This window comes from Nonomuraea wenchangensis (genome assembly GCF_900111685.1).
GTDB classification, from domain to species: Bacteria; Actinomycetota; Actinomycetes; order Streptosporangiales; family Streptosporangiaceae; genus Nonomuraea; species Nonomuraea wenchangensis.
Genome location: NZ_FOHX01000005.1, coordinates 565,223 through 621,928 on the forward strand (window position 1 = coordinate 565,223; position 56,706 = coordinate 621,928).

A 56,706-nucleotide genomic window follows, 5' to 3' on the forward strand; every position below is an offset into this window, starting at 1 on the left:
CCGACATCGCCCCCGTCGCCGCGCTCATCGCCGACCCGACCCGGGCGGCCATCCTCACGGCGCTCCTCGACGGCCGCGCGCTCGCGGCGGGGGAGCTGGCCAGGGTCGCAGGGGTGAGCGCCGCCACCGCGAGCGCCCACCTGGCCAGGCTGCTCGACGGCCGGCTCGTGGACGTCGTCCGGCAGGGCCGCCACCGCTACTACCGCCTGTCCGGCCACGAGGTCGCCGAGGTCCTGGAGGTCCTCGCCAGGATCAGCGCCCGCCCGCCGGTCCGCTCGCTGCGCCAGTCCCGCCAGGCGCGGCTCCTGGAGGAGGCCCGCACCTGCTACGACCACCTCGCCGGACGGGCCGGCGTCGGGCTGCTCGACGGCCTGCGCGCCGGCGGCTTCTACGCCGGAGCCGACCTCACCGGCGAGGGCGAGCGGCTGCTGACCGGGCTCGGCGTGGACGTGGCGGGCGCGCGCGGCTCGCGGCGCAGGTTCGCCCCGGAGTGCCTGGACTGGACCGAGCGCCGCGCGCACCTCGGCGGGGCGCTCGGCGCGGCGGTCACGTACGCGCTGTTCGAGCGCGGCTGGTACCGCCGGGGCACGGTCCCACGTGCGGTGATCCTCACCGACGAGGGCAGGGAAGGGCTGTCCGCGTTGTTCCCAAGTAAGGAGCTAACATCGCACACACCAGTTACCTGACGAGGGAGTGCCCACCATGCGCGACAACGGAGTCGTGGCCGTAGGCCCGGAGCCGCTGAGCTTCCAGGACGTGATCGACGTGGCCCGCCACGGTGCCGCGGTCAGGCTCACCGACGACGCCGTGGCCGCCATGGGCGCCGCCCGCCAGCGGGTGGACGAGCTGGCCGAGAGTCCTGTTCCCGCGTACGGAGTCTCGACCGGGTTCGGCGCCCTCGCCACCCGGCACATCGACCCGGCGCTGCGCGCGCAGCTCCAGCGCTCCCTCGTCCGCTCGCACGCGGCCGGCAACGGCCCCGAGGTCGAGACCGAGGTCGTGCGCGCCCTCATGCTGCTGCGCCTGCACACCCTCGCCACCGGCCACACCGGCATCCGCCCGGTCACGGCCAAGACCCTGGCCGCCCTGATCAGCGCCGGCCTCACCCCGGTCGTGCACGAGTTCGGCAGCCTCGGCTGCTCCGGTGACCTCGCCCCGCTCGCGCACGTCGCGCTCACGCTCATGGGCGAGGGCGTGGTCCGCGACCGCGAAGGCGACCTCCGTCCCGCCGCCGAGGCGCTGAAGCAGGCCCGCATCGAGCCCGTCGAGCTGGCCGCCAAGGAGGGCCTGGCGCTCATCAACGGCACCGACGGCATGCTGGGCATGCTCGTGCTCGCCGTACACGACCTCACCCGCCTGGTCCGCACCGCCGACGTGAGCGCCGCCATGAGCGTCGAGGCGCTGCTCGGCACCGACCGCGTCTTCGCCCCGGAGCTGCAGGCGCTGCGCCCCCATCCCGGCCAGGCGAGCTCGGCCGCCAACATGGTGAAGGTGCTGCGCGAGTCGGGCATCATGGCCAGCCACCGCGACCCGGAGGCGTGCACCCGCGTCCAGGACGCCTACTCGCTGCGCTGCGCCCCGCAGGTCGCCGGCGCGGTCCGCGACACGCTCGCGCACGCCGCCACCGTGGCCGAGCGGGAGCTGGCCAGCGCCGTGGACAACCCGGCCGTGCTGGCCGACGGCCGGGTGGAGTCCAACGGCAACTTCCACGGCGCGCCCCTCGCGTACGTGCTGGACTTCCTCGCCGTGGTCGCCGCCGACCTGGCCTCGATGTCGGAGCGGCGTACCGACCGGTTCCTCGACGTGGCGCGCAACCACGGGCTGCCCGCCTTCCTCGCCGACGACCCCGGTGTGGACTCCGGGCACATGATCGCCCAGTACACCCAGGCCGCGATCGTCTCCGAGCTGAAGCGCCTGGCGGTGCCCGCCAGCGTCGACTCCATCCCCAGCTCGGCCATGCAGGAGGACCACGTGTCCATGGGCTGGTCGGCGGCGCGCAAGCTGCGCAGGTCGATCGACGGGCTCACCCGCGTGCTGGCGATCGAGGTGCTGACCGCCGCCCGCGCGCTCGACCTGCGCGCCCCGCTGGAGCCCGCGCCCGCCACGGCGGCCGTGGTGCGGGCGCTGCGCGAGACCGTCCCTGCCCCCGGGCCCGACCGGTTCCTGGCGCCGGAGATCGACGCCGCCGTCCGCCTGGTCGCCGACGGCGGCGTGGTCGCCGCGGTGGAGCGGGTCACCGGCCCCCTGGCGTGACCCGGGGCGGCAGCGCCACGATCAGGTCCACCTCCAGCAGCAGCCCCGGCATGAACAGCCGCGACACCTCCACCGTCGTGCTGGCCGGGGGCGTGCCCGTGATGAACTTGCGGCGCACCGCGCCGTGCTCGGCGCGGGCGTCCATGTCCGTCAGATACGTACGGATGAACGCGACGTCGCCGAACCCCGCCCCCTGGTCGGCGAGGATGCGCTCGATGACCCGGTAGACGTGCTCGGTCTGGGCCGCCATCGACCCCTCGCCGACGATCTCGCCGCGCTCGTCGAAGGCCGCCACCCCCGAGATGTAGAGCGTGTCGCCGGCCCGGACCGCGTGGGAGTACATCCCGTTCGTGGCCGGGACCGTCGCCAGGTTGAGCGGCACCGCCCGCCCGCCGGCCTGCTGGCCCTCTCCCACGTGGGTGGCGATGGCGGTCAGGTCGCGCTCGCCCAGCCCGGCCGCCCGCGCCTCCTGCAGCCGGGAGCGGGCGGCCCCCGCCACGCTCGCGCCCTCCCACGCCCCCAGCTCCAGGTCCTTGGCGGCGTGGGCGAGGGAGTAGCGGGTCTCGGCGGCGGGCACGCGCAGCCGCTCGGCCAGCGCGCCCAGCGGGGTGAGCGCCAGCACGTCGAACAGCGCCTCGCGGTCCACGCCGTGCGCCTCCCCGTACGCCAGCGTCTCGGCGAGCAGCACCTGGGCGGGCACCAGCGCGTTCATCACGGCCAGTTTCATGGCCGCGCCCGCGCCCAGCGGCCCGAGCTCGCGCACCGTGCCGAACACCGACAGCACCTCGCGACAGCGCGCCACGTCCACGCCGTCACCACCGGTCAGCCCGCCGGCCAGCCCGCCGGCCAGCACCGTCAGGGTGCCCTCGGCCGCCGGGCCGACGCTGCCCAGCACCGGCGCGTCCACCAGGCCCACCCCGGCCGGCAGCAGCGCGCGCAGCTCCCGCACCGCCTCCGGGCCGATGGTGGACATCTCGACCACCGTCGAGCCCGGCCGCAGCCCCGGCAGCGCCGCCGTCAGCACCTCGCGCACCGCCGCCGGATCGCTCAGCATCGTGATGACCAGATCCGCGCCGTCCACCGCCGCGGCGGCGGTGACGCCCGTGCCGCGCCGCCAGGTGGTGACGTCGTGCCCGGCCGCCGCCAGCCGCCGGGCCATGGGGACGCCCATGCGTCCCTGTCCGAGAAAAGCAATCATGCGGGCCAGTGAAGCGGTAAGTCCGGTATTCCACCACCGACTAGATTGCATGCCAGCCATGCTTGACACGAATGCCTTCGACGCCGCCGCGCTCCGCCTCCTCGACGAGGTCGCGCGGAGCGGATCCTTCACCGCCGCCGCCGAGCTGCTCGGCCACACCCAGTCCGCAGTCTCGCGCCGCGTCGCCGCACTCGAACGGGCCGCCGGCGGGCCGCTGTTCGAACGGCTGCCCCGCGGCGTCCGGCTCACCCCGGCGGGGGCCGCCCTGCACCGGCACGCCGTCGCCGTGCTCGACCGGCTGGAACGGGCGGGGGAGGAGCTGGCCGCCCTGCACGCGGGCCGGGGCGGCACGCTGCGGCTGGGCGCGTTCGCCACCGCGAACGTGGACCTGGTGCCCGGCACGCTCAGACGCTTCGCCGCCCGCCGCCCCGGCGTCGAGCTGCGCCTGGTCGAAGGGCTGACCACGAAGCTGCTGGCGCGCCTGCGCGCCGGGGCGCTGGACGCCGCCGTCGTCAGCGACTACCCGGCGGGGCTGCCCGCCGCGGACGCGGGCCGCCTGGTGCCGCTGCGCGAGGACCGCCTGCTGGTCGCCCTGCCCACCGGGCACCGGCTGGCCGCCGAGGCCGAGGTGGACCTGCGCGACCTGGCCGGGGAGACGTGGATCGAGGCCGCCCCGCGCGGCCAGCCGACGCTGCTGCTCGCCGCGTGCGCCGCCGCCGGGTTCGCGCCGCGCGGCGGGCTGCGGGTGGCCGAATGGACCGGCAAGTTCGGCTTCGTCGCCGCCGGGCTCGGCGTGACGCTCGTGCCCGAGCTGGCCGCCCGCGCCGTACCGGCCGGACTGGTGCTGCGGCCCCTGCGCGGGCAGGCCCCCGCGCGCAGGGTGTACGCGGCCCTGCCGGAAGACCCCCTCCCCGCCGCGCTGGAATTCGTCCGGCTCCTGGAAGAATGGGAACTGTGTACGACGCATTCGCCCACTTAGGTCATAGGTTGGCCACCGGGCTTCGGGACGTGACCACCGATCTCGCCGCGCTCGACGGCGAGGGCTGGTGGGCCGTCGTCGTCGACTACGAGGGCAAGGTGACGTGCGCGCGCTTCGACCAGGTGCGCCCCGCGCCGCTGCCCCGTCCCGCCGTGCCCTGGCACGGTCCAAAGCCGGACGAGTGGCGCAGCTCTCTCGACCGGGACGCCTACGAGCGCGGCGTACGCGCCATCCGCGCCCTCATCGAGCGCGGCGAGGTCTACCAGGCCAACCTGTGCCGGATCCTGACCGCCCCGCTGCCGCCCGCCGCCGACCCGCTCGCCCTGGCCGCCCGGCTCGCCGAGGGCAACCCCGCCCCGTACGGCGGGGTGGTCCGCGTCCCCGGCCTCAGCGTGGTGACCGCCTCGCCCGAGCTCTACCTCGCGCGCGACGGCGACGTCGTCGAGTCCCGGCCGATCAAGGGCACCGGCGTCACCGCCGCCGACCTGCTGCCGAAGGACCACGCCGAGAACGTCATGATCGTCGACCTGGTCCGCAACGACCTCGGCCAGGTGGCCGCCGTCGGCTCGGTCGAGGTGCCGGAGCTGTGCGTGGTCGAGGAGCACCCCGGGCTGGTCCACCTCGTCTCGACCGTACGCGCCAGGCTCGCGCGCGGGGTCGGCTGGCCGGAGCTGTTCGCCGCGACGTTCCCGCCGGGATCGGTCACGGGAGCCCCCAAATCGTCCGCGCTGCGCATCATCAACGAGCTCGAAGCCGCGCCTCGGGGCCCGTACTGTGGCACGGTGGGCTGGGTCGACGCCGACAGACGCACGGCGGCGCTGGCCGTCGGCATCAGAACCTTCCAGATCTCGGCAGGCGAGATCCGGTTCGGCACGGGAGCGGGCATCACCTGGGGCAGCGATCCCCAGCGCGAATGGCTCGAGACCGAGCTCAAAGCAGCCAGGCTCATAGCCCTGGCATCCACAGGAGGAAACGAATGAACATCCCTGTCTGGGTCAACGGGGAGCTGATCGACCCCGCGCAGGCCACCGTCTCGGTCTTCGACCACGGGCTCATGGTCGGCGACGGCGTCTTCGAGACCATCAAGCTCGTGCACGGCCGGTCGTTCGCGCTCACCCGGCACCTCGACCGCCTCAAGCTCTCGGCCCAGCGGATGGACCTGCCGGAGCCGGACGTCGCCGCCATCGCCGACGGCATCGGCCGCCTCCTGGAGCAGGCCCCCGACTGGGCGCTCGGCCGCATCCGGGTCACCTACACCAGCGGCCCCGGCCCCCTCGGCTCCGACCGCGGCAACGAGGGCACCACGACGGTCGTCATCGTGGACGAGCAGAAGCCGTTCCCCGCCACCGCGAACGTCACCGTCGTCCCCTGGCCGCGCAACGAGCGCGGCGCGCTCTCCGGCGTCAAGAGCACCTCCTACGGCGACAACGCCAAGGCCCTCCTGTACGCCAAGAAGCGCGGCGGCGGCGAGGCCGTCTTCGGCAACCTCGCCGGCAACCTGTGCGAGGGCACCGGCTCCAACGTCTTCCTCGTCCTCGACGGGCGCCTGGTCACCCCCACCCTGGAGGCCGGCTGCCTGGCGGGCGTGACCCGCGGGCTGGTGCTGGAGTGGTTCGGCGGGGAGGAGACCGACATCCCGCTGTCGGCCCTGTACGAGGCCGAGGAGGCGTTCCTCACCTCCACCACGCGCGACGTGCAGCCGATCAAGCTCGTGGACGACACCGAGCTGCCGATCGCCCCCGGCCCGATCACCAGCAAGGCCATGAGGGTCTTCGCCGAGCGCGCCGCCTCCGACCTGGACCCGTGACCGGCGTGAGCCCTGGCCCCGGCCGCGCGTCCGGCGCGGCCGGGGCCTCGCCTCAGTAGCTCTTCTGGGTCTGGACGTTGAAGTCGTCCATCTTGACCTTCTTGGCGGGGTTCGTGAGCGGGTCGTCGATCTCCAGGACGTCCAGGCCCTCCATGATGTCGCTGGAGTAGATGTAGCCGTTGTAGTAGTAGGCCGACCAGGAGCCCGCGATGGCCGGAGGCTTGTGCGGGCCGCGCTCGAAGAAGCCGATCTCCTTCGGGGCGGAGGAGTCGGTGAAGTCCCAGACCGACACGCCGCCCTGGTACCACGCCTGGACCATGATGTCCTTGCCCGGCACCGGGATCAGCGAGCCGTTGTGGGCCACGCAGTTCTCGTCCTGCTGCTGCTCACGGTCGATCTTGAAGTAGCCGCGCAGCTCCAGCCTGTCGTTCACCAGGTCGTACACCGCGTTCGCGCCCTTGGTGCGCGGCGTGTTGCGGTCGCAGGTGGCCTGGCCGCCGCCGCCGAGCTCGTCGCTGAAGACGACCTTGGTCGCGTCGTTGTTGAACGTCGCCGAGTGCCAGATCGAGAAGTTCTCGGTGTCGGTGAGCTGCTGGAGCACCTTCGGCCGTACCGGGTCGGCGATGTCGAGCAGCACCCCGTCGCCGAAGCAGGCGGCCGCGGCCAGCTTCTTCTCCGGGTAGGCGGTGATGTCGTGGCAGCCCGAGAGCATCTCGTCGTGCTGGCGCTCGGGGAAGATGTCGGGCTTGGCCACCACCCGCGCCGACTGCGGCGCCTGCATCGGGATCTCCACGATCTGGATCAGCTCGTGGGGCGGCGGGCAGGTCCGCGACTCGGGCTCGGGGCCGGGGGAGGAGACGTAGACGTACAGCGTCTCGCCGGCGGGCACCATCGTGTGCGTGTGCGAGCCGCAGTCGGTCGCGACGGCGCCGACGTAGCGCGGGCTGGCCTTGTCGCTCACGTCGAAGATGCGCAGCCCTTCCCAGGCGGGCTCGTCGTCGTCCGCGTCGCACTCCGGGCCGGAGACCGGCTCGTCGACGGAGAGGATCAGCAGGTTCCGGTAGATCGACACGTCGTTCTGCTGGCCGGGGCAGGCCACCTGGGTGACGGTCTTGGGGTTCTTCGGGTCGCTGATGTCATAGATGGCGAAACCGCCGAAGTTGCCCTGAAAGGCATAGTCGCCCTGGAAGGCGAGGTCGGTGTTGATGTCGTCCCGGCCGTCGAACGGGGCGGTCCTCGGCACCTGCGCGACCTGCTTGACGTTGTCGCTGGTGGTGACGCCGTCCCCGGCCGGGGCTCGGTCCCCTGGAGCGCTGGTCTCCTGCTGGGAGGTGGCTGAGCTCGCCGGCTCCCCTGAGGCCGACGGGCCGCCCGCGCACGCGGCGGTCAGCAGCAGCATCGCCGCGACAGACGCCGCTCCGCGCAGCTTGGCAGAGATCAACGCGCATTCCCCTTTGTCTCGTAGCTCACTATGGAAGGTATGTCAGCAGGTTCGCGGCCGCGTACGGCATTCATCACAGTTAAGGCGCTTTCGGTGCTCGCCGCCTGCGTTGCCTGCGTCCTCTCCACCGCCGCCTGCGCCGCCGAGGACGTACGCCAGCCGTCCGCGATCGGCACCGACGCGCCCGTGATCGTGCCGGGCAGCCCGGGGTCGCCCGCGCGGACCGCGACGCCGGGGGAGCGGGTGGGCCGGACGCCGCGGCCGACCGTGGCCGCCGACGTACGCTTCGCGGAGGCGATGATCCCGCACCACCGGCAGGCGCTGGAGATGACCTCACTGGTCGAGGAGCGCACGACGACGGACGTCGTACGCAGGGTCGCCCGCGCGATCACCGCCGCCCAGACCCCCGAGATCAGGGCGATGACGAGCTGGCTCGCCGACCTGGGCCGCCCCGCCCCCGCCGGGCACGACCACACCTCCATGGGCCCCGGCTACGGGATGGCTTCCGAGGAGGAGCTGAACGCGCTGCGGGCCGCCCGCGGCGACGTCTTCGACCGCCTGTTCCTCCAGCTCATGACCCGCCACCACGAGGGCGCCGTGAAGATGGCCAAGGAGGAGTTGACCGGAGGCCGCGACCACCGCATGCGGCTGCTGGCCAAGGACGTCTACTCGGGACAGAGCATCGAGATCGCCCGCATGCGCGCGGCCATGACGTCCCTGCCGGCCTCCTGAGACGGCATGCGAAGGGGCGGGCCCGCGGACGGGCCCGCCCCTTCGGCGGTCTGTCTAGTGGTGTCTCAGGACGGCCACAACATGTTGGTCAACTCGGCGTCGAGGTCCATGAAGTCGGTCTCGCGCCCCGCCGGCACCTTCTCGTAGGTGCGGTGCAGGAACTCCGTCAGCGGCGCCAGCGGCACCTCGAACAGGGCCTGGCCGAACGGGGACGTGAGGCTGATGTGCAGCGTGCGCTCACCGTCGGCCCGCGCGGGCCAGACCTGCACGTCGCCGTCGCCGACACGCCTGACGATGCCCACGGTCAGCAACTCGCGGGCGAAGATCCACTCGACCGGCTCGTCATTCCCTACGTGGAAGGCCATGCGGATGGCGTAAGGGTCGTCGGCTGTGTAACTCAGTCCGGCGAGCAGGGGGACGGTTGTACGGTCGGGGACCACAAGCCGAAGGCCAAGCTCGGCGGAGACGGTGGTGCTGTTCATCGTCAGCCAAACCTTTTCGTCGTAGGTCCCCTCTTCGGGGCTTTCACTGCTCTGACGGACTTCGTCCTGAGCTATGACGCGGAACGAAGAAACCCGTAGGAAAGATTCCGCCTCAGGGGCCTTCTGTAACGCACATCACAGCTGGACATTCAGGCATCTACCAGGCTAAACGGCAACAATCGGGGTCGCATTTGCAAGGGTTTTGCGTGCTGTCGAGCCTGCCCCGGAACGGCCGATCATGAACGTTTCTCAAGAAAGATCGCGACCGTCCACTTCCGGGACACGACGATGGTATGTCACCGACCCCACTCGTCGGTGGGCAACCGCCGCCTTTCACCCTGAATCCCTCCGCCGCCACCGCCAGACACCCCTCCGACCCCCGCCCTGCCCCCGCCCTGCCCCCGCCCTGCCCCCGCCCGGCACCCGCCCGACACCCGGCTCCCGGCCGCTTCGCTTCGCCAGCAGGTGCCGGAGTGCGGTATGGTTTTCCCCGTCGGCACCGCGAGGGGCCGGCAGGAGGGCGATTAGCTCAGCGGGAGAGCGCTTCGTTCACACCGAAGAGGTCACTGGTTCGATCCCAGTATCGCCCACCACGCAGAACACTCCCAGGAGAGGTCATCTCCTGGGAGTTTTTGCCGTCTAGCGGACATCGTGCGCCGCGCCCGCGACCGAGCGGCATCTGTACTTCGTAAAGGGCTCCGCCTGCCCGCGCCGACCACGACGGCGGCGGGCGGAGGACGTGACGCCGGACAGCCGCCGCCGTCGTGGTCACCGGAGCGGCGCACCGCCCAGCCACCGGCCTCCCTCGTCAACACCCACTCGGCCACGGCCCTTGGTTCGCTCGGTATGGGAGGTCGTACGACCCGGGCCGCGGCTCGCCACCGCGCGAACATCACGATACGGCCGGCGACGGGCGTCCTTCTGCGCGGGATCATATTCCCGAACCTTCCCGTCCGGTCCCCGGCGCGAGCCTGATCCGGTGCCGCGAGCACGCCAAAGGCCGGGCAGGCACAACGCGGCCACAGTCAGGGAGGCGTGGTGGTTGCGAGGTGGTCGTGGGGCGGTGAGGATCCGAGGTCATGGACGTGGATGAGTGGCCGTGGCGGGGCGAGTTGTGGCGGTTTTGTGGGGCGAACGGGTTTTACGGGCCGGAGCACATCCTGGTGCGGGTGTTTCCCGGTAAGGGGCGGCGGACGTTCGAGAAGCGGCTGCTCGCTCTGGTGGGTGACGACATCGTTCTGGGGGAGCCGGGTCATGGATACCTGATCGTCCGGGGGCGTTGTGCGGAGCGGGTGCGGGCGGGGTTCGGGGTGTGGGGGCATCGGCTCGACGTACGGCCGTTGCCGCCTCGGCTGCCTGGTGACGAGGGGCCGGGTGAGGGGGCGGAGCAGGCGGTTGAGTGGCTGCTTGAGCGGTGTCGGCGGTACGGGTACGGGCCTTTGGACGAGGTACGGGACCAGCTTGTCGCCGCGGCGGAGTGGTTCGGCGGGGACATCGTGGGACGGATCACCGTGGGGACGATGCCGGGGATGCGGGAGTGCGAGGACGTGCTGGGGCCTCGGCGGTGGATGAAGCAGGAGTACCGGCGGCGGAGGCGGCGGGCCAAGGGGGCCGGGGGCGTTACGGACGTTGGCGGGGGAGTTGGCGGCGCTGGATGAGCTGATCGTGCCGCCCGACCCGGCGGCGGCCGTGGTCACCTGTCACCGTGACATCACCCCCGAGAACGTCCGCCGCGCCGCCGACGGCGGGATCGTGGTGCTGGACCGGGAGAACTGCGGGCCGGCGAGCCCGGCCTGGGAGCTGGCGAAGGTGCTCGCCGACCTGCCCGAGGGGGCCGCGGGACCGGCGTACCGGGCGTACCGGGACGCGGGTGGTGCCGGCAGGGTGCAAGGAGTGCGCGCGGGTCAGCGTCCGAGCGGGCTGACGTGCAGGCGGCCCAGAGCCGACCGGTCAGGGGTGAGCAGCGGCAGGCGCAGGATCATGCGGGCTCCGGCGCCCCCGTCGGTGCGGTCGGCGGCGTTCAGTGTGCCGCCGTAGGCCTCGGCGATGTGGCGCGAGATCGGCAGCCCCAGCCCGGTGCCGCCCGGGTCGCGGAGGCGGGCGTCCGGACGGCGGAAGAAGCGGACGAAGACCCTCTCCTTGTCGGCGTCGGGGATGCCGGGCCCGTCGTCGGTCACCTCCAGCACCGCCTCGCCGTCATGGGCCGTGAGGCTGACCTCGATCCGGGAACGGGTGTGGCGTTCGGCGTTGGCCAGCAGGTTGTCCAGGATGCGGGCCAGCCGGACCGGGGAGGCGTTCACCACGACCCCGGGGTCCAGGCACGTGACGGTGGTGGCCTTGGAGACGCGGTGGGCCAGCTCGCCGCGGATCAGGAGGGCCAGGTCGACCGGTTCGGCCGGGGCGGGCGCGCCCGTCTCCATGCGGGCCAGCTCCAGCATGTCGCCGATGATGGCGCCGAGCCGGTCGGCGTCGCGTACGACGGCCTGCAGGATCTCCCGGGTGTCGCTCTCGGGGTCCGCGAGCGCGTCCTCCAGCCTGGCCCGCAGTCCGGTGACCGGGCCGCGCAGGTCGTGGGAGGCGTCGGCGACCACCTGGCGCTGGCGGCGTACCATCTCCCGCAGCCCGTCGGAGATCTGCCGCTCCCGCGCCTCGGACTCGCGCAGCCGCAGGTTGGCCTCCTGCAGCTCGGCGGTCCTGGCGAACAGTTGCGCCTCGACCGCCGCCGCGTGCGTCCACCCGGCTTCTGAAGGCTCCGACCTGCTCTCCTCGCGCATCCGCTCGACGAAGGAGGTCACCTCCTCCATGCGTACGATCACCGCGCAGGTGGTGCCGTCAGGGCCCTGCAGCGGGGAGCAGGCGACGCTCCAGTAGCGTTCCGGCGCGGTGTCCGGGTTGCCCGGCGTCTCGACGTCGAAGCGCTGCAGCAGCAGCACCTCGGCCTCGTTCTCGACGCCGTCCAGCACCCGCCGCAGCAAGGACCGCAGCGCCTCCACGCCCTGTGGCCAGGAGCCGCCGGGGAACACCTCGAAGATGTTGCGGCCGACGCACTCCCGGCGGGAGCGGCCGAGGATGCGCTCGTGGACCCGGTTCACCGCGACGATGTCCAGCTCCGGCGACAGCACCGCCAGCGCGACCGGAGCGGCGTCGAACACCTCCCAGCAGTCCAGCTCGATCATCACGGCCCCCCTTCGCCGTCACGTTTCCAGGATAGGAACCGGCTGACCAGGCACGACGGTCGGATCGGGCGCATCGGCACATCACCGCCCCCGTACGGGGTAACCGGTACCGAATGCGGATCGAGGACTGGTTCCTGACCGAGGAGGAACGCGGCAACGGCGCGACCAAGCTCGGCCCGTGGACGACAGGCAACGACGTACGCCCGCTCGTCCACGGCGCGACCTACTTCGCCGAGCTGCGGTCCTGCCTGGACGGGCTCGGCGAGGACGACCTGCTGCTGTTCGCCGACTGGCGCGGCGACCCCGACGAACGCCTGACCCCCGACGGGCCGACCGTGAGCGAGGCCATGGCCGCGGCGGCGCGGCGCGGCGCCCTCGTACGCGGCCTCATCTGGCGCTCCCACATGGACCTGCTGCGCTTCAGCTCGGCCGAGAACCGCCGGCTCGGCAGGGAGATCGAGAACTCCGGCGGCCAGGCCCTGCTGGACACGCGGACCAAGCCGGGCGGCGCGCACCACCAGAAGTTCGTCATCCTGCGCCACGACGGCGACCCCACCAGGGACGTCGCCTTCGTCGGCGGCATCGACCTGTGCCACAGCCGCCGTGACGACGCCGACCACCTGGGTGACCCGCAGAGCTGTCCCATGCCCTCCGTGTACGGCCCCCGCCCGCCCTGGCACGACGTCCAGGTCGCCATCCACGGGCCGGCCGTCGCCGAGGTGGAGGCGGTCTTCTGCGAACGCTGGGAGGACCCGGCCCCCGAGACCCGCGATCCGCTGCGCCGCCTGCGCGACCACGTGGGCCGGCTCGACGACGCCCCGCCGCTGCCGAAGCCGGGCCCGCCACCGCCGCCGGCCGGGCGGCACGCCGTGCAGTTATTGCGTACGTATCCGGCGCGGCGCGACCGCTACCCGTTCGCGCCGGACGGCGAGCGCAGCATCGCCCGCGCCTACCGCAAGGTGCTCGCCCGCGCCCGTTCCCTCGTCTACCTGGAGGACCAGTACCTGTGGTCCACCGACGTCATCGAGCCGTTCGCGGAGGCGCTGGAGCGCGAGCCCGGCCTGCGCATGATCGTCGTCGTGCCGCGCCATCCCGACCAGGACGGCCTGCTGGCCGGCCCCGCCAGCCTGATCGGCCGCGCGGACGCCCTGGCCCGGCTGCGGGCCGCCGGCGGCGACCGGGTCGCCGTCTACGACCTGGAGAACCATCGGGGCACCCCCATCTACGTGCACGCGAAGGTCTGCGTGGTGGACGACGTGTGGGCCACGGTCGGCTCCGACAACGTCAACCTGCGCTCGTGGACGTACGACTCGGAGCTGAGCTGCGCGGTGCTGGACGAGCGGGAGGACCCGCGCCCGCCGTACGGCGCGCTGCGCTTCGCCCGCGACCTGCGGCTGACCCTCATGGCCGAGCACCTGGACCTGCCGGACGACGAGCGGGACGAGCTGTGCGACCCGGCCGCGGCCTTCGGGGCGTTCGAGCGGGCCGCGTCCCGGCTGGAGGAGTGGCACCGGGGCGGCGAGGAGGGGCCGCGTCCGGCGGGGCGGCTGCGCCCGCATCCGGCGCCCACCCTGTCGAGGCTGCAGAAGGCGCTGGCCATGCCCCTCTACCGGTTCGCGGTGGACCCGGACGGCCGGCCGGCCGGTCTGCGGCGGTCCGGCCGGTTCTGAGCGCTGGCAATGCGCGCCGGTCGGGCCGGTTCTGAGCGCTGCTAGTGTGCGGCGGGTGAGCAGCGGACGTGGAGTGCTCGTGACCGGCGCGTCGCGAGGGATCGGGCGGGCCGTCGCGGCGGCCTTCGCCGCGCAGGGCGACCGGGTGGCCGTCCACCATCGCGACTCGGCGGCGGAGGCGCACGGGCTGCTCGGCGAGCTGCCCGGGGAGGGACACGCCGTCGTCCGGGCGGACCTCGCCGATCCCGGTGAGGTCCGCGACATGGTGGACGCCGCCGCTGGCGCGCTCGGGCGCATCGACGTGCTGGTCAACAACGCCGGGGTCTTCTTCTCCCATCCGGTGACCGAGGTGTCGTACGAGGAGTGGCAGGACGCCTGGCGGCGCACCCTGGCCGTCAACCTGCTGGGGGCGGCCAACGTCACCTACTGCGCGCTCCGCCACATGCCCGCCGGTGGGCGCGTCGTCAACGTCTCCTCGCGCGGGGCCTACCGCGGCGAGCCCGACAGCCCGGCGTACGGGGCCTCGAAGGCGGGCCTCAACGCGCTCGGGCAGTCGCTGGCCGTCGCGCTCGCGCCGCACGGGATCGCGGTCGCCTCGGTGGCGCCGGGGTTCGTGGAGACCGACATGACCAACGAGCACCTCAAGGCGCCGCGGGGCGACGCCATCCGGGCGCAGAGCCCGTTCGGGCGGGTGGCGCGGGCGGAGGAGATCGCGGCGGCCGTCGTCTTCCTGGCCTCGCCGCAGGCCGAGTGGGCGAGCGGCGCGGTGCTCGACCTGAACGGCGCCTCCTACCTTCGCTGAGGTGTCTCCCCGGCGCCCCTAGATGGCGCGGTATCGCCGCGGATTGTCGGAAGTGGCGGCTATTGTGGCATCCAGGGCACTGCAGGTACTCGCTCCGGAGGGGACGGCGTGGCCAGAGGATGGGGTTGGGCGCTGGCGTCGCTCGTCGCGTCCGTCGGGGTCCTGCTGACCGGTTTCACCCTCTTTGTCGAGTTAGGCCCGATCGCCGCGGTCATCGTGGTGCTGCTCGCCCCCATCATCCTGTGCGGCTTCGTCGTGGCCCACGACGTGCTCCGCCACCGCGCCCTGAGCCAGGAGGAGGCGCTGCGGCTCGACCGCGAGCGCGAGCACGTCAGGCGCACCGTCGACCTGGTGCTCGACCCCGAGCTGAACGCCGAGCAGCGGCTGGCCGTGCTCGACTGCCACATCCCCCGGCTGGGCCGCGACCCCCGCGCCTCGCCGCTGCGCGAACGGTTCGTGACCGTCGCCGAGCTCTCCCCGCCCGGCCGCGCCCTGCTGGAACGTGCCCGCCGCGCCGTCCGCGTCGTCCAGCGGTCGGAGGCCATGCGCCGCCACCTGCTCGACGTCGTGGCCAACGAGGTGCTGCTGCCCCGGCAGGTCTGGGAGATCGCCCGCCTGCTGCGCGTCCAGCACGAGCTCCAGCACGAGCAGGACGCCGCCCGCCACGGCCTGGTCACCGACGAGCTGCGGGCCGTGCTCGACCCCCAGCAGGAGGCGCTCGACCGCTCCCTTGCCGCCGTCACCGCCCGGGTCGAGGGCCTGGAGCGGTACGCCCGCCGCGTCCAGGAGGCCGACGCCGCCCTGCGCGCCCGCGAGGCGCTGGACAACAACCACAAGTACCGCGCGCTGCTGGCCGCCACCGACGACGCCGAGGGCATGGCCGCGCTGACCGCGCACGGCGACGCGCTGGAGGAGACCCTGGCGCGCAGCGTCCGCGAGGCCATCGAGGCCGGCCAGACCCTGGCCGTCTGAGCCGCCCGGGGTTCACCAACCCGCGCTGATCAACCTGCAAGCCCTTCGCAAGCGGCCCCTTTTAGGCTCGACGCCCCGGCCGGCCACGGGGAGTCAAGCTGGCCGCCGGGCTGTATCTGACGCCCTCGGGGACGCTCTGAACTCTTCGAGGCGAGGGACCAGCGAACGGGAGACACCCCCCATGCCCGAGACCCGGATGACCGCGGACGACGTGCTCCGCATCGCCGCCTACCAGGACCGGAGCCCGGCACTCGAGGCGATGGTCATCGCCTACGCCTACCACCGGGTCGCGGGGGACCTTTCCGAATATCTCGGCCAGGCGTGCAACAACTGGTACTGCTACGCCACTTGGACCTCCAAGGCGGTGGGCGAGAGCCTCGACCTGACGCCCGACTCCCCGTTCATCGAGGACTTCGGGCGCCGCCTCCGGGTGCCACGCCGCCTGCGCCGCCTCTTCCGCGCCACGCTGCTCACCCTGCTCGGCCCCAGCTACCAGCTCGGCCTCGCGCTGGCCAACCGGGCGATCTTCCTGGAGACCGCCAGCCTCGCCGTCAACCTCTGGCGGAACGACACCCCCGACGGGTTCCTCCGGGTCAGCCCCGAGTCCGACCTGACGCCGACGCCGCCGGAGTTCCTGGCCGGGCTGCTGGAGCCGGCCGACCCGCGCTACCTCCGCGACGCCGCCCAGCTCCTGCTGGAGGCCAGGGAGGCGAGCGACCCCGAGGTACGCGCGGAGCTGATGTTCGGCGCCAACGTCGCACTGTCGGCGTACGAGCAGAAACGCGCGCAGAGGGCCCTGGAGCTGGTGCTCTACCGGCCGGTCCGGTGGCTGACCCGGGGGTCGTGGCGCTCGCTGCGCGCGCTCGTGACCCGCCGCCCGTACGCCCCCTTCCCCCTCTACTCCGCCCGCCACGAGGACCAGCCCTGGCTGACCCGCAAGCTGGAGGAGCTGTGGGCGGGGCTCTACACCCGCCACCTGTTCGCCGTGCGTACCCCGCTCAGCGACATCAGGGTGGGCCGCCCGCTCACCGCCCCCGACGGCGTCGACCTGGACCAGGCGTGGGCGCCGATCCAGGACGAGCGGGTGCGCAAGCTCGCCGAGGAGTTCATCACCGAGGACCGCGACGCGGCCACGGCCGGGGTGGCCAACTGGGTGTCCTACCCCGACCGCATGCGCTTCATCGTCAGCTATTTCCGCGTCTACCAGACGGTGGCCGCTCTCTACGAGGTGCCCTTCGACCAGAAGCTCGCCGCCGGCCTCGCCGAGGAGATGCGGCTCGGCCTGGTGCCCGACGCGATCGGCGAGATGTTCGACCGCGACCCGAGCCTGCCGGGCATCCGGCGCAGGCTCTACCGCTATCCGTCCGAGAGCGACGCCGACGCCTTCGAGATGGCCCACTTCGACTTCGAGCCGTTCCTGGAGGCGATCCCGTTCGACCGGAGCGCCACGTAGATGAGCGGCCGGATGGATCAATCGAGGAAGTCCCTGGTGATCTCGCGGGCCTGGAGCATCCCGCGCAGCTTCGCGAAACAGCGGGCACGGGTGGGCCCGATGCTCCCGACCGGCCTGCCCAGCCTGCGCGCCACGTCCACGTAATGCGGCTCGGAGGTCTCCGTGAGCGCCCTGAACAGCACCCGCTGCGCGTCCGGCAGCCCCTCGACCAGCTCTTCGAGGGTCCCGGCGAGCCAGATCCTGGCCAGTTCCCTGTCGACGTCGTCGGTGCTGCCGAGCGTGTCGAGGTCGGGGGTGCAGATCTCGCGCGTCCTCTTCGTCAGCTTGAGGCACTCGCGGAAGGCGATCGTGGCCAGCCAGCCGGCCATGCGCTGGCCGTCGGCGACGCTCTTCAGGTTCTGCCAGGCCAGCAGCCAGGTGGTCTGCAGCACGTCCTGGGCGTCCTCGTGGCCGAGCCTGAACCGGCGGATGCGCGCCTTGAGCATCGGGGTGAACTCCTCGACCAGCCGCTCCCAGGCGTCGGCGTCGCCCTGCTGCGCGGCGGTCACCAGAGCGCCCGTGTCGAGGCGGTCGACGGTCTCCAACTGCATGTTCCACTCCTCGCCGGTACGGCTACTCGGGGGGCCACTTCCGACCGGCCCTCCAACGGTCCGCCGGACGATCCGCGACGTCTGTCGCGTCCGTGACAGTACGGATGTGTTCCTCGTCACATTCGAGACGTGGAAGAGATCGCTTACCGGTTACTGCCGGGCCGCCGATTGCGGCCTAGAGTTCTGGCATGAACGGGTTCAGCGGGCCCCCGCAGGACGGTCAGCAGCTCGCCGCCGCGCTGGCGGAGATCCCGTTGTTCCGCGTACTCGGAGAGGACGGCGTCAGGAGCGCGCTGCGGGCCGGACTGGCCCGCCGCTACCGGTCGGGCCAGATCATCTTCCACCAGGGGGACCCGGGGGAGTCCCTCTACGCGATGCTGGACGGCCTGGTCAAGGTGGTGTTCACCACCGAGCACGGCGACGAGATCGTGCTCAACATGCTGAGCAGGGGCGACACCTTCGGCGAGATGGCGCTGCTCGACGGCTCGCCGCGCTCGGCGTCGATCGTCACCGTGCGCCCCTCGTGGGTGTTCGCGCTGCCCAGGGCGCGGCTGCTGGAGCTGATGCGCGAGCATCCCGCGCTGGCGGACGAGTTCCTGCACCTGCTGGGGCACCTCGTGCGCCGGCTCACCGGGCAGGCGGCCGACCTGGCCTTCCTCGACCTCGGCGGCCGGCTGGCCAAGCTCCTGCTGGAGCTCGCCGGCAAGCACGGCAGGGCGGACGCCGTGGTGGACCTGCCCGGCCTGACGCAGTCGGACCTGGCCGCGCTCATCGGCGCGACCCGGCCGGCGGTCAACCGGGCGCTGCAGTCGCTCGTGTCACGGGGGCTCATCGCCATCGAGGGCCGCACGATCACGCTGCTGGACGTCGCCGCACTGCGCAGGCGGGGCGGCCTCTGACCGAATCTGGAGTACGGGGACAATGAACCGACACGAGGATGCCCACGAGCGCTGGCCGGAGGAGAGGTTCCGGCACCTGAGGCAGATGGCCGACCCCGAGATGGACGAGGTCGTCGCCCGCCACCTCAAGGAGCGCGACGACGGCCTCGGCCCGCTGGACCTGGTGAAGGCCGTGGTCAAGGAGCTGGGGGAGGCCAAGAAGGAGGCCAGGGAGCCCTCGGGACGGCCGCCCGCCTCCGAGATCTTCGACGCCCTCGACTTCGCCGCCGACCTGCCCGAATGGGGCCGCGACGCCGAGCTGCTGGCCAAGGGCCAGGCGGTGTTCGCCGACTACGGGCTCTACCAGTCGGCCGCGCTGTTCTGCAAGTGCCTGCCGATGGCGTACGTCGAGGTCTCCAGCGCCCGCGTGCTGGCCGGGGTCTCGCAGCTCGCCACGCACGGCCTCACCCGCCGCGTCGCCGAGACCGGGCAGATGCTGGTGGACGTCATGGGGCTCAAGGCCACGAACAGCCTGCTGCCCGGCGGCCCCGGCCACACGACGGCGTTCGGGCTGCGCATCCTGCACTCGTTCGTACGCGCCCTGGTCGACGAGCGCTACGGTGACCACTGGGACACCGAGCGGTTCGGCCCGCCGGTCAACCAGGAGCTGCTGCTGGCCACCCTGTTCGACTTCACCGTCGTCACCTGGGAGGCGCTGGAGGCGATGGGCGTCACGCTGACCGACGAGCAGCGCGAGGCCCACCTCTACACGTGGAGCGTCTTCGGCCACCTCATGGGCGTGGAGGCGTGCCGCGACCGGCCGCTCACCCTCGACGACGTCACCCCGGTGAGCGAGCGCATGGGCCGCCTGTACGAGTCCAGCCCCGAGGGCCGGCTGCTCATGTCCATGCTGCTGGCCGAGATGGAGGAGTTCATGCACCTCGGCTGGCGCAAGCTGCCGCGCAGCCTGGTGCACTGGGTCTTCCGCGACGCCCGTCACGGCGCCGACCGGGTGCCCGAGCTGCTGGAGGTGCCGCCGCCCGCGTGGTGGTTCACCGCGCTGTTCGCCCTGGCCAAGGCGGCGCACCGGCGGCCGTGGCTGGGCCGCGCGGTCGACGGCGTGGTGCGCGGGCTGGTGCGCAGGGTGGGCCGGCATCTCGTGGTCGCCCTGGTCGACCGCCACTCCGACGGCCAGGCCGCCTTCCGTATCCCGCCCGAGCTGGCCGGCGCCTGGCGGATCAGGCAGTCGAAGGCCGCGGTCAAATCACGTGAGATCCGGCGCATCGTCCGCAAGAATGTCCGCAAGAGTGTGCGCAAGACCGAACGAGCGCCCGCGCAGGGGCGAAAGGGGCTGCGCGCGTGAGCGTCCCGCACGAACCAGGCACCCTCACCACGGCGACGATCCTGTTCACCGACGTGGTGAGCTCGACCGCGCTGCGGATCAGGCTGGGCGAGGAACGCGCCAACGACGTCTTCCGCCGCCTGCGCCAGCTCCTCCGCTCGGTGGCGCAGGCCAACGGCGCCACCTTCACCAAGAGCCTCGGCGACGGGCTCATGGCCGTCTTCGGGTCGGCGACCGCCGGCCTCGACGCGATCATCGCCGTCGAGCAGGCGGTCGCCGACGAGAACGAGCGCGCCCTGGAGAAGATCTCCATCAAGGCGGCGCTCGCCGCGGGCGACGTCTGCTGGGGCCACGACGACGTGTCCGGGCTGCCCACGGTGGAGGCGGCCCGGCTGGTCGCGATCGCCGAAGGCGGGCAGGTGCTCTGCACCGACCTGGTGCGGCGCCTGGCCCAGGGCCGCAGCCGGCACGAGTTCAAGGACCTCGGCCGGATGTCCGGCAAGGGCCTGCGCGAGCCGATGCACACCTACGAGCTGCACTGGCAGAACGCCGACCACCACCAGAGCGGCGCGCTGCCGACCTGGCTGGCCGGCGAGCGGGAGCTGACCTTCGTCGGCCGCGGCGAGGAGCTGCGGGCGCTGGAGTCCGAGCTCGCGGCGGCCGAGTTCGGCAGCGGGCTGGTGATCCTGCAGGGCGAGCCGGGGGTGGGCAAGACCCGGCTCGCGTCGATGGCGGCCAGGCAGGCGCTCAAACGGCAGTTCACCGTGCTGGCCGGGCGGTGCACCGATCCGGCGCGGCAGGCGTACGAGCCGATCGCCGGAGCCGTCGAGCGGCTGGCCCGCACCTCGCCCGCGCTGCTGCTGCGGGCCGGGATCGACCAGCAGTGCGGCCAGCTCGTCCGGCTGGCGCCGTCGCTCGCCGCGCCGCCGCTGTCGCTGGAGGTGCCGCCCGCCACCGAGCCGGTCTCCGAGCGCTACCACCTGATGGCCGCCGCGCGCACCCTCATCGAGCGGCTCACCACCGTGCGCCCGGTGCTGCTCGTCATCGACGACCTGCAGTGGGCGACGCTGGAGTCGCTGCAGATGCTCAACGCCCTCATGTACGACGCCGACGCCATGCCGCTGCTCATCCTGGCCACCTCCCGGCCGGCGCCGGTCGAGACGGCCATGCCCGAGCTGCTCAAGCTGACCGCCGACGGCCACGTGCTGCAGGTCGCCTCGTTCGGCCTGGAGGAGGTCGCCGACGTGCTGGCCGAGGTGCGCCCCGGCGCCGACGCCGAGCTGCTGCACCGCGTCACCGGCGGCAACGCCTTCCTCGTCAGCGAGATGGCCCGCGAGCTGACCGCGGGCAAGGAGCTCGACGCGCTCGGCGTGCCCGACTCCGTCACCCGCATGGTGCGGGCCCGCCTGGCGCAGCTCCACACCGACGCCCGCGACCTGGTCAGCGTGCTGGCCGTGGGCGAGCGCATGGAGTCGGCCGAGCTGCGCGCCGCCCTCGGCCTGGACGAGGCCCGCTTCGTCGCCGCGGCCGAGGCGGCGCTGGGCGCGGGCCTGGTCGCCATGTCCGCGCGCGGCGCGTGCAGCTTCCCGCACGAGCTGACCAGGAACGCCCTCTACGCCACGCTCTCGCCGCCGCGGGCCGGGCTGCTGCACGGCAAGGTCGCCGACGCGCTGTGCCAGGCCGACCCGCGCGCCATGGAGACGCGCCCGTACGTCGTGGCGCGGCACCTGATGACCGCCGCCGAGCACGGCCGCGACCCGGCCCGGGTGAGCGCGGCGGCAGAGGCCGGGGTCCTCGCCGCCGGGCACGCGCTGAAGGGCCTCGCCCACCGCGAGGCCGTCACCTGGTACCGCCGGGTGCTCGACCTGCTCGACGACACCCCCGGCACGCCCCCGGAGCGCCGCGCCGAGCTGCTGGTCGACTGCGGGCGGGCGATGTGGCTGGCCGGGCACCCGGAGGCGAGGGCCACCCTCGGCCAGGCCGCCGACCTCGCGCTGGAGAGCGGCCGCGGCGACCTCGTCGTCACCGCCGCGCTCGGCGGCGTCGCCTTCTCCGGCATCAACGCCGCCCTCGACCGGCAGCGCATCGCGCTGCTGGAGGAGGCGCGCAGGCAGGTCGACTCGACCGACGTCAGCACCCGCGCGCTGCTGGCCGCCAACCTGGCCGCCGAGCTGATCTGGGCCCCCGACGGGGAGCGGCGCTTCGCGCTCAGCGACGAGGCGGTGGCGCTGGCCCGCAAGTCGGGCGACCCGCGCACCCTCGCGCTGGTGCTGGGCCTGCGCAGCCTCACCATCATCCCGGCCGACCCGCTGCACCAGCGCCACCGCGACGGCGACGAGATGCTGGAGGCGGCCCGCCGCACCGGCGACGACCTCGCGCTGTTCCACGCCTACGTCCAGCGCACCCCGCCGGTCCTCGACAGCGGCGACGCCGCCCGCGCCGCCACCCTGCTCGACCGGGCCGACGAGCTGGCCCACCGGCTGGCGCAGCCGCACCTGCACTGGCTGGTCGGCTACTCCCGGGCCGGGCTGACCCTCATGCAGGGCGACCTGGCGCAGGCCGAGTCCGAGGCCGAGGCGGCGCTGCGGCTCGGCTCGCAGATCGGCCGCCGCCTGGAGGCCGTGGCCATCTACTCCGAGCAGATCGCCGAGATCCGGCGGCTCCAGGGCCGGCTGTGGGAGCTGCGCGACCGGCTGCGCCGCGCCGCGCAGGCGCCCCGCGCGGACCCCGTGCACGCGGTGCTGCGCTACCTGAGCGAGCTGGACGACGAGGAGGCCGGCCCGCTGCTGGAGCGCATCCTCGCCGACGGGGGCGCGGTCCCGCCACGCAACATGGCGCACCGCCCCGCGCTCGACAACCTGACCGTGGCCGCCGGCCGGCTCGGCCGTCCCGACCTGGCCGCGCGGCTCCACGACGCGCTGGCCGGCGAGGGCGACACGTTCGGGCACTCGACGGTGGCCCACCACTGCGGCCACCACTACCTGGCCCACCTGTGCGTCATCATGGGCGAGCCTCGGCGCGCGGCCGAGCACTTCGAGGCCGCCGCCGAGGTGCACGAGCGGCGTGAGGTGCCCCTCATGCTCGCCGAGTCGCTGCTGGACTGGGCCGACCTGCTGGACGGCGGCCAGGTGAGCGGGCCCAAACCGGCCGACCTGCGCCGGTGGTGCTCCTCCTTGCTGGCCGGCCGGGGCGCGCTGCTCCTGGACCGCCGTCTTCGCTGACTCCGCCGTCACTCCTTCACCAGGATCTTGCTGAGCACCACGAAGCCGCCGAGCGCCCCCGCGGTGCCGGCGGCGGTCATGGTGGTGAGGTTGACCACGAGGTCATAGGTGCCGGGGGCGAGCTGGCCGCGCATCGGGATCGAGGCGGTATATCGGCCCGATCCCGGGGTGAACGTCAACTCCACGGGAGGCGAAGGATGTCGGCTCTCGCCACCGCCCAATAAGTCGGCGATGATCTCCAGCTGCCATCGGCCCTGCAACCAGTCGATGAGCTCACCGGACACCTCCCAGCTCACGTCCACGGTCCATCCCTCGCCGCGCCTGACGACGGTCGTGGGCTGCGCGCCCGGATCGACAACCTGGCCGTGAAGGGCGCCGGCCAGCTGCTCGGCCGGCACTTTCATCACTTGGAACTCTCCGGTTGCCATCTGCTCTCCTCTCCGGGTGAGGACCAGGTCCCCGTGTGAAGGAGCAGAGCGGCGGCACCGCCGCCCAGATACGCGTGCTTTTCCGGCCGCCGCGGCGGTCAGGGCCGTAGGCGCACCAGATCGCGGTCCAGGCTCTCGACGCCGGCGGCGCCGAGCAGTTGCAGGGTCCGTACGAGCTCGGCGCGCAGCAGGTCGAGCACCCTGGTCACGCCGGGCTCGCCGCCCGCCATCAGGCCGTACAGGTAGGCCCGGCCGACGAAGCAGGCCCGCGCGCCCAGGGCCACCGCCGCCGCCACGTCCGCGCCGCTGCGCACCCCGCCGTCCAGGAACACCTCGGTACGGCCGCCGACGGCGTCCACCACCTCCGGCAGCAGCTCCAGCGGGGTGGGGGCACGGTCGAGCTGCCGGCCGCCGTGGTTGGACACCACCAGCCCGTCCACGCCCACGGCCGCGAGGTCCTTGGCGTCGTCCACCCGCTGCACGCCCTTGACCAGCAGCGGGCCCTGCCACGCCGACCGAATCCACTCCAGGTCGGCGATCGTCACGGACGGGTCGAACATCAGGTTCGTGATGCCCGCCAGGTCGCCGGGGGCGCCGTCCACCGTCGCGAACCGCAGCGGCTCGCTGGTCAGGAAGTCGAACCACCACGCGGGGTGGCCCAGCGCCCGCAGCGCGCTGCGCCAGCGCAGGGACGGCGGCACCGTCAGGCCGTGCCGGACGTCGCGCAGCCGCGACCCGGCGACCGGCACGTCCACGGTGACGACCAGCACGTCCATGCCCGCCTCGCGGGCCACGGCCAGCATGTCCAGGGTGCGGGCGCGGTCGCGTACGACGTAGAGCTGGAACCAGTTCCAGCCGCCGGGGGCCGCCGCCGTCACCGCAGGAGCCGGGGTGGTGCCCATGGTGGACAGCGTGTACGGGACCCCGGCCCGCTCCGCCGCCCTCGCCACCGCGCGCTCGCCTGCCCGGTGCATCATCCGGGTGAACCCGGTCGGGCCGAGCACCACCGGCATCGCGATCCTGCGGCCCAGGATCTCCACCGACGTCGGCGCCTCGGCCACGTCCCGCAGCACCCTCGGCCGGAACTCCACCCGGTGGAACGCCTCCACCGACCTGGCCATCGACCATTCGCCCTCGGCGGCGCCGTCCACGTAGTCGAAGACCATGCGCGGGGCGCGCCTCCTGGCCAGCTCCCGAAGATCGCCGACGTCCGCCGCCGCGGCCACCCGGCCGGCCCGGGAGAGGCGGGGACGCCCGGGCAGCACCTCCCGCAGCTCCCGCCACCGCAGCAGCCGCCGCCGCTCCTCCGCGCTCCCGTCGATGCTCCCGACGCTACCAAAACCCCAGACACCGCCCTATACCTCCCAGAGGGACCTTGGCCGTCTACGGGCACACCCCTGCGCCTCCCGGAGGGGCCTTGGCTGTCTGCGGTCACCACCTGCGCCTCCCTGAGGGACCTCGGTCGTACAGGCACCCCTTGCGCCTCCCTAGGGACCTCGGCCGTCTGGGAGCACCCCTGCGCCTCCCTAAGGACCTCGGCCGTTTACGGTGGGGGCGTGATCGATCACCGTAGTGACGGCGGGCTCGCGGCGGCGTGGGCGCGGCTCGCCGGGGCGTCGCCCGCCGCCCTCGCCACCGGCGCCGAGCTGATCGCCCGCTGGTCCGAGCCGCACCGCCACTACCACGACCGCGCCCACCTGGCCGCCGTGCTCGCCGCCGTGGACGACCTGGCCGGTGACGCCGCCGACCCGGACGCGGTCCGCCTGGCCGCCTGGTTCCACGACGCCGTCTATGACGGTCACCCCGGCAGGGACGAGGAACGCAGCGCCCAGCTCGCCCAGTCCAGGCTCCCGCGCTGCGGCGTCCCCCCGGCCGTGGTCGCCGAGGTGGCGAGGCTGGTCCGGCTGACCGCCGCCCACGACACCCTCACCGCCGGCGACGCGAACGGCGCCGTGCTGTGCGACGCCGACCTCGCCGTCCTGGGCGGCCCGACCGGCGGGTACGCCGCCTACGCCGCCGCCGTCCGCCGTGAGTACGCCCACGTCCCCGACGACCTGTTCAGGCCGGCCCGCGCCGACGTCCTGCGCCGCCTGCTCGCCGCCCCCGCCCTCTACCGGACCGCCCGCGGCCGGGCGTCGTGGGAGGAACGGGCCCGCGCGAACATGACCGCCGAGCTCGCCGAGCTCACGGCCGCCTGACCGCCGCCGGTCGGGCGCTCACCGCGGGAGGTGCCGCTTGCGGCGGCGCAGCCCCGCGGCGACCAGCCGGCGCAGCAGCTCCCGCGAGCTGACCGCCTCGGCCCCCAGCGACACCGCCCGCGTGTGCACGGTCTCGGGCACGTCGTAGTGATCGCGGTCGAACGCCCGCTCCGGCACCCCCAGCAGCGCGGCGAAGTCGTGCAGCTCGTCCAGCGTGTGATCGCTGACCAGGTGCGACCACATGAGCCCGCGCGGCCCCGGCCAGTGGGGCGGATCGATGAGAACGGTCACGGGGACAAGGGTAGGACCCGCCCGCGCACCTCGACCTCCCCGAGGTCGGCGACGACGGCCCCGGCCCCGGCGGCGCGCAGTTCGTCCGCCTGCCCGCTCTCGCGTACGACCCCGACGACCAGCCCGAACGCCCCCTTCCCCGCCGCCTCCACGCCCGCGAGCGCGGCGTCCACCACCGCGACGCGGGCCGGCGGCAGCTCCAGGCGGCGCGCCGCCTCCAGGAACAGGGCGGGATCGGGCGGGCCGGGGAGGCCCAGCTCGGCGGCGTCCGCGCCGTCGACGATCACGTCGAACAGGTGGGACAGGCCGGCCGCCCGCACCAGCCGTCGTCCGTGCAGGCTCGCCGACACGGCCGCCGTCCTGGCGCCGCGCCGCCGCAGCTCGTGCAGCAGCGCCACGGAGGAGGGGAACGCGGCCACGCCGTACTCGTCCACCTGGGCGAGGAACGTCCGGTCCTTGGCCAGCCCCAGCCCGTGCACGGTGGGGGCGCCCGGCTCGTCGTCCGGCGTGCCCTCGGGCAGCGTGATGCCGCGCGCGGCGAGGAACGTACGGATCCCGTCGAGGCGGGGCCGCCCGTCCAGATGGCGCAGGTAGTCCTCACGGATGTCGAACGGCGTCGAGCGGCCGCGCAGGAAGGCGTCGAAGACGTGCTTCCAGGCGGCCGCGTGCCCCCGGGCCGTGTCGGTGACCGCGCCGTCGGTCCCGAAGGCGACGGCGCCGGCCCGGGTCAGATCGATGACGGGCGCGTCAACAGCAGCAGGCTCGCTCACATGGCGAACGTAGCCCGTCTACCAGGTTACGGGTAGCGTCTTGAGCCCGTAGACGATGGCGAGCTCCCTGAACGTCACCCCGCCCGCGACCCGGAGCGACGGGAAGCGGCGCAGCAGGGCGGGGAAGGCGATGCGCATCTCCATCTGCGCGAGCGGCGCGCCGATGCAGCGGTGGATGCCGTGGCCGAAGGCCGTGTGGGAGCCGTCGCGGCCGGGCCGGATCTCGTCGGCGTCCGCGCCGAACGCCTGCGGGTCGCGGTTGGCGCCGATGAGCGAGCACAGCACCATCTCGCCCTTCTTGATCGGTACGCCGTGCAGCTCCAGGTCGTCGCGGGCGAAGCGCGGGAAGGCCACCTGCACCACGGACATGTAGCGCAGCAGCTCCTCGACGACGTCGTTGACGTAGCCGTCGACCTCGCGCACCTTCGCGGCCTCTTCCGGGTGCTCCAGCAGCCAGAGCGTGCCGAGGGCGAGCATGCTGGTGCTGGTGTCGTGGCCGCCGGTCAGCAGGCCGTCGGCCATGCTGGCGAGCGTGCGGTCGTCGAGCTCGTCGCCGTGCTCGCGCAGGAGCTGGCCGAGCAGGCCGTCGCCGGGGTCGAGCCGTTCCCTGGCGACCAGCTCGACGAGGTACGTCATCGCGTCGTTGATCGCCTGCAGCGACGCCTCGGGCCCGGCGGTGAAGTCGAAGCGGTCCTTGCTGATCTTGACGAAGTCGGCCCGCTCCTCGTACGGGACGCCCAGCAGCTCGCACACCACCAGCGACGGGATCGGCAGCGCGAACTCCTCGAACAGGTCGACCGGCATGCCCTCGGCGCCCTTGGCCTCGATGCGGTCGAGCGCCTCCTCGACCATGGCCTCGATGCGCGGCTCCATCCTGCGCAGCCGCCGGACGGTGAACTCGGGGGTCAGGAACTTGCGCAGCCGCGTGTGCTCGGGCGGGTCGCGGAAGCCCAGCCCGCCGGGGTCCTCCTGGTTGGAGCCGAGACCGATGACGCCCGCGAAGTCGTTGCTGAACCGTTCGTGGTCGCCGAGCACCGTGCGGACGTCCTCCCAGCGGGTGACGAGGTACACGGTCTGGTCGCCCGGGATCTGCATCGGAAAGACCGGATGCTCGTTCCTGATGCGGCCGAGCTCGCCCACGGGGTCGAAGCCGTCGCGCATGAACTGGACGAGCGGGAACTCATTGTCTGCCATCATGTCCGTCCTGCTGGGATATAGCGCACCATCCAGGGATAAATCCCTCGATAGATGGTCCCACCTGGAGAGCCTGCCGGGCCCCTCCGAAAGGACGAATTTACCCCTCACCCCACCGAGTGACCTCGGCGGCTTCGCTATCGGCCGGCCGCCACGGCGTGGAGCGGCGGCTCGGGCAGGGGCGCCTCGGCGGTCAGCGACGGGGGCGCCGGCTTGGGCCGGCGCGGTTCGCGTACGCCGCCCTGGCCGCCCGCCGGGTCGTCGGGCGGAAGGCCGTCGTCGGCCGCGGGCCCGTGCGGCTCGCCCGGCCCGTGGCCGTCCCGGGGGGCCAGGGCACCGCCGGAGAACACGCGCCGTCGCCGTGATCGTCTGCTCACAGCCCCATTGTGCTTCCGCGTCCGTACGAGCGGACGGGTGTGCATGGGGGTGTCACCGTCAGGGCAGGCCGGGGCAGGGATGTTGACCCTGTGAAAGCGGGGCAAACTGGGACGGCAGACGGTGTTCGGCGTACAGATTTGGCGACATTCTGCGATGATCTCGTCGCATAGAGCCGGAGTTAACGCCCCCCACGGATAGTGACTGATGCCGACATTTGAGGAAATCACCGCCTTCATCACCGAGAAACCGGTCGCCACCGCGGTCATCACCCTGCTCAGCCTCCTCGGGCTGGCGCTCGCGTTCCTGGTCATCAGGGTCGCCTGGAGAGCCCTCGCCTGGCTGTTCGCCAGATACGTCGCCCCCCGTCCCATCGAGGACGTGCTGACCATCGTGGCCGCCTCCATCGCCACCGGCGTGTCGGCACAGGGCATGTGGCGCTTCTCCGGCGACGTGCTCGGGCTGGACGGGCCGCTGCGGTTACTCCTGTTCGCCTTCATCGAGGTCGCCATCATCACCTCGGCCGTACGCGCCCGCCGCAACATGCGCGAGAACTTCTCCGCCGGCATCGACGGCATCGCCGTGTGGGCGCTGACCTGCCTGACCGCCGTCCTGTCGTCCATGGACGCGCGCAGCCTGCCCGAGGCCGTCTTCCGGCTCGCCGCGCCGCTGGTCGCCGCCTGGCTGTGGGAGCGCGGCATGGCCATCGAACGCCACCGCATCCGCGGCACCGGCCGCATCAACTGGCGGCTCACCCCCGAGCGGCTGCTCGTCCGGCTCGGCCTGGCCGAGGTCAGCGACCGCACTGCCAGCGAGGTGGACGCCCACCGCAGGCTCACCCGCGTCGCCCTGGCCGCGAAGAAGGCCAAGGCGCTGCGCGAGACCGGCGCCTCCGAGCGCAAGATGCGGGCCGCCCTCGCCCGGCTCGACAAGGCCATGGACCAGGCCGTCGAGCACACCGGCCTGGCCGTCGACCCGGCCCGCCAGGAGGCCCTGCTCGCCCAGATCGCCGCGCTCTACAACACCACCGCCCTCATCGACGCCGACCCGCGCGTGCCGTGGGAGCACGACGCCGAACGGCACCCGGTGCCCGCCCGCCCGGCGCTGCCGCCCGCGCTGGCAGAGCTGGTGGACGACGAGGACGAGGACGTCGAGGTGCTCGACACCACCCCGCAGGTGCTGTCCACCGCCGAGCGCGCCGCCCGGCAGCGGGCCGCCCGCGACTACTGGGACCGGCAGATCGCCAAGGGCATCGTGCCGCGCACCGTCGACATCGCCCAGGAGATCGGCATCTCGCTGGCCACCGCGCGCGAGTATCGTGCCCTGTGGAAGCTGGAGCCGCAGGCACACGCCCTCATCGAGGCGCTGTACCAGCAGCACGGCATCGTGGACACGGGCGCCTTCCCCGCCCTCGGGGCCGACGGGCGGGTGCTCGCCAAGCACTGAGCGGCGGCACCCGGGGGGCGGCACTTGCGCGATCAGCGCACACTCGAACGCGTCAGGAAGCTTCTGGCCAAGGCCGAGCGCACCGACAACGAGCACGAGCGTGCCACGTTCATGGCGGCGGCCTCGGCGCTCATGGCCAAGCACGGCATCGACACGCTGCCGCCGGCTGCCGGTGACCGCGAGACGCCCGGCGACCGCGTCGTCACCCTGCCCGCCCCCTGGGCGCGGGAGAAGGCCCGGCTCGTCAGTCTGGTCGCCCAGGCGGTGCGCTGCCGCCCGCTGCTCATCGGGCACGGCGACGGCGGCCACCGCGTGCACGTCTTCGGCTTCGCCGCCGACCTGGAGCGCGCCGACCTGCTGGCGACGTCCCTGCTGCTGCAGATGGCCTCGGGGCTGGCCCGCGTCCGGCCGCCGGGTGACGCCGTCTCGCCGCGCGCCTACCGGCGCTCCTGGCTGCTCGGCTTCACCGACGAGGTCTACCGGCTGCTGTGCGCGGCCGAGGCGGACGCCGAGGCCGGCGCGGCGGCGGCCGGCACGGGGACGGCGCTCGTCCTCGCCGACCGCCGCGCCGAGGTGGAGCGCGCCGTGGCCGCGCACTACCCGCGCGTCAGGATGAGCGTCCCGCGCACCAGCGGCACCGGCTACCGCGACGGCGTGGCCGCCGCCCGCCACGCCGACCTCGGCCGCACCGGCATGGCGTCGCCCGTGGCCCGCGAGCTGACCTGACCCTGGGGCGCGGTCAGCCGGCCAGCGCGGCGGAGACCAGCGAACGGGCCTCCTCCTGGACCTTCGCCAGGTGCTCCGGGCCGCGGAAGGACTCGGCGTAGATCTTGTAGACGTCCTCGGTGCCGGACGGCCGGGCGGCGAACCAGGCGTGCTCGGTCGCGACCTTGACCCCGCCGAGCGCCGCGCCGTTGCCGGGCGCCGACGTCTGCACGGCGGTGATCTCCTCACCGGCCAGCGACGACGCCGTCACCTGCGCGGCCGACAGCCTGCCGAGCACCGCCTTCTCCTCGCGGGTGGCGGGGGCGTCCACCCGCGCGTACGCCGGCTCGCCGAACCTCCCCACCAGGTCGGCGTAGTGGGCGCTCGGCGACCTGCCGGTGACCGCCAGGATCTCGGAGGCGAGCAGCGCGAGGATGATGCCGTCCTTGTCGGTGGACCACGCCGAGCCGTCCCTGCGCAGGAACGACGCCCCCGCGCTCTCCTCGCCGCCGAAGCCGAGCGAGCCGTCCAGCAGCCCCGGCACGAACCACTTGAAGCCCACCGGCACCTCGTACAGCCGCCGCCCCAGTGACTCGGCGACGCGGTCGATGATGCCGCTGCTCACCATGGTCTTGCCGACCCCGGCGGCGGTCGGCCAGCCGTCGCGGTGGGCGTAGAGGTAGGAGATGGCGACCGCGAGGTAGTGGTTGGGGTTCATCAGGCCGCCGTCGGGGGTGACGATGCCGTGGCGGTCGGCGTCGGCGTCGTTGCCGGTGGCGATGTCGTAGCGGTCGCGGCCGGCGATCAGGGAGGCCATCGCGTACGGCGACGAGCAGTCCATCCGGATCTTGCCGTCCCAGTCGAGCGTCATGAACCGCCACGTCGGGTCCACCAGCGGGTTGACCACGGTCAGGTCGAGCCGGTGCCGCTCGGCGATCTCCCCCCAGTAGGCCACGCTCGCCCCGCCCAGCGGGTCGGCACCGATGCGCACCCCGGCCGCCCTGATCGCGTCGAGGTCGAGCACGGAGGGCAGGTCGTCCACGTACGTGCCGAGGAAGTCGTAACGCCCGGCCCGCTCCAGAGCGCGGGTGTAGGGCACCCGCCTGACCTCCTTCAGCCCGTCGGCCAGCAACTGGTTGGCGCGGTCCTGGATCCAGCCGGTGGCGTCGGTGCCGGCGGGGCCGCCGTTCGGCGGGTTGTACTTGAAGCCGCCGTCGGCCGGCGGGTTGTGCGACGGCGTGACCACGACCCCGTCGGCGAGCCCGGAGCGGCGCCCCCGGTTGTGGCGCAGGATGGCGTGCGAGATCGCGGGCGTCGGCGTGTAGCCGTCGCGGGTGTCGATGAGCACGTCGACGTCGTTGGCCGCGAACACCTCCAGCGCCGACACCCGCGCGGGCTCCGACAGCGCGTGCGTGTCGATGCCCAGGAACAGCGGCCCGTCGGTGCCCTGCTCGCGCCGGTATTCGCAGATGGCCTGGCTGGTGGCCAGGATGTGCCCCTCGTTGAAGGCCGCGCCGAACGCCGACCCCCGGTGCCCCGAGGTGCCGAACGCGACCCGCTGCCCCGCCTCGGCGGGATCGGGGCGCAGGGCGTAGTAGGACGTCACCAGCCGGGGGACGTCGACCAGGTCGGCGGGCTGAGCGGGCTGTCCGGCGCGTTCGTGGGTCATGCAGGCCACTTTACAAACGGGGCCCGGCGCGGCGGGTGACCGCGTCGGGGTGTGCGAAGTACATTCACGTCAGCAACCAGAATGGAGTTCTGTTCGATGCGTTACGGGTACTTCCTCAACGAGCCCACGGGCGCCGACCCCATCGGCGGCCTCCGCGACCAGATCACCCAGGCCGCCGAGGACGGCTTCAGCTCGGCCTGGCTGTCCCACATCTTCGGCCTCGACGCGATCACCGCCCTGGTCGCGGCCGGCGTGCAGGCGCCGCCCCTGGAGCTCGGCACCGCCGTCGTGCCGACCTACCCGCGCCACCCGGCCGCGCTGGCCCAGCAGGCCATGACCGCCAACGCCGCGCTCGGCGGCCGGTTCGCGCTCGGCCTCGGGCTGTCGCACCAGATCGTCATCGAGAACATGTTCGGCTACAGCTTCGAGCGGCCCGGCCGGCACATGAAGGAGTATCTGGACGTCCTCGTGCCGGCCAGCCGCGGCGAGCACGTCCGCTACGAGGGCGAGACGCTCAAGGCCGACATCAAGCTGAGCACCCCGGGCGCCGGCTTCCCCGTGCTGGTGGCCGCGCTCGGCCCGCGCATGCTCAAGATGGCCGGCACCGTGGCCGACGGCACCGTCCTGTGGATGACCGGCCCGAAGACCGTCGCCGACCACATCGTGCCGACCATCAGGGCCGCCGCCGCCGAGGCAGGGAGAAAGGAGCCGCGCGTCGTCTGCGCGCTGCCCGTCTGCGTCACCGACGACCCCGAGGGCGCCGTCGCCCGCGCCAACGAGGTCTTCAAGATCTACGGGCAGCTGCCCTCCTACCGCGCCATGCTCGACAGGGAGGGCGCGGCGAACCCCGGCGACATCGCCCTCGTCGGCGACGAGAAGACCGTGCTGGCCAAGCTCGAAGAGCTGGAGCGGGCCGGCGTCACCGACTTCGTCGGCGCCGTCTTCGCCGAACGGGAACGCACGCGGAGCCTGCTGACCGGCGCGGCGAAGGGCTGAGGCGGGAGAGATCCCAATAAACTCCGGCAAGGTGAAGGGCGTGCTGCAAGGCATAGACGTGTCGAACTGGCAGGGCTCGGTCGACTGGTCCGGCCACGCCGAGGCGGGCGTGGCGTTCGCCTTCGCCAAGGCGACCGAGGGCGGCGACTGGACCGACAAATGGTTCGCGCGCAACTGGAACGGCATGCGGGAGAGCTGGCTCGTCTGCGGCGCGTACCACTTCGCCCGCCCCAAGGGCGACCCCGTCCAGCACGCCCGCCACTTCCTCGCCACGATCAGGTCGGCCGGCGGGCTGCGCCGCGGCGACCTGATCGCGCTCGACCTGGAGACCGGTGACGGCCTGCGCCCCGAGCAGGTCGCGCGCTACGCCCGCCGCTGGTGCAGCCACGTCGAGCGGCTCACCGGCGTGCGCCCCTTCATCTACACCTTCCGCTCCTTCGCCGACTCCGGGCACTGCGCCGGCCTCGGCGAACACCCCCTCTGGATCGCCGGTCCCGAACACGCCCGCGGCCGCCCCGCCGTGCCGAGACCCTGGAACGACTGGACCATCCACCAGTACGCCCAGAGCCCCGTGGACCGCAACGTCTTCCACGGCACCAGGAAGGACCTGACAAAGCTGGGGTTTCACCCGCGATAGCATCGTTGTTCGTCACCGAAGCAGCCCCGGTGCCGGGCGCCGGGCGCGCGACCCCAAGGAGTCACCGTGTCAGCCGAGCTACACATCACCCTCGCCGGAGCCGAGCGTGTGGTGGCGGCCGGCACGACGGCCGGCGCCGCACTGGAGGCCGACGGCCGCACGGTCATCGCGGCCAAGGTCAACGGCGAGGCCCGCGACCTGGCCCACGAGCTCGCCGACGGCGACGTGGTCGAGCCGATCGAGGTCTCCAGCGAAGAGGGCAGGGCGATCGTCCGCCACTCCACCGCGCACGTCATGGCGCAGGCGGTGCAGGAGCTGTTCCCCGAGGCCAAGCTGGGCATCGGGCCGCCCGTCGACAACGGCTTCTACTACGACTTCGACGTCGCCGAGGCGTTCCACCCCGACGACCTCAAGCGCATCGAGAAGCGCATGCGCGAGATCGTCAAGGAGGGGCAGCTGTTCTCCAGGCGGCCGGTCGGCGACGACGAGGCGCGGGCCGAGCTGGCCGGCGAGCCCTACAAACTGGAGCTCATCGGGCTCAAGGGCGGCGCCGCCGACGAGGAGTCCGTCGAGGTCGGCGCGGGACAGCTGACCATTTACGACAACCTCGACGCCAAGAGCGGCGAGCTGCGCTGGAAGGACCTCTGCCGCGGCCCGCACGTGCCGTCCACCCGGTCCATCCCGGCCTTCAAGCTCATGCGCTCCGGCGGCGCCTACTGGCGCGGCAGCGAGAAGAACCCTCAGCTCCAGCGCATCTACGGCACCGCATGGGAGTCCCGCGACAAGCAGGACGAATACCTCAAGCTCCTGGAGGAGGCCGAGAAGCGCGACCACCGCAAGCTGGGCGCCGAGCTCGACCTGTTCAGCTTCCCGCCCGAGCTGGGCAGCGGCCTGCCGATCTTCCACCCCAAGGGCGGCATCATCCGCAAGGAGATGGAAGACTACATGCGCCGGCGGCAGGCCGAGGCGGGCTACGAGTTCGTCAACACGCCGCACATCACCAAGTCGACGCTGTTCGAGACCTCCGGCCACCTGCCGTGGTACGCCGACGACATGTTCCCGGCCTTCGAGCTGGAGGGCGTCGACTACCGCGTCAAGCCGATGAACTGCCCGATGCACAACCTGATCTTCCGTGCGCGTGGCCGTTCCTACCGTGAGCTGCCGCTGCGGCTGTGCGAGTTCGGCTCCGTCTACCGCTACGAGAAGTCCGGCGTCGTCCACGGCCTCACCCGGGTGCGCGGCATGACGCAGGACGACGCGCACATCTACACCACCCGCGAGCAGATGGCCGAGGAGATCCAGTCGCTGCTGCGGTTCGTGCTGAGCGTGCTGCGCGACTTCGGGCTCGAGGACTTCTACCTGGAGCTGTCCACCCGCGACGACTCCGAGAAGTTCATCGGCGACCCGGCCGAGTGGGAGGAGGCGACCGAGGCGCTGCGCCAGGTGGCCACCGAGTCGGGGCTCACGCTCAAGGACGACCCGGGCGGCGCGGCCTTCTACGGCCCGAAGATCTCCGTCCAGGCCAAGGACGCCATCGGCCGCACCTGGCAGCTGTCCACCATCCAGCTCGACCTCAACCAGCCCAAGCGGTTCGGCCTCGAATACCAGGCGGCCGACGGCTCCCGGCAGACGCCCGTCATGATCCACCGGGCGCTGTTCGGCTCCGTCGAGCGCTTCCTCGGCGTGCTCACCGAGCACTACGCCGGCGCCTTCCCGCCCTGGCTCGCGCCGGTGCAGGTGGTGGGCATCCCGATCGCCGAGGCCCACGTCCCCTACCTCCAGGACGTCGCCAAGAAGCTGCGCGAGCACGGCATCCGGGTCGAGGTCGACACCGCCGACGACCGCATGCAGAAGAAGATCCGCAACGCGCAGAAGGCCAAGGTGCCGTTCATGCTGCTGGCCGGCGACGACGACATCGCGAGCGGCGCGGTCTCCTTCCGCTACCGCAGCGGCGAGCAGAACAACGGCGTGCCGGTCGAGCAGGCGATCGCCGAGATCGTCCGCGCGGTGGAGCAGCGCGTCCAGGTCTGACACTCAGGCGGCTGATCTGACGACGGGGGCGGGGCCGTACGGCTCCGCCCCCGTCGTGCTCGTCACCTGGGGAACAGGCGGAAGGTCACGGCGGGCCGGCCGCCGAAGCGCGCGGCCTCCTCCCGCGCCTGGCCCTCGATGAGGTCGCGGGCGTACTTCTCCGGATCCTCGCCGGTCAGCGCCTCGATGTAGGCGCGGTGCGCCAGGAGCGAGCGCACCCCCCGCTCCAGGCCGTCGGTGACGTCCACGGCGTGGGTGGGCGCGTCGGTGCCGGCGACGGCGACCCAGCGCACGCCGTCCCACGGCTCGGCGTCGGTGTCGGGGAAGATCCACCGGTTGCCGGCGTCCCCGGCCGCGTCCAGCACGGCCCTGCCGACCGCCCGGTGGTCCGGGGTGTTCCAGTACGTGCCGCCCCAGGTGTCGTCCGGGTTGAGGGTGATCACCAGTTCGGGGCGGTGCCGGCGGATCGCGGCGGCCAGGTCGCGGCGCAGGGCGACGCCGTACTCGATGACCCCGTCACGGTGGCCCAGGAACTCCACCTCGCGCACGCCGACCACGGCGGCGCCGGCCCGCTCCTCCCGCTCGCGTAACGGCCCGCTCTCGGCGGGGTCCAGGGTGTCGATGCCCGCCTCGCCGCTGCTGACCATCACGTACGCGACCTCGCGGCCGGCGTCGGTCCAGACGGCGACGGCGGAGGCGCAGCCGTACTCCAGGTCGTCGGGGTGGGCGACGATGGCCAGGGCACGCCGCCAGTCGCCGGGCATGGGCTCAAGCTGATCGATCGTGGTCATCACCACACCCTAGGCCGGTGCGGCCCGGTGGTCCTCCGCGTGAGCGCCCTGAGACCCGGTCCGCCCGGGGTCCTATGCTGCTAGTTATGCACGATCAGGCAGGGGCCGGGTCCCCGGACAACTTCGACCGTCTCTGGACCCCGCATCGGATGGCCTACATCAAGGGTGAGAACAAGCCGACGGGCACCGGCCCCGGCGACGGTTGCCCGTTCGACGCCATCCCCGAGATGAGCGACGAGGACGGCCTGGTCGTGGCCCGGGGGGAGAGCGTCTACGCGGTGCTCAACCTCTACCCGTACAACTCCGGCCACCTCATGGTGGTGCCCTACCGGCACGTCTCCGACTACGACGAGCTGACCCCCGCCGAGCTGGTCGAGCTGGGTGAGTTCACCCAGAAGGCGCTGCGCGCGCTGCGCAAGGCCAGCGGCGCCCAGGGCTTCAACGTCGGCATGAACCTCGGCCACGTCGCCGGCGCCGGCATCGCCGCCCACCTGCACCAGCACGTGGTGCCCCGGTGGGGCGGCGACACGAACTTCATGCCGGTCGTCGCCCAGACGAAGGTGCTGCCGCAGCTACTTCGTGACACCCGCCAGCTGCTCGCCGACGCCTGGGGCTGACTCCTCCCGCCGCACCAGCACCCCGATGCCGGTGGCCAGCAGCAGCGGCACCGCCAGGGCCAGCGCCATGGACAGCACCGCCGCCCCGGAGTCGTTGACCAGCATGCCGACCACGCCGGCGACCATCGTGCCGATCAGCCCGGCCCGCAGCGCGGGCGAGTGCTCGAAGGCCGCCGGCACCACCCCGGCCGACGCCTGGTCGGGGCGCAGGATCGCGTACACGAGGAAGGCCACGGCCACGATCACGATCGGCATGAGGTTGGGGCTGAGCAGCGTGGCCAGCATCGCCTGCAGCTTGCGCCAGATGACGTCGAACGCCTCGCCGGTCAGCACCTGGCCCACGAACCGGCCCAGATGGGTCTGCTCGCTGGGCGGCTTGAGATAGTTGAGCCAGGCGAACGTCATCACGATCACCCCGCCCGCCACGCAGAACAACCCCAGCTTCACCAGCGACACCCGCTTGCCCGTCAGCACGAGCGCGGTCACCGCGATGCCCGGCACGAACGCGATCACGCCGCCGAAGTCGCTGCCCAGCCCCGACCCGCCGAGCACCATGGCCCCCGTGCCGAGGCCGACGATCGCGGCCAGCCCGACCCGGCCCGGCCAGCGGTGCGCGATCGCGGTGGTGGTGAGCAGGGTGCCGGTGGCGAACAGCGCGAACGGGATGTTGCCCAGCCCGAAGTAGCGGGCGCCCTGCTCGGCGCTGTAGCCCATGAAGCTGTTGAGCTGGAGCGTGGTGCCGGTCAGCAGGTCGCCGGCGAGCGTGAGCGCCGTGACCCCGGCCACCACCGCCAGCGGGCCGAGCGGGCGCCTGCGCCACGGCCCGCCCAGCGCCAGCGCGACGATCACCGCCCACCAGCCCAGCATCCAGCCGAACAGCTCCAGATGCGTGCTCCACGGCAGCAGGTTGACCAGGAACGTGGTGACCGGCAGCGCCGCCAGGCCCACCGCCGCCACCCGCACCAGGGGCAGCCGCCTGCGGCGGCGCAGCAGCACGAACGCCAGCACGTAGAACAGCACCTGCAGGACCGCCAGCGCGGTGAAGTACTGGCCCTTGGCCGAGCGCATCGTCTGCGCGGTCGCGTCGGCGCGGGCCATCGCCTCGATCGTCGCGCCGCGCTCGCCCGCCCGCATCGGCACGCCCACCACGGTGGCGGGCACCGGCACGCCCAGCTCGGTGAGCACGGTGGCGGTCAGGTCGGGCAGGATCGAGATGTCGTCGCGGTGGGTGGAGGCGGCGCCGAGCAGACGGCCCTCCGCGCCAGGGGCGCGCATGGCGGCCACCCGCAGATGGGGCACCGAGCCGTGGTCGGACAGCCCGGCGAGCAGCACCGTCGTGCCGGCGGGCAGGGCCGCCAGCAGCGCGCCGGCCTTGGCGTCGGCCAGCCGTGCCGCCTCGCGGCGCCGGTCCGGGGCGAGCTGCTCGGGCGTCGCGGGCAGGCGGTCGCCGGTGAGATAGGGGCTGACGAGGTCGTCGACGTCCATGACGGTCAGCCGGCACCGTTCGAGGTCGCCGGCCGCGAGCTGGGCGGGGGAGGCGTGGTAGCGCGGGATCTGCCCCTCGCGGTCGGCGAGCGCGAGCGCCGCGCCGGGGCCGATCGCGAGCGAGCACTGCCCGGCCGCCTTCAGCGCCTCGCCCAGGTTGCCGGCCTCGCGGTTGCCGGCCACGTCGATGAGGTAGCGGTAGTCGGGGATCACCGCGCCCTCGCCCCGCTGCTCGGGGGCCGGGGGCGCGCCGCAGCCGTAGCCGGCCGCCGACCTGGTGCCCGCCGAGACGGTCAGCCAGCCGTCATAGGGGCAGGTCACGTTGCCGACCGTGCGCACCGACAGCGAGCCGATGGCGCTCGATCCGGCCAGGGCCCACAGGTGGGGGGTGACGGCGGGGTCGAGGTCGTGCCAGTGCAGGGCGGGCACACCGATCAACGCCACGCGCTGCCCGTCGGCGCCGGCCTGGGCGCGGATCCGCGCGTCCGCTCCGGTCGGGGCCGCTTCCCCCGCTCCGGTGTCGGCGCGGGCGGCGGCGGGGGGCGCCGCAGCGGTGAGCAGCCCTTGGCCGGCCAAGAGCTGGCCGGCCAGTACGGCCAGCACGATCAGCGCGCGCCTCACCTCGAAGACCTCCCGCGACTAGGTTGGGGCGTCGTGCCACCGGCGCACGAGGGGCCGGTGCACGGCCCGCGCCGTCGGACGCGACTACCTTCTCATGCCGCGGACCCGGCGCGAGCCGGTTACGCGCACCGAGGATCAAGCCCGCGACACCAGGTCGGAGGCCGGGTCGTGCGGGCGGGCCGCCGACCTGGCCGGGCCGCCGGACGCGGGCACCGGGGTCAGCCAGTCGCGATGGCGGTCGTCGCGGCCGTGGGTGACGGCGTCGTACGCGTCCGCGAGCTTCTGCGTGACCGGCCCGGGGCCGCCGAGCTCGCGCCCGTCCACGGCGGTGACGTGCACGACCCCCGCGCCGGTGCCGCACAGGAGGATCTCGTCGGCGGCGTACAGGTCGGTCCGCATCAGGTCCTGGCGGACGGCGGGGACGCCCAGGTCGGCGGCGAGCCGTTCGAGGGTGTCCTGGGTGATGCCGTCGAGCGCCCCCGCGCCGGGCGGCGGCGTGAGCAGCCGGCCGTCGCGCACGACGAAGAGGTTGGCGCCGGTGCACTCGCTGACGTGTCCGGCCGCGTTGAGCAGCACGGCCTCGTCGTAGCCGGCGGCCATGGCCTCGTCCTTGGCGAGGACGGAGTTGAGGTAGGGGCCGGTGGCCTTGGCCGCGACCGGGACGACCCGGTGGTCGTTGCGCCGCCAGGAGCTGGTCATGAGCCGTACGCCGGAGGTGCCGAGCAGCGGCGGCCACTCCCAGGTCGCGACGGACACGACGGTCGGGCACCGGCGCGCGGCGATGCCCATCTCGCCGAAGCCCCGGTGGGCCAGGTGCCTGATGTAGCAGTCGGCGTGGCCGTTGGCGGCGACGGTCTCCAGGGTGGCGGCGCGCAGCTCGTCCACCGAGTACGGCAGCGGCAGCCCGATCATCCGCGCGCTGCGCACGAGCCGCGCCAGGTGCTCCTCCAGCCGGAACACGGCCGGCCCGTCCGGCGTCGCGAACACCCGGGTGCCCTCGAAGACGGCGGTGCCGTAGTGCAGGGCGTGCGTCAGCACGTGCACGCGGGCCTCACCCCAGGGGACCAGCTCCCCGTCCATCCAGATGTACGCGGCTTCGCGCACGTGCCCACCCTCTTCCTCATTGGCCGCAACTTTGCGGGATATATGAGCCAATTGGCCCATGAGTGGCACAGTAGCGGGATACTAGTGGCATGGGAAGGGATGACAACCTCGTCACACTCGTCCGCGACCGGCTGCGCCTGCACCGGGGCACCCCCAGCCGCAGGCTCGCCGGCGCGCTGGCCGACCTGGCGCAGACCGGCGCCCTGGCGCCCGGCGACCGCCTGCCCTCCGAACGCGACCTGGCCCAGGCGGTCGGCGTCAGCCGGGGCACGGTGGCGGCCGCGTTCAACGCCCTGTGCGAGGAGGGGCTGTGCGAGCGGCGGCACGGGAGCGGCACGTACGTGCTGGGCACGCCCCTGGGCACGCCCTCGTTCGGCGGCCTGCTGAAGGGCGGGGCGGTGGTGGCCGATCTGTCCACCTCGGTCGTGCCCGATCCGTCCCACCTGGTCGTGCCCCCGCTCGATCCGGCCGCGCTGCTGCGCGCGCCGAGCGGCCACGGCTACGACGCCATGGGCGACCCCCGGCTGCGGGCGCTGCTGCGCGGCGGCGCGGCCGGCGCCTGGCCGGAAGGCGGGGGAGAGGTCCTGGTCACCGCCGGGGCGCAGCAGGGCATCGACCTGGCCGCGCGGGTGCTGCTGCGCCCCGGCGACCGCGTCCTGGTCGGCGATCCCGTGTACGGGGGCGCGCTCAGCGTGTTCCGGCGCGCGGAGGCCATCGCCGTGCCCGTCGACCTGACCGCGCCCGCCGCCGTGGCGGACGCGCTCGCCCGGCATCGGCCCGCCGCCGTCTATGTCGTCGCCGTCGAGAACCCCACGGGCGCGCTGCCCGACCTGCGGCCCGCCGCCGAGCTGGCCGCCGCGGCGGAGGTGCCGCTCGTCGAGGACCGCACCCTGGCCGCGCTCGTGCACGACGGCGCGCCGCCGCCCGCGCCGCTGGCCCCGCTGCACCCGTACGGGACGGTGACCGTCGGCTCCCTGTCCAAGGTGCTGTGGGGCGGGCTGCGGGTGGGCTGGCTGGCCGCGCCCGAGCCGCTGCTGGCCCGCCTGGTGGACGCCAAGCTGGACGCCGACCTGGCCACCAGCGCGGTGGCCCAGCGGCTGGCGGCCGACCTCCTCGACCACAACCCGCCCGGCCCGTGGCTCGCCGAGCTGGCCCGCCGCCGCGACCACTTCACCGCGGCCCTGGCCGCCCGCCTGCCCGACTGGACCTGGGAGCGGCCGGCGGGCGGGCTGTCGGTGTGGGCGCGGCTGCCCGGGGTGGACACCGACCGGTTCGCCGTGGTGGCCAGGGAGGAGGGGGTGGCGGTGGCGCCCGGCTCGCTGTTCTCGCCGGACGGCCGGCACCGCGATCGCCTGCGGCTCAGCTTCGCCCTCCCGCCGGCCCTCCTGGACCAGGCGGTCGAGGGCCTGACCCGCGCCTGGACGGCCGGCCACGGCGGCTGACCGGCCCCGGCCAGCTGCGGCGGCTGGGCGGGCCCGGCCCTGGCCCGCTGCGGCGGCTGAGCGGGCCCGGCCCGCGGCCGCCTCTCAGCTGACGTCGAGGACGGCCTTGCCGTGCAGGCGGCGCTCCAGCAGCGCGCTCACGGCCTCGCCGGCCCGGTCCCATCCGCCGCGCCACGACACGTGCGGGTCGAGCACGCCGTCGGCCACCCGCGCGGCCAGCCACGTCAGGTCCGGCTCCAGCGGCTGCCCGTCCAGCAGGTAGAAGGTGACGATCGAGCGCCCGTGCCGCCCGGCGTCGCCGTGGAAGGCGCCGGGCGGGAAGACCTCGGGCTCCTCGGCGGAGTGGCCGACCGAGACCAGCGTCCCGTGCGGCGCCAGCTTCATGAAGCCCTGCACGAGCTGCGGCCCGCCCACGCAGTCCACGATCCCGTCCAGCGTCCCGGAGGCCAGCTCGGGGGCGGCGACCACCTCGTGGGCGCCGAGGGCCCGCAGGCCGTCCCCGTGCGCTTGTGGGTCGCCGGTGGAGGCCACGACGTACGCGCCGCCGAGCCTGGCGAGCCGCACCGCGTACCGGCCGACGCCGCCCGTGGCCCCCGTGACCAGCACGCGCCTGCCGAGCAGCGGCCCGATCGCGCGCAGGGCGCGCAGCGCGCTTCCCCCCGCGACCGGCACGGTGCTGACGGCGCCGAGATCGGCGCCCTCGGGCACGACGCCGAGCGCGCCGGTGTCCACGGCCCGCAGCTCGGCCCAGCCGCCGTCGCCGCCGATCGTGACGACCGGCGTGCCGGCGGCGGGGCCTGAGCCGTCGGCGGCCGGGCGCTCGACCACCCCGGCGGCGTCCCAGCCGATCACGGCGCCGTCCGGCGCGCCGGCGAGGGCGTGCCTGACCTCGCCGTAGTTGAGCGAGACGGCGCTGACCCGGACCAGGGCCTCGTGCGGGCCGGGCGCGGGGTCGGCGGTCTCGCCGAGGCGCAGGCCGGAGGCGGTGGAGCGGTCGACGAGCAAGGCGCGCATGCGAAGTCTCCTCGTGGTGCGACGGATGTCCCGACCATTTATGTCACTGAGTGGCATAAGCCTGCAAGTGGCATTCGCCCCTGCTATGCTTCCCGCGTGACCCTGCGCGAACGCAAGAAACTCCGCACCCGCCAGACCCTGATCGACACCGCGCTGGAGCAGTTCACCCGCCGCGGCTTCGACGGCGTCACGCTGGACGAGCTGTGCGAGGCGGTGGAGGTGTCCAAGCGCACCTTCTTCCGCACCTTCGCCAGCAAGGAGGACGTCGCGATGGCGCCCGCGCAGGACCTGTGGACGCTCTTCCTCGCGGAGCTGGAGTCCGCGGTGCCCGGCGGCCGGACGCTCCTGGAGATGGAGCGGGACACGTTGCTGGCGGCGCTGGAGCGCGCCGCGCGGGAGGAGGGCTGGGCCGGGCGGATGGCGCTGGCGCACGCGCTCGCCCAGCGCACGCCCTCGATGGACGGCCACAACCGGCACTTCTGCGAGAGCACCACCCGCAGCGCCCTGGACGTCCTGCGGCGGCGGTTCGGCCTCGGCGGCCCGGACGACCCGCGCCCCCGCCTGGCGATCGACATGCTGGTCGCGGCGTTTCACCTCGCGATGGCGGGCTGGGCCGACAGCCCCGAGCCCGACCCTGCCGACCTGGCCGCCCGGCTCCGCGACGCGCTGGCGGCGCTGCCCGCCGCCCTCACCCTGGTCCCGGACGAGGGCGGCGCGGCGGGCGTCAGCTCACCTTGACGCTCGTCGCCTTGCTCTCGTGCTGGAGCCGGTCGAGCGAGGCGATCTGGTAGGAGCCGGCGGCCTTGGCGGTGTAGGACGGGCTCGTGACGATGGCGACCAGGTTGCGGTTGTCGGTCTCGTAACAGCTCTCGCCGGACTTCGGCACCTGGTAGACCGCGTAGGCGCGGGCCCCCTCCGAGGGCGTCCACGACAGCGTCGTGCCCGTGGCCTTGACGTCCGTCGGCTTGGGCGGCGCCTGCCCGCCCAGCTCCTTCATGATCGGCAGCAGCGCCGGGCGGCTGTAGAACTCCTTGACGACGAGGTCCATCGCGCCCAGCGGGTTGGCCAGCAGGTTCTTCGCGCTGAAGTAGACGTCGCCCTTGACCTGGGGGTACTTGCGGTTGAGCGTCAGGTGCGCGGCCAGCTCGCCCGGCCTGGACCACGACTGGTCCTCGCCGACCCGGTAGAGCGCCTGCCCGATGTAGAGGTGCACGTCGGTGCCCTTGACCGCGCCCGCCCACCACGGCATCAGCACGCGGTAGTCGGCCGCCTTGAAGCCGCGCGGCCAGTAGAGCTGCGGCATGATGTAGTCGACCGTGCCGGCCTTGATCCAGGCGAGCGCGTCCGCGTAGATCGAGTCATAGGCCGACATGCCGGAGGTGTTGGACCCGGCCGGGTCCTGCGCCTTGTTGCGCCAGATGCCGAACGGGCTGATGCCGAACTTCACGTAGCTCTTGCGGTCGTGGACCGACTTGTCCACCTCCGCGACGAGCTTGTCGACGTTGGCGCGCCGCCAATCGGCCAGGCTCTTGCCCTTGCCGTACTTCGCGAAGGCGGCCTTGTCGTCGAACTGCCCGCCCTCGCCCGGATAGGGGTAGAAGTAGTCGTCGAAGTGCACGCCGTCCACGTTGTAGCGGCTGACGACGTCGTCGACGACCTTGACGACGTGCTCGCGCACCTTCGGCAGGCCCGGGTTGTAGTAGAGGCGGCCGCCGTACTTGACGACCCAGCCGGGGTGCTGCCTGGCGGGATGGTTGGCCGGGAGCTGCGAGACGTCGGACTCGTACGCGGCCCGGTAGGGATTGAACCAGGCGTGGAACTCGAGGTTGCGCTTGTGGGCCTCGTCGATGAGGAACGGCAGCGGGTCCCAGCCGGGATCCTTGCCCGCGGTGCCGGTGAGGAACTTGGACCAGGGCTCCAGCGACGACTTGTAGATCGCGTCGGAAGCGGGCCTGACCTGCACGAACACCGCGTTGAGGTTGCGCCTGGCCGCGGCGTCGAGGATCTTGACGTATTCGGCCTTCTGGCGGGCCTGGGACAGGCCGGGCTTGGACGGCCAGTCGAGGTTGGTGGTGGTCGCGATCCAGAGTCCGCGCAGCTGACGCTTGGGGTAGCGCGGATCGGCCTTGCAGGCGGCGGCGGCCGAAGTGGCGGCGGCGGTGGCGGTGGTCGTCTTCTTCTTGCTCGCGGCGGGGCTCTCCCCGGCTCCGGGGCCGAACAGGTAGGCGGCCGTGGTGGTGGCGACGGCGAGAGCGGCGGCGGCCAAAAGTGGGCGTCCAGTTCGCATAGTGCCACCCAGTCTGGCAGCACGGGGCCGGTGATCAGGCCAAAAGAGCGAAATGAAATCGTGATGCTTCTGTGATTATTTGTTATGGCTGGGCCGGGAGGGACCTGGATCCGCCCTCCCGGCTCCACGGCTCAGACCGTCCCTCGGGTCACCCGGTCGCCGCCATCTTGGTCGCCAGGTTCGGCGGCAGCGGCTCGTAGCGCAGGAACGAGCGCGTGAAGGTGCCCGTCCCGTGGGACATCGACCGCAGGTCGATCGCATACCTGGTGATCTCCAGCTGGGGCACCTCGGCCCGCACCAGCGTGCGCCCGGTGCCGACGGGCTCGGTGCCGAGCACCCGCCCGCGCCGCGACGACAGGTCGGACATCACCGAGCCGACGTGCTCGTCGGCCACCAGCACCGACAGCTCGTCCACCGGCTCCAGCAGCAGCGTCGGCACCTTCGAGGCGGCCTCCTTCAGCGCGAGCTGGCCGGCGATCTGGAAGGCCATGTCGGAGGAGTCGACCGAGTGGGCCTTGCCGTCGTACAGCGTGACCCGCACGTCCACCATCGGGTAGCCGGCCACGACGCCGCGCTCCATCTGGGCGCGCACGCCCTTCTCCACCGACGGGATGAACTGCCGCGGCACCACGCCGCCGACGATCTTGTCCACGAACTCGAACCCGCCGCCGGAGGGCAGCGGCTCGACCTCGATGTGGCAGATGGCGTACTGGCCGTGGCCGCCGGTCTGCTTGACGTTGCGGCCCATCGCCTGGCACCTGCCGCCGAACGTCTCGCGCAGCGGCACCCGCAGGTCGATCCGCTCGACCTCGACGCCGTAGCGTTTGGACAGCCGGTCGAGCAGCACGTCGGTGTGCGCCTCGCCCATGCACCACAGCACGAGCTGCTTGGTCTCGGCGTTGTTCTCCAGCCGCAGTGTGGGGTCCTCGGCGACCAGCCGCGAGAGCGCCTGCGCCAGCTTGTCCTCGTCGGCCTTGGACTTTGCACGGATCGCCACCGGCAGCAGCGGGTCGGGCATCGTCCAGGACGTCATCAGCAGCGGCCGCTCGACGTCGGAGAGCGTGTCGCCGGTCTCGGCCCGCGCGAGCTTGGCCACCGCCACGATGTCGCCGGCCACGCCCTTGGGCATCGGGCGCTGCTGCTTGCCCAGGGGGCAGGAGAGTGTGCCGATGCGCTCGTCCACGTCGTGGTCCTCGTGCCCGCGGTCGGCCAGGCCGTGCCCCGAGACGTGCACCGTCATGTCGGGGCGCAGCGTGCCGGAGAAGACGCGGACGAGGCTGATGCGGCCGACGTACGGGTCGCTGGTGGTCTTGACGACCTCGGCCACCAGGGGGCCGTCCGGGTCGCAGGTCACGCCCTGCACCGGTTTGCCGGACAGGTCGGTGATCTCCGGCATCGGGTGCTCCAGCGGCGAGGGGAAGCCCTGGGTGATGACCTCCAGCACCTCGTGCGTGCCGACGCCCAGCCCGGTGCACACGACCGGGTAGAAGCTGCCGCGCTCCACGGCCTTCTCCAGGTCCTCGATGAGGACCTTGACGTCGATCGGCTCGCCTGCGAGGTAGCGATCCATGAGCGACTCGTCCTCGCTCTCCTGGATGATCCCCTCGATGAGGCTGCCGCGGTGCTCCTCGATCTGTGTCTCGTAGCCGGCGCCGGGCTCCTTCTCGGTGCGGGCGCCGGTCGCGTAGTTGTAGAACTTCTGCGTCAGCAGCCCGATCAGGCCGTTGACGTGGCCGTTGGTGATCACCGGCAGGTAAAGGGGCGCGACGCCGTCGCCGAAGATCTCCTGGCAGGTGGCGAGCGCCTCCTCGAAGTTCGCCCGCTGGTGGTCGATCTTGGTGATGACGACCGCGCGGGGCATCCCGACCTGGGAGCACTCCTCCCAGAGCATCTGGGTGAGCCCGTCGACCCCGTCCGAGGCCGACACGACGAACAGCGCGGCGTCGGCCGCGCGCAGGCCGGCCCGCAGGTCGCCCACGAAGTCGGCGTACCCGGGCGTGTCGATGAGGTTGATCTTGATGCCGTTGTGCGTCAGCGGGGCGACGGCCAGGTTGACCGACCGCTGCTGCCTGACCTCGACCTCGTCGAAGTCGCTGACCGTGTTCCCGTCCTCCACGCGCCCCGGGCGCTGGATGGTGCCGGTCGCGGCCAGCAGCTGCTCGACGAGGGTCGTCTTGCCCGCTCCCGAGTGGCCGACCAGCACGACATTGCGTATCGCAGCAGCCCGGTCGGCCGCGGGTGCCCTGCCCGCGGCTCCCACGGCGCTGCCTGAGCTCTTCTCCGCCACATCAGCCTCCCGCGCGTCGAACTCCGTCCCGGATCGCGCCCGCGGAATGTGCTGGAAACCGCATGGACGCGGTGTGTTCACCAAATACCCGTGTGGCGGATATCACAAGGGGGGCGGGGCAAAGAAAGTCCCTGGGTCCGTGATGGCCTACGATCGGACCGCGATGCTCAAACTCCTGCGCCCGGCCATGACCCGGATACTCACCCCGCTGGGCAGGGCCCTCGTGAGCCGCGGGATCGGCCCGGACGCCGTCACGGCGATCGGCACCCTCGGCACCGTCGTGGCCGCCCTGACCTTCTTCCCCCTGGGCCTGCTGACCTGGGGCGCTCTCGTGATCACGGTTTTCGTGCTGTTCGACCTGCTCGACGGGGTGGTCGCCCGGCTCGGCGGCAAGGGGGGCAGCACCTGGGGCGCGTTCCTCGACTCGACGCTCGACCGGGTCGCCGACGCCGCCATCTTCGCCGGCCTGATCTTGTATTTCGTCTCCCGAGGCGACACGCTGATGGCGACGGTCACGCTGGCGTGCCTGGTCGCCGGGGCTCTCGTCTCCTACGCCAAGGCCAGGGCCGAAGGGCTCGGGCTCACGGCCGACGTCGGGCTGGCGGAGCGTCCTGAGCGGCTGGTCGTGGCGCTGGTCGCGGCCTTCTTCTCGGGGCTCGGGGTGCCGTACGTGCTGGCGGCCGGCATGTGGCTGCTGGCCGCGGCGAGCGTGATCACGGTGGGCCAGCGGGTGTGGCACGTCCACGAGCAGACGAGGGAGAGATGAGCGGGGACACGTCGTTCGGCGACCGGATCGTCGCCGCCGGCTTCGCGGCCGGCTGGAAACTCGTTCCGCTGCTGCCCGAGCGGCCCACGGCGGCGGTCTTCCGCTTCCTGGCCGACCGGGTGTGGGCCAGGCACGGCAAGTCGGTGGCGCGGCTGGAGTCCAACCTGGCGAGGGTGACCGGTCTGGAGCCGGGCAGCCGCGAGCTGAGCGAGCTGACCAGGGCGGGCATGCGCTCCTACTTCCGCTACTTCCACGAGATCTTCCGGCTGCCGCGGATGAGCGGCGCGGAGATCGTGCGCCGCACCCGCGTCGTCGGGGCCGAGCACATCCACGACACCGTGGCGGCCGGCCGGGGCGTGGTGCTCGCGCTGCCCCACATGGGCAACTGGGACCAGGCCGGCGCGTGGCTGGTCAACGTGGGCCACCCGTTCACGACGGTGGCCGAGCGACTCAAGCCCGAGTCGTTGTTCCGCCGCTACGTCGCCTTCCGCGAGGGCCTCGGCATGGAGGTGCTGCCGCTGACCGGCGGCGACGGCCACAACTTCGCCACCCTGGCCCTGCGGGTGCGCAGGGGCGGCGTGGTGTGCCTGCCCGCCGAGCGCGACCTGACGAAGACCGGCGTGGAGGTGCGCTTCTTCGGCGCGACCACCAAGATGCCCGCGGGGCCGCCGCTGCTGGCCGTGCAGACCGGGGCCGCGCTGCTGCCCGCGATCGTGCACTTCGACGGCGACGACTGGGGCATCCACATCCAGGAGGAGCTTCCTGTGCCGGCCGAGGGCACCAGGCAGGACAAGGTGAAGGCGCTCGCCCAGGGGCTCGCCGACGCCTTCGAGAAGGGCATCGCCGAGCATCCGGAGGACTGGCACATGCTGCAGCGGCTCTGGCTGGACGACCTGCCTCCCGGGGCCGGCCGATGAAGGTCGGCATCGTCTGCCCCTACTCGTGGGACATGCCGGGCGGCGTCAAACAGCACATCGACGACCTCACCCAGGCGCTGGCGGCGCAGGGCCACGACGTGTCGGTGATCGCGCCGGCGGCCGACGACGACGAGCTGCCTCCTTACGTGACCGGGGCGGGCCGGGCGGTGCCGGTGCCCTACAACGGGTCGGTGGCCCGGATGTCGTTCGGGTTCCTGTCGGCGGCGCGGGTGCGGCGGTGGGTGCGCACCGGCGAGTTCGACGTGCTGCACATCCACGAGCCGCTGATCCCGAGCCTCGGCGTGCTGGCCTGCTGGGCGGCCAAGGGGCCGATCGTGGCGACCTTCCACGCCTCGTTCTCGCGCTCGCGGGCGATCGCGGTGGCCGAGCCGCTGCTGCGCAGCGCGCTGGAGAAGCTGACCGGCCGCATCGCGGTCTCCGACGCGGCCCGCAAGAGCCTCGTTGAGCAGTTCGGCGGCGACGCGGTGCTCATCCCCAACGGGGTGACCGTCGACCGCTACGCGCGGGCCGAGCCGCTGGAGGGCTGGGGGCCCGACGGCCGGACGATCGGCTTCCTCGGCCGCATGGACGAGGAGCGCAAGGGCCTGCCGATCCTGCTGGAGGCGTTCGCCGCGCTGGCGGCCGACCGGCCCGAGGTCAAGCTGCTCATCGCTGGGCCCGGCGACGAGAAGGACGTCTACGAGCGGCTCCCCGCGCGCTTCCACGACCGGGTGACGGTGCTGGGCATGGTGAGCGAGGCCGACAAGATCCGCGCCTACCACTCGGTGGACGTGTTCTGCGCCCCCAACACCCGCGGCGAGAGCTTCGGCATCGTGCTCGCCGAGGCCATGGCCTCCGGAGCGACGGTGCTGGCCAGCGACATCCCGGCCTTCCGCAAGGTGCTCGGCGACGGCCAGGCGGGCGCGCTGTTCGCCAACGGCGACTCGGCCTCCCTGGCGCGCGAGGCGGGCGCGCTGCTCGACGCGCCGGAGCGCCGGGCCAAGCTGGCCGAGGAGGCGCTGGTGGCGGTCAGGAAGTACGACTGGTCCACGGTGGCCCGCGACGTCGTACGCGTCTACGAGACGGTCACCGCGGCGGGCGCCGGCCGGGTGGAGGAGGACCTGTGACGTCGACCATGGCCGTGCTGGTCGCCGGCCTCGTCGTGGTGCTGCTCGCGGTCTACGTCTCCTGGCGCGCGGGCCGGCTCGACCGCCTGCACATCCGCCTGGAGCTGGCCCGCGAGTCGATGGAGGCGGCGCTGACCCGCCGCCGGGCCGTGGTGCTGGAGCTGGCCGGCTCGCGCCTGCTCGACCCGGCCACGTCGCTGGTGCTGGCCGCGGCGGCGCACGAGGCCAGGATCGCCGGCCCGGAGGAGCGCGAGCACGCCGAGAGCGACCTGTCACGGGCGCTGCGGGCGGCGGTGGACCAGGAGCGCTTCAGGGAGAAGCTGGCCGAGTCGCCCGGCGGCGCGGACCTGCTGGAGGAGCTGGACGCGGCGGTGGCCAAGGTGGTCTACGCGCGCCGCTTCTACAACAACGCGGTGGCCGTCACCCGGACGGCGCAGCGCCGCTGGCTGGCGCGGACGCTGCGGCTGGCGGGCCACACGGACTACCCCAGTTTCTTCGAGATTGATGACAATCCGCCCGCGACCATGGCAACTGAATAACCAGATTTGGGGGGAAGCAGTAAGCTCGTGCCGGTTTCGCCAGGCACGCAGCGAGGAGTGTTCAACGTGCGGCTACCCCGGATGATCTCGGTCACGCTGGCCGGAGCGGCCGTGCTGCTTCCCATGGCGGCCTGCTCCAGCGAGGAGCCCGCCCCCGGTCAGGCCCCCCAGGCCGCCACCGCGGCCCCCAGCGACGAGCCCGTGGAGTCGCCGCCGGCGCATCCGTTCACCGGCAAGCCGTACGACACGCTCAAGCCGGTGCTCGCGGTCAAGATCGAGAACACCGCGGCCGGCAAGCCGCAGCTCGGACTGAAGAGCGCCGACATCGTCTACGTCGAGCAGGTCGAGGCCGGGCTGACCCGGCTCATGGCGATCTTCTCCTCGAAGCTGCCGGCCAAGGTGGGCCCGGTCCGCAGCGCGCGCGTCTCCGACCTGCACATCGCGCCGATGTTCGGCAAGCCCGCCTTCTCCTACTCCGGCGCGCAGACCAAGATGCTCCCGCTGATCGCCGAGGCCTCGCTCTGGGACGTCGGCGACACCCGCAACCCCGGCGCCTACTATCGCGAGCCCGGCCGGTTCGCCCCCTACAACCTGTTCGCCACCACCAAGCAGCTCCTGGCCAAGGCGCCCAAGGCGAGCAAGGCCCACGACATCGGCTTCACCTTCGGGGAGGCGCCGGCCGAGGGCGGGGTGGAGCGCAAGTCGTACACGGTCCGCTGGCCCGCCGCGCGCTTCACCTTCGCCTGGAACGAGCAGCGCAAGCTGTGGATGATCTGGCAGGACGGCAAGAAGGACATGGCCGCCGAGGGCGGGCAGCTCGGTGCCCCGACGATCGTCGTCCAGTACACGAAGACCGAGCGCTCGGAGTTCCACGACAAGAACCAGAGCTACACGCCGCTCGTGCACACCACCGGCAAGGGCTCGGCGATCGTGCTGCGCGACGGCAAAGCTTTCAAGGCGCGCTGGGAACGGGAATCGGAGGACACCGGTACGACGTTCACCACGGAGAGCGGTGAGCCGATGAACTTCGCGCCCGGCCAGGTCTGGGTGGCGCTCGCCAGCCGCAAGCCCGTGATCCCTTAGCCGCCTGCATGTACAACAACAGCCCTGAATCCTGACATCTTGGCATGTCGGGCGAGGGGTCCGGCAGGACCTACGATGGGCTTGACAGACGAACCGATCCGCCGTGAGAGCCCGTGAGGATGACCGTGTCCAGCAGCACGCCAGAAAGCACCCCCGTCACCGGAACCGCCCGCGTCAAGCGCGGCATGGCCGAGATGCTCAAGGGCGGCGTCATCATGGACGTCGTCACCCCCGAGCAGGCCAAGATCGCTGAGGACGCCGGCGCGGTGGCCGTCATGGCCCTTGAGCGCGTGCCCGCCGACATCCGCGCCCAGGGCGGGGTGTCCCGGATGAGCGACCCCGACATGATCGACGGCATCATCGAGGCCGTGTCCATCCCCGTGATGGCCAAGGCCCGCATCGGCCACTTCGTCGAGGCCCGGGTGCTGCAGGCGCTCGGCGTCGACTACGTCGACGAGTCCGAGGTGCTGACCCCCGCCGACTACGCCAACCACATCGACAAGTGGCAGTTCACCGTGCCGTTCGTGTGCGGCGCCACCAACCTCGGCGAGGCCCTGCGCCGCATCACCGAGGGCGCGGCCATGATCCGCTCCAAGGGCGAGGCCGGCACCGGTGACGTGTCCAACGCCGTCACCCACATGCGCACCATCCGCGCCGAACTCAAGCGGCTCAGCTCCCTGCCCGAGGACGAGCTCTACGTCGCGGCCAAGGAGCTGCAGGCCCCGTACGAGCTGGTCGCCGAGGTCGCGAAGAGCGGCAAGCTGCCGGTCGTGCTGTTCACCGCGGGCGGCATCGCCACCCCGGCCGACGCCGCGATGATGATGCAGCTCGGCGCCGAGGGCGTGTTCGTGGGCTCGGGCATCTTCAAGTCGGGCGATCCGGCCAAGCGCGCGGCGGCCATCGTCAAGGCCACCACGTTCCACGACGACCCCGACGTCCTCGCCAAGGTCTCGCGCGGTCTCGGCGAGGCGATGGTCGGCATCAACGTCGACGAGATCCCGCAGCCGCACCGCCTGGCGGAGCGCGGCTGGTAGGCCCCCCGGGCGCTGACGGAAATCTTCGAGTGAGGCGGCATCCACGAAGGATGTCGCCTCATTCGCGTCGCGTGGCGTTCACCACCTGGCCATGATCCTCGGTCAGGCTACGGGGCGTTCCCCCCTCCGCGATTCGTTCAGGAGCGCCCATGTCCTTCCCCAACCGCAGGCACTTCCTCGTCGCCGGGCTGACGGCGAGCGCCGCGGCGGCCCTTCCCGCCACGTTCGCCCCCGGAACCGCCCACGCCGACGACCCCACCGCCGCGACCGCCGCGCGGGGGCTGCGCGTCGACCCCTTCACCCTCGGCGTGGCCTCCGGCGACCCCGACCACGAGGGCTTCGTGCTGTGGACCCGCCTCGCGCAGCAGCCGCTCGCCGAGGACGGGCTCGGCGGCATGCCGCAGCGGCCGTTCCCGGTCCTGTGGCAGGTGTACGCCGACGAGCGGCTGCGCCGGGTGGTGCGCTCCGGCGTCGCGACGGCCGCACCGGAATGGGGGCACAGCGTCCACGTCGAGGTGGACGGGCTGGCCGCCGACCGGGAGTACTGGTATCGCTTCCGCGTCGGCCCGTACGTCTCGCCGCCCGGCCGCGCCCGCACCGCCCCGCACCCGTCGTCCTGGGGCAGCGCCCTCGCCATGGCGTTCGTCTCCTGCGCCCAGTACGAGCACGGCTACTTCACCTCGTACCGCAGGCTGGCCGAGGACCACCCCGACCTGGTCCTGCACCTCGGCGACTACCAGTACGAGTACACCAGGGACACCTACACCATCCCCGGCGGCAACATCCGCGACCACGAGGGCCCCGAGACCGAGACCCTGGCCGGCTACCGCCAGCGCCACGCCCAGTACAAGACCGACCCCGACCTGCAGGCCGCGCACGCCGCCGCGCCTTGGCTGGTCGTCTGGGACGACCACGAGCTGGACAACAACTGGGCGGACAAGGTGCCGGAGAAGCCCGAGGTCCCGCAGCCGAACTTCCTGGCCCGCCGCGAGGCCGCCTTCCGCGCCTACTACGAGAACATGCCGCTGCGCCGCACCTCGATCCCGCGCGGCATCGACATGCAGCTCTACCGGCGGGTCCGCTGGGGCCGTACGGCCACCTTCCACATGCTCGACACCCGCCAGTACCGTGACGACCAGGGCTGCGGCGACGGCTACAAGGACTGCCCGGCCGCCGTGGACCCGGCCCGCTCGATCACCGGGGCCGAGCAGGAGGCGTGGCTGCTGGACGGCTTCCGCCGGTCGCGGGCGCAGTGGGACATCCTGGGCCAGCAGGTCTTCTTCGCCCAGCGCGACAACAACGCCGGGCCCGCCAAGGTCACCAGCATGGACGCGTGGGACGGCTACGTGGCCTCCCGCCGGCGCATCACCCAGGGCTGGGTGGACGCCGGGGTGCGCAACGCCGTCGTGCTGACCGGCGACGTGCACGCCCACTGGGCCAGCGACCTCAAGCTCGACTACGACGACCCGACCGGGCCCTCGGTGGGCGCGGAGCTGGTCGCCACCTCGATCTCCACCACCGGCGACGGCGCCGACTCCGACCCGGCGACGCACCCGTTCCTGGCGATCAACCCGCACCTGAAGTTCTACAACAACCAGCGCGGCTACGTGCTGACCAGGATCGAGCGCGACCAGATGACCGCCGACTTCAAGGTGGTGCCCCAGGTCACCGTGCCGGACGCTGAGGTCTACACGCGGGCCACGTTCGTCATCGAGGACCGGGTGCCGGGGGTGCAGCAGACGTATCTGCGGCCGCTCGACCCGAGCCTGCGCCTCGCGCCGATCACGGCCGAGGACACCGTCCGGCAGGAGACCGAGCGCCCCTGACGCTTCCCGACCGGGGAATATTAGCCAGGCTAAGTTAGTTGGGTCAAGGCATGAGGGACGATCCCGCCGGCCTGGCAGAACAGGTCTCATCGGTGCTGCGTCACCTGGTGCTCCTCCTCCGGCGCACGGTCGCCGGACAGCCGCTCACCAGCCAGCAGTACGGCGTCCTCGGCTCGCTCGAACCCGGCCCGCGCCGGATGACCGAGCTGGCCGAGGAGCACGCCGTCCAGCTGCCCACCATGACCGTGCAGATCAACCGGCTGGAGGACGCGGGGCTGGTCACGCGCGGCGGCGACCCCGCCGACGCCCGCGTGCGCACGGCCAGGCTGACGGACGAGGGGCGCGAGCGGCTGCGGGCCGTACGCGCGGCCAGGATCGCCCACCTCACCGAGGAACTGGCGGCACTCACCGACGACGAGCGCGCCACGCTCGCGGCGGCGCTGCCCGTCCTGGCCAAGCTCGGCCGCAGCTAGACGCACCACAGACAGAAGGAGCACCATGCAGACCGGCATGCAGAACGGCGGAGGGATTCTGCGTCAGCCGATGTCCGTCTGGGCCACCGCGTTCGCCGCGGTCGTGGCCTTCATGGGGATCGGCCTCGTCGACCCCATCCTCCCCAGCATCGCGCAGGGACTGAAGGCGACGCCCAGCCAGGTGTCGCTGCTGTTCACCAGCTACTTCCTGGTGACCGCCGTGGCCATGCTGATCACCGGCTGGGTCTCCAGCCGCATCGGCGGCAAACGCACCCTGCTGGCCGGCCTCGCGCTGGTGATCGTGTTCGCCGCGCTCGCCGGCACCTCCACCAGCGTCGCCGAACTCGTCGGCTTCCGCGCCGGCTGGGGCCTCGGCAACGCCCTGTTCGTCGCCACCGCGCTCGCCGTCATCGTCGGCGCCGCGAGCGGCGGCGCCGAGTCGGCCATCATCCTGTACGAGGCCGCGCTCGGCCTCGGCATCTCCGCGGGCCCGCTGGCCGGCGCACTGCTCGGCGACTGGAACTGGCGGGCGCCCTTCTTCGGCACCGCCACCCTCATGGCCGTCGGCTTCGTCCTCATCCTGACGCTGCTCAAGGCCACACCCAAGCCGCCCACCAAGACCGCGCTCAGCGCCCCCATCCGCGCCCTCGCGCACGGCGGCCTCTCCACCACCGCGTTCACCGCGCTGTTCTACAACTTCGCCTTCTTCACCATCCTCGCCTTCACCCCGTTCATCCTCGGCATGTCCCCGTACGGGATCGGCGCGGTCTTCTTCGGATGGGGCGTCTGCGTCGCCCTGGCGTCGGTCTTCGGCGCGCCGCGGCTGCAGCGCCGCATCGGCTCGGTCGGCGTGCTGCACCTGGCGCTGGCGCTGCTCGCCGTCCTGCAGGTCGGCATCGCCGTGTTCGGCGTCGCCGGCGTGAACGCCGGGGTCGTCGTGTGCGTCGTCCTGTCCGGCATCCCCATCGGGCTGAACAACACCGTCTTCACCGAGTCGGCCATGGAGGTCTCCGACGCGCCCCGGCCCGTCGCCTCCGCTGGCTACAACTTCGTCCGCTGGATGGGCGGCGCGCTGGCCCCGTTCATCGCCACCAAGCTGGGCGAGGACATCGGGGTGGCGGTGCCGTACGTGCTGGGCGCCGTCTGCTGCTTCGTCGGCATGATGGTCCTCTACCTGCGTCGGCACCACCTGCGGACACTCGTCCGCGTGGACGCCGATCACACCAGGCAGGACGTCGTGGCGGCCCCCGCCCGCTGAGCCCTTCTCGCGCGGAACCGGCGGCCCCAGCAGGAAGATGCGGGGCCGCGCTGGTGTTGAATAGCTGAAATCCGCACCCGGACGGAAGGATCGACTGTGCCCACGATCGGTGTACTCGCTCTCCAGGGAGACGTGCACGAGCACCAGCGCATGCTCCAGGAGGCAGGCGCGACGGCCGTCGCCGTGCGCAGGCCCGCCGAGCTGGACGCGGTCGACGCCCTCGTCATCCCCGGCGGGGAGTCCACCACCATGTGGAAGCTCGCCGACATCTTCGACCTGCTCGAACCGCTGCGCCTGCG

At 72.9% G+C, this 56,706-nt stretch carries 51 protein-coding genes, 1 tRNA gene and 1 pseudogene (2 of these 53 only partly in view); 35 read left to right on the forward strand and 18 right to left on the reverse strand.

From position 1 onward, the window contains the following. Positions 1-686 carry the 3' portion of an ArsR/SmtB family transcription factor gene (locus tag BMW85_RS18500; RefSeq protein ID WP_091082679.1) on the forward strand. Its footprint begins 22 nt before the window's first position, so 686 of the gene's 708 nt are visible here — the last part of the coding sequence; its start codon lies beyond the left edge, outside the window; the stop codon is at positions 684-686. A gap of 16 nt (positions 687-702) precedes the next feature. Next, on the forward strand, positions 703-2,253 hold the full coding sequence (hutH, locus tag BMW85_RS18505; RefSeq protein ID WP_091082974.1) for a histidine ammonia-lyase: 1,551 nt from the start codon (positions 703-705) through the stop codon (positions 2,251-2,253). On the opposite strand, the gene BMW85_RS18510 is transcribed toward hutH, so the two are convergent. Further along, positions 2,234-3,451: an NAD(P)-binding domain-containing protein gene (locus BMW85_RS18510; RefSeq protein WP_091082681.1), complete on the reverse strand. Its 1,218-nt coding sequence runs from the start codon at positions 3,449-3,451 to the stop codon at positions 2,234-2,236. The genes hutH and BMW85_RS18510 overlap by 20 nt on opposite strands. Before the next feature lie 58 nt (positions 3,452-3,509). Between BMW85_RS18510 and BMW85_RS18515 the strand changes: the two genes are divergently transcribed. From BMW85_RS18515 to BMW85_RS18525, 3 genes are read left to right on the forward strand one after another with little or no spacing between them, the layout of a single operon-like run. Beyond that, positions 3,510-4,430: a LysR family transcriptional regulator gene (locus BMW85_RS18515; protein WP_245774894.1), complete on the forward strand. Its 921-nt coding sequence runs from the start codon at positions 3,510-3,512 to the stop codon at positions 4,428-4,430. Between the two features lie 29 nt (positions 4,431-4,459). After that, positions 4,460-5,410: a chorismate-binding protein gene (locus tag BMW85_RS18520; protein ID WP_245774895.1), complete on the forward strand. Its 951-nt coding sequence runs from the start codon at positions 4,460-4,462 to the stop codon at positions 5,408-5,410. Next, on the forward strand, positions 5,407-6,237 hold the full coding sequence (locus BMW85_RS18525; protein WP_091082684.1) for an aminotransferase class IV: 831 nt from the start codon (positions 5,407-5,409) through the stop codon (positions 6,235-6,237). The genes BMW85_RS18520 and BMW85_RS18525 overlap by 4 nt, the downstream gene beginning before the upstream one ends. 52 nt (positions 6,238-6,289) lie before the next feature. Here BMW85_RS18525 and BMW85_RS18530 read toward each other — a convergent pair whose 3' ends face one another. Further along, the gene (locus BMW85_RS18530) at positions 6,290-7,678 is read right to left on the reverse strand and encodes an LVIVD repeat-containing protein (protein ID WP_091082685.1); all 1,389 of its coding nucleotides are present in this window, start codon (positions 7,676-7,678) and stop codon (positions 6,290-6,292) included. A 93-nt stretch (positions 7,679-7,771) separates the two neighbouring features. Between BMW85_RS18530 and BMW85_RS18535 the strand changes: the two genes are divergently transcribed. Beyond that, positions 7,772-8,410: a DUF305 domain-containing protein gene (locus BMW85_RS18535; protein WP_091082686.1), complete on the forward strand. Its 639-nt coding sequence runs from the start codon at positions 7,772-7,774 to the stop codon at positions 8,408-8,410. Positions 8,411-8,475: 65 nt separating this feature from the next. Here the strand turns inward: BMW85_RS18535 and BMW85_RS18540 are convergent, their stop codons facing one another. After that, entirely contained in the window at positions 8,476-8,892 is a 417-nt protein-coding gene (locus BMW85_RS18540) for an SsgA family sporulation/cell division regulator (RefSeq protein ID WP_020547189.1), read from the reverse strand. Positions 8,893-9,410: 518 nt separating this feature from the next. On the opposite strand from BMW85_RS18540, the gene BMW85_RS18545 reads away from it, so the two are divergent. From BMW85_RS18545 to BMW85_RS52560, 3 genes and pseudogenes are all read left to right on the forward strand, one after another. After that, positions 9,411-9,485 (forward strand) — tRNA-Val (locus BMW85_RS18545). A gap of 486 nt (positions 9,486-9,971) precedes the next feature. Beyond that, on the forward strand, positions 9,972-10,550 hold the full coding sequence (locus BMW85_RS18550; RefSeq protein WP_091082687.1) for a hypothetical protein: 579 nt from the start codon (positions 9,972-9,974) through the stop codon (positions 10,548-10,550). A gap of 31 nt (positions 10,551-10,581) precedes the next feature. Next, positions 10,582-10,713, forward strand: a pseudogene (locus tag BMW85_RS52560) (phosphotransferase); the annotation flags it as partial. 83 nt (positions 10,714-10,796) lie between these two features. Here BMW85_RS52560 and BMW85_RS18560 read toward each other — a convergent pair. Then, entirely contained in the window at positions 10,797-12,068 is a 1,272-nt protein-coding gene (locus tag BMW85_RS18560) for a PAS domain-containing sensor histidine kinase (RefSeq protein ID WP_091082690.1), read from the reverse strand. Positions 12,069-12,181: 113 nt separating this feature from the next. On the opposite strand from BMW85_RS18560, the gene BMW85_RS18565 reads away from it, so the two are divergent. The 4 genes from BMW85_RS18565 (at position 12,182) to BMW85_RS18580 (ending at position 16,965) form a co-directional block, all read left to right on the forward strand. Continuing rightward, positions 12,182-13,738, forward strand: a complete 1,557-nt coding sequence (locus BMW85_RS18565; protein WP_091082691.1) for a phospholipase D family protein — start codon at positions 12,182-12,184, stop codon at positions 13,736-13,738. Between the two features lie 55 nt (positions 13,739-13,793). After that, positions 13,794-14,540, forward strand: a complete 747-nt coding sequence (locus BMW85_RS18570) for an SDR family NAD(P)-dependent oxidoreductase (protein ID WP_091082692.1) — start codon at positions 13,794-13,796, stop codon at positions 14,538-14,540. A gap of 108 nt (positions 14,541-14,648) precedes the next feature. Next, positions 14,649-15,512 (forward strand): hypothetical protein, encoded by an 864-nt coding sequence (locus BMW85_RS18575; RefSeq protein ID WP_091082693.1) that lies wholly within the window; start codon positions 14,649-14,651, stop codon positions 15,510-15,512. Between the two features lie 181 nt (positions 15,513-15,693). Continuing rightward, positions 15,694-16,965 carry a hypothetical protein gene (locus tag BMW85_RS18580; RefSeq protein WP_091082694.1) on the forward strand — a complete coding sequence of 424 codons (1,272 nt, stop codon included), beginning with the start codon at positions 15,694-15,696 and terminating at the stop codon, positions 16,963-16,965. 17 nt (positions 16,966-16,982) lie between these two features. Here BMW85_RS18580 and BMW85_RS18585 read toward each other — a convergent pair whose 3' ends face one another. Further along, on the reverse strand, positions 16,983-17,555 hold the full coding sequence (locus BMW85_RS18585) for an RNA polymerase sigma factor (protein WP_091082696.1): 573 nt from the start codon (positions 17,553-17,555) through the stop codon (positions 16,983-16,985). Positions 17,556-17,743: 188 nt separating this feature from the next. Here BMW85_RS18585 and BMW85_RS18590 point away from each other — a divergent pair, with 188 nt between their 5' ends. The 3 genes from BMW85_RS18590 to BMW85_RS18600 are packed head-to-tail and all read left to right on the forward strand — an operon-like array spanning position 17,744 to position 22,996. Then, positions 17,744-18,454, forward strand: coding sequence for a Crp/Fnr family transcriptional regulator (locus BMW85_RS18590; RefSeq protein ID WP_091082697.1), 711 nt, complete (start codon positions 17,744-17,746; stop codon positions 18,452-18,454). A 22-nt stretch (positions 18,455-18,476) separates the two neighbouring features. Further along, positions 18,477-19,796, forward strand: coding sequence for an oxygenase MpaB family protein (locus BMW85_RS18595; RefSeq protein WP_091082699.1), 1,320 nt, complete (start codon positions 18,477-18,479; stop codon positions 19,794-19,796). Beyond that, the gene (locus BMW85_RS18600) at positions 19,793-22,996 is read left to right on the forward strand and encodes an ATP-binding protein (RefSeq protein ID WP_091082700.1); all 3,204 of its coding nucleotides are present in this window, start codon (positions 19,793-19,795) and stop codon (positions 22,994-22,996) included. Before BMW85_RS18595 ends, BMW85_RS18600 begins: the two co-directional genes overlap by 4 nt. Positions 22,997-23,004: 8 nt before the next feature. On the opposite strand, the gene BMW85_RS18605 is transcribed toward BMW85_RS18600, so the two are convergent. Together BMW85_RS18605 and BMW85_RS18610 are read right to left on the reverse strand one after the other, a co-directional pair. Further along, a complete protein-coding gene (locus BMW85_RS18605; RefSeq protein WP_091082702.1) occupies positions 23,005-23,424 on the reverse strand; it encodes a hypothetical protein in 420 nt (139 codons plus the stop codon). Positions 23,425-23,522: 98 nt separating this feature from the next. Further along, positions 23,523-24,689: an alpha-hydroxy acid oxidase gene (locus BMW85_RS18610; RefSeq protein ID WP_091082703.1), complete on the reverse strand. Its 1,167-nt coding sequence runs from the start codon at positions 24,687-24,689 to the stop codon at positions 23,523-23,525. A 291-nt stretch (positions 24,690-24,980) separates the two neighbouring features. On the opposite strand from BMW85_RS18610, the gene BMW85_RS18615 reads away from it, so the two are divergent. Beyond that, positions 24,981-25,622, forward strand: coding sequence for an HD domain-containing protein (locus tag BMW85_RS18615; protein WP_091082705.1), 642 nt, complete (start codon positions 24,981-24,983; stop codon positions 25,620-25,622). Between the two features lie 18 nt (positions 25,623-25,640). Here the strand turns inward: BMW85_RS18615 and BMW85_RS18620 are convergent, their stop codons facing one another. From BMW85_RS18620 to BMW85_RS18635, 4 genes are all read right to left on the reverse strand, one after another. Further along, positions 25,641-25,913 carry a DUF4031 domain-containing protein gene (locus BMW85_RS18620; RefSeq protein ID WP_091082706.1) on the reverse strand — a complete coding sequence of 91 codons (273 nt, stop codon included), beginning with the start codon at positions 25,911-25,913 and terminating at the stop codon, positions 25,641-25,643. Then, complete coding sequence (locus BMW85_RS18625; RefSeq protein WP_177240738.1) at positions 25,910-26,683, reverse strand: HAD family hydrolase; 774 nt, start codon at positions 26,681-26,683, stop codon at positions 25,910-25,912. The genes BMW85_RS18620 and BMW85_RS18625 overlap by 4 nt, the downstream gene beginning before the upstream one ends. A gap of 18 nt (positions 26,684-26,701) precedes the next feature. Continuing rightward, positions 26,702-27,880 carry a cytochrome P450 gene (locus BMW85_RS18630; protein ID WP_091082707.1) on the reverse strand — a complete coding sequence of 393 codons (1,179 nt, stop codon included), beginning with the start codon at positions 27,878-27,880 and terminating at the stop codon, positions 26,702-26,704. 134 nt (positions 27,881-28,014) lie between these two features. After that, a complete protein-coding gene (locus tag BMW85_RS18635; RefSeq protein ID WP_143082328.1) occupies positions 28,015-28,254 on the reverse strand; it encodes a hypothetical protein in 240 nt (79 codons plus the stop codon). 205 nt (positions 28,255-28,459) lie between these two features. On the opposite strand from BMW85_RS18635, the gene BMW85_RS18640 reads away from it, so the two are divergent. After that, positions 28,460-29,698, forward strand: a complete 1,239-nt coding sequence (locus BMW85_RS18640) for a hypothetical protein (protein WP_091082711.1) — start codon at positions 28,460-28,462, stop codon at positions 29,696-29,698. Between the two features lie 24 nt (positions 29,699-29,722). Further along, entirely contained in the window at positions 29,723-30,424 is a 702-nt protein-coding gene (locus BMW85_RS18645; protein WP_091082713.1) for a DUF2786 domain-containing protein, read from the forward strand. 13 nt (positions 30,425-30,437) lie between these two features. Here the strand turns inward: BMW85_RS18645 and pgm are convergent, their stop codons facing one another. Beyond that, positions 30,438-32,072, reverse strand: a complete 1,635-nt coding sequence (gene pgm, locus BMW85_RS18650; RefSeq protein ID WP_091082716.1) for a phosphoglucomutase (alpha-D-glucose-1,6-bisphosphate-dependent) — start codon at positions 32,070-32,072, stop codon at positions 30,438-30,440. A 96-nt stretch (positions 32,073-32,168) separates the two neighbouring features. Between pgm and BMW85_RS18655 the strand changes: the two genes are divergently transcribed. From BMW85_RS18655 to thrS, 3 genes are all read left to right on the forward strand, one after another. Then, complete coding sequence (locus BMW85_RS18655) at positions 32,169-33,068, forward strand: LLM class F420-dependent oxidoreductase (protein WP_091082718.1); 900 nt, start codon at positions 32,169-32,171, stop codon at positions 33,066-33,068. Between the two features lie 40 nt (positions 33,069-33,108). Beyond that, positions 33,109-33,705: a glycoside hydrolase family 25 protein gene (locus tag BMW85_RS18660; protein WP_177240739.1), complete on the forward strand. Its 597-nt coding sequence runs from the start codon at positions 33,109-33,111 to the stop codon at positions 33,703-33,705. Between the two features lie 66 nt (positions 33,706-33,771). Next, complete coding sequence (gene thrS / locus BMW85_RS18665; protein ID WP_091082721.1) at positions 33,772-35,736, forward strand: threonine--tRNA ligase; 1,965 nt, start codon at positions 33,772-33,774, stop codon at positions 35,734-35,736. 62 nt (positions 35,737-35,798) lie between these two features. Here the strand turns inward: thrS and BMW85_RS18670 are convergent, their stop codons facing one another. Next, complete coding sequence (locus BMW85_RS18670) at positions 35,799-36,527, reverse strand: PIG-L deacetylase family protein (RefSeq protein WP_091082980.1); 729 nt, start codon at positions 36,525-36,527, stop codon at positions 35,799-35,801. 86 nt (positions 36,528-36,613) lie between these two features. On the opposite strand from BMW85_RS18670, the gene BMW85_RS18675 reads away from it, so the two are divergent. Next, entirely contained in the window at positions 36,614-37,144 is a 531-nt protein-coding gene (locus tag BMW85_RS18675; protein WP_245774896.1) for an HIT family protein, read from the forward strand. Here the strand turns inward: BMW85_RS18675 and BMW85_RS18680 are convergent. Together BMW85_RS18680 and BMW85_RS18685 are read right to left on the reverse strand one after the other, a co-directional pair. After that, on the reverse strand, positions 37,100-39,250 hold the full coding sequence (locus BMW85_RS18680) for a hypothetical protein (RefSeq protein ID WP_091082724.1): 2,151 nt from the start codon (positions 39,248-39,250) through the stop codon (positions 37,100-37,102). The two genes, BMW85_RS18675 and BMW85_RS18680, sit on opposite strands and share 45 nt — an antisense overlap. A gap of 135 nt (positions 39,251-39,385) precedes the next feature. Beyond that, positions 39,386-40,354 carry a branched-chain amino acid transaminase gene (locus BMW85_RS18685; protein WP_245774897.1) on the reverse strand — a complete coding sequence of 323 codons (969 nt, stop codon included), beginning with the start codon at positions 40,352-40,354 and terminating at the stop codon, positions 39,386-39,388. 89 nt (positions 40,355-40,443) lie between these two features. Between BMW85_RS18685 and BMW85_RS18690 the strand changes: the two genes are divergently transcribed. Further along, a complete protein-coding gene (locus tag BMW85_RS18690; RefSeq protein WP_091082726.1) occupies positions 40,444-41,796 on the forward strand; it encodes an aminotransferase-like domain-containing protein in 1,353 nt (450 codons plus the stop codon). Between the two features lie 84 nt (positions 41,797-41,880). Here the strand turns inward: BMW85_RS18690 and BMW85_RS18695 are convergent, their stop codons facing one another. Then, entirely contained in the window at positions 41,881-42,810 is a 930-nt protein-coding gene (locus BMW85_RS18695) for a zinc-binding dehydrogenase (RefSeq protein WP_091082727.1), read from the reverse strand. Between the two features lie 96 nt (positions 42,811-42,906). On the opposite strand from BMW85_RS18695, the gene BMW85_RS18700 reads away from it, so the two are divergent. After that, positions 42,907-43,548, forward strand: coding sequence for a TetR/AcrR family transcriptional regulator (locus BMW85_RS18700; RefSeq protein ID WP_091082729.1), 642 nt, complete (start codon positions 42,907-42,909; stop codon positions 43,546-43,548). Here the strand turns inward: BMW85_RS18700 and BMW85_RS18705 are convergent. Together BMW85_RS18705 and BMW85_RS18710 are read right to left on the reverse strand one after the other, a co-directional pair. Beyond that, complete coding sequence (locus BMW85_RS18705; protein ID WP_177240740.1) at positions 43,535-45,097, reverse strand: glycoside hydrolase family 10-like protein; 1,563 nt, start codon at positions 45,095-45,097, stop codon at positions 43,535-43,537. The genes BMW85_RS18700 and BMW85_RS18705 overlap by 14 nt on opposite strands. A gap of 148 nt (positions 45,098-45,245) precedes the next feature. After that, positions 45,246-47,384 (reverse strand): elongation factor G-like protein EF-G2, encoded by a 2,139-nt coding sequence (locus BMW85_RS18710; protein ID WP_091082731.1) that lies wholly within the window; start codon positions 47,382-47,384, stop codon positions 45,246-45,248. Between the two features lie 163 nt (positions 47,385-47,547). Between BMW85_RS18710 and pgsA the strand changes: the two genes are divergently transcribed. The 10 genes from pgsA to pdxT all read left to right on the forward strand — a co-directional run. Beyond that, on the forward strand, positions 47,548-48,150 hold the full coding sequence (gene pgsA / locus BMW85_RS18715) for a phosphatidylinositol phosphate synthase (RefSeq protein WP_177240741.1): 603 nt from the start codon (positions 47,548-47,550) through the stop codon (positions 48,148-48,150). Continuing rightward, positions 48,147-49,067 carry a phosphatidylinositol mannoside acyltransferase gene (locus tag BMW85_RS18720; RefSeq protein WP_091082734.1) on the forward strand — a complete coding sequence of 307 codons (921 nt, stop codon included), beginning with the start codon at positions 48,147-48,149 and terminating at the stop codon, positions 49,065-49,067. The genes pgsA and BMW85_RS18720 overlap by 4 nt, the downstream gene beginning before the upstream one ends. Then, on the forward strand, positions 49,064-50,194 hold the full coding sequence (locus BMW85_RS18725; RefSeq protein WP_091082736.1) for a glycosyltransferase family 4 protein: 1,131 nt from the start codon (positions 49,064-49,066) through the stop codon (positions 50,192-50,194). Before BMW85_RS18720 ends, BMW85_RS18725 begins: the two co-directional genes overlap by 4 nt. Positions 50,195-50,202: 8 nt before the next feature. Continuing rightward, complete coding sequence (locus BMW85_RS18730; RefSeq protein ID WP_177240757.1) at positions 50,203-50,733, forward strand: hypothetical protein; 531 nt, start codon at positions 50,203-50,205, stop codon at positions 50,731-50,733. Positions 50,734-50,799: 66 nt separating this feature from the next. Next, positions 50,800-51,816 (forward strand): DUF3048 domain-containing protein, encoded by a 1,017-nt coding sequence (locus BMW85_RS18735; protein WP_245774898.1) that lies wholly within the window; start codon positions 50,800-50,802, stop codon positions 51,814-51,816. A 119-nt stretch (positions 51,817-51,935) separates the two neighbouring features. After that, positions 51,936-52,850: a pyridoxal 5'-phosphate synthase lyase subunit PdxS gene (gene pdxS / locus BMW85_RS18740; protein WP_091082742.1), complete on the forward strand. Its 915-nt coding sequence runs from the start codon at positions 51,936-51,938 to the stop codon at positions 52,848-52,850. 149 nt (positions 52,851-52,999) lie between these two features. Beyond that, positions 53,000-54,676 carry an alkaline phosphatase D family protein gene (locus BMW85_RS18745; protein ID WP_091082743.1) on the forward strand — a complete coding sequence of 559 codons (1,677 nt, stop codon included), beginning with the start codon at positions 53,000-53,002 and terminating at the stop codon, positions 54,674-54,676. Between the two features lie 50 nt (positions 54,677-54,726). Then, a complete protein-coding gene (locus BMW85_RS18750; protein ID WP_091082745.1) occupies positions 54,727-55,149 on the forward strand; it encodes a MarR family winged helix-turn-helix transcriptional regulator in 423 nt (140 codons plus the stop codon). A 25-nt stretch (positions 55,150-55,174) separates the two neighbouring features. Then, positions 55,175-56,407 (forward strand): MFS transporter, encoded by a 1,233-nt coding sequence (locus BMW85_RS18755; RefSeq protein ID WP_245774899.1) that lies wholly within the window; start codon positions 55,175-55,177, stop codon positions 56,405-56,407. Positions 56,408-56,503: 96 nt separating this feature from the next. Further along, positions 56,504-56,706, forward strand: the start of a protein-coding gene (pdxT, locus tag BMW85_RS18760; RefSeq protein ID WP_091082746.1) for a pyridoxal 5'-phosphate synthase glutaminase subunit PdxT. 376 nt of this gene lie beyond the right edge of the window; only the first 203 of its 579 coding nucleotides appear in the window; the start codon lies at positions 56,504-56,506; its stop codon lies off the right edge, out of view.

What these genes read in the sequence shown, in the direction of transcription:
- hutH (WP_091082974.1), top strand. Translation starts at nt 703, where the DNA reads ATGCGCGACAACGGAGTCGTGGCCGTAGGCCCGGAGCCGCTGAGCTTC.
- BMW85_RS18510 (WP_091082681.1), bottom strand. Translation starts at nt 3,451, where the DNA reads ATGATTGCTTTTCTCGGACAGGGACGCATGGGCGTCCCCATGGCCCGG.
- BMW85_RS18515 (WP_245774894.1), top strand. Translation starts at nt 3,510, where the DNA reads ATGCTTGACACGAATGCCTTCGACGCCGCCGCGCTCCGCCTCCTCGAC.
- BMW85_RS18525 (WP_091082684.1), top strand. Translation starts at nt 5,407, where the DNA reads ATGAACATCCCTGTCTGGGTCAACGGGGAGCTGATCGACCCCGCGCAG.
- BMW85_RS18540 (WP_020547189.1), bottom strand. Translation starts at nt 8,892, where the DNA reads ATGAACAGCACCACCGTCTCCGCCGAGCTTGGCCTTCGGCTTGTGGTC.
- BMW85_RS18550 (WP_091082687.1), top strand. Translation starts at nt 9,972, where the DNA reads ATGGACGTGGATGAGTGGCCGTGGCGGGGCGAGTTGTGGCGGTTTTGT.
- BMW85_RS18560 (WP_091082690.1), bottom strand. Translation starts at nt 12,068, where the DNA reads ATGATCGAGCTGGACTGCTGGGAGGTGTTCGACGCCGCTCCGGTCGCG.
- BMW85_RS18565 (WP_091082691.1), top strand. Translation starts at nt 12,182, where the DNA reads ATGCGGATCGAGGACTGGTTCCTGACCGAGGAGGAACGCGGCAACGGC.
- BMW85_RS18580 (WP_091082694.1), top strand. Translation starts at nt 15,694, where the DNA reads ATGCCCGAGACCCGGATGACCGCGGACGACGTGCTCCGCATCGCCGCC.
- BMW85_RS18585 (WP_091082696.1), bottom strand. Translation starts at nt 17,555, where the DNA reads ATGCAGTTGGAGACCGTCGACCGCCTCGACACGGGCGCTCTGGTGACC.
- BMW85_RS18590 (WP_091082697.1), top strand. Translation starts at nt 17,744, where the DNA reads ATGAACGGGTTCAGCGGGCCCCCGCAGGACGGTCAGCAGCTCGCCGCC.
- BMW85_RS18595 (WP_091082699.1), top strand. Translation starts at nt 18,477, where the DNA reads ATGAACCGACACGAGGATGCCCACGAGCGCTGGCCGGAGGAGAGGTTC.
- BMW85_RS18605 (WP_091082702.1), bottom strand. Translation starts at nt 23,424, where the DNA reads ATGGCAACCGGAGAGTTCCAAGTGATGAAAGTGCCGGCCGAGCAGCTG.
- BMW85_RS18630 (WP_091082707.1), bottom strand. Translation starts at nt 27,880, where the DNA reads ATGATGGCAGACAATGAGTTCCCGCTCGTCCAGTTCATGCGCGACGGC.
- BMW85_RS18640 (WP_091082711.1), top strand. Translation starts at nt 28,460, where the DNA reads ATGCCGACATTTGAGGAAATCACCGCCTTCATCACCGAGAAACCGGTC.
- pgm (WP_091082716.1), bottom strand. Translation starts at nt 32,072, where the DNA reads ATGACCCACGAACGCGCCGGACAGCCCGCTCAGCCCGCCGACCTGGTC.
- BMW85_RS18655 (WP_091082718.1), top strand. Translation starts at nt 32,169, where the DNA reads ATGCGTTACGGGTACTTCCTCAACGAGCCCACGGGCGCCGACCCCATC.
- BMW85_RS18670 (WP_091082980.1), bottom strand. Translation starts at nt 36,527, where the DNA reads ATGACCACGATCGATCAGCTTGAGCCCATGCCCGGCGACTGGCGGCGT.
- BMW85_RS18675 (WP_245774896.1), top strand. Translation starts at nt 36,614, where the DNA reads ATGCACGATCAGGCAGGGGCCGGGTCCCCGGACAACTTCGACCGTCTC.
- BMW85_RS18690 (WP_091082726.1), top strand. Translation starts at nt 40,444, where the DNA reads ATGGGAAGGGATGACAACCTCGTCACACTCGTCCGCGACCGGCTGCGC.
- BMW85_RS18695 (WP_091082727.1), bottom strand. Translation starts at nt 42,810, where the DNA reads ATGCGCGCCTTGCTCGTCGACCGCTCCACCGCCTCCGGCCTGCGCCTC.
- BMW85_RS18705 (WP_177240740.1), bottom strand. Translation starts at nt 45,097, where the DNA reads ATGCGAACTGGACGCCCACTTTTGGCCGCCGCCGCTCTCGCCGTCGCC.
- pgsA (WP_177240741.1), top strand. Translation starts at nt 47,548, where the DNA reads ATGCTCAAACTCCTGCGCCCGGCCATGACCCGGATACTCACCCCGCTG.
- BMW85_RS18720 (WP_091082734.1), top strand. Translation starts at nt 48,147, where the DNA reads ATGAGCGGGGACACGTCGTTCGGCGACCGGATCGTCGCCGCCGGCTTC.
- BMW85_RS18725 (WP_091082736.1), top strand. Translation starts at nt 49,064, where the DNA reads ATGAAGGTCGGCATCGTCTGCCCCTACTCGTGGGACATGCCGGGCGGC.
- BMW85_RS18730 (WP_177240757.1), top strand. Translation starts at nt 50,203, where the DNA reads ATGGCCGTGCTGGTCGCCGGCCTCGTCGTGGTGCTGCTCGCGGTCTAC.
- pdxS (WP_091082742.1), top strand. Translation starts at nt 51,936, where the DNA reads ATGACCGTGTCCAGCAGCACGCCAGAAAGCACCCCCGTCACCGGAACC.
- BMW85_RS18745 (WP_091082743.1), top strand. Translation starts at nt 53,000, where the DNA reads ATGTCCTTCCCCAACCGCAGGCACTTCCTCGTCGCCGGGCTGACGGCG.
- BMW85_RS18750 (WP_091082745.1), top strand. Translation starts at nt 54,727, where the DNA reads ATGAGGGACGATCCCGCCGGCCTGGCAGAACAGGTCTCATCGGTGCTG.
- BMW85_RS18755 (WP_245774899.1), top strand. Translation starts at nt 55,175, where the DNA reads ATGCAGACCGGCATGCAGAACGGCGGAGGGATTCTGCGTCAGCCGATG.